The organism is Candidatus Pelagibacter sp. HIMB123 (assembly GCF_052048195.1).
Classification (GTDB): Bacteria; Pseudomonadota; Alphaproteobacteria; order Pelagibacterales; family Pelagibacteraceae; genus Pelagibacter.
This window is the reverse complement of the sequence record NZ_JBNAIL010000017.1, coordinates 1-43,046: the sequence shown is the minus strand read 5'-3', so window position 1 is coordinate 43,046 and position 43,046 is coordinate 1. Positions and strand designations below refer to the sequence as shown.

Below are 43,046 nucleotides of genomic sequence, written 5' to 3'. Positions count from 1 at the left end.
AGTTAAACCAATAGATATTGGTCTTCTTCCAAATGAAATTAAAAACATAGCTAGCACTAAAAAAAGAAAAGATATGTTTATAAAAATTGTTCTCCCTCTAATAGTTAAGGAAAACAATAAAATCAGAGTTGATAGAAAAAGGCTATTTACAATTTTAAATAAAAATAGCAACACTGAAATTGAAAAAAAGTGGTTAGAAAAAAAATATAAACAATATGGTGTAAGAAAAAATGATTTATCTACTCTAAAAGTAAGAATGGATGAAGTACCAGTTTCATTAGCAATTGCTCAAGCTGCTAAAGAAACGGGTTGGGGTACTTCAAGATTTGCTTTGAAGGGAAATGCTTTATTTGGACAATGGACTTGGTCTGGAGAAGGGTTAAAACCTAAAAATGCAGATGAAGGTAAAGATCATAAAGTTATGAAATTTCATAGCTTGCAATTATCTGTAAGAGCATATTTAAGAAATTTAAATACACACTCAACATATAAAAATTTAAGGAAAGCAAGAACAGAACTTAGAAATCAAAATAAACCTTTAGATAGTCTAATTTTGTCTAAACATTTAGATAAATATGCAGAAACAGGAAATCAATATATAGAGGTTTTACAAAAAATTATTGAACAAAATAACTTAAAAGATTTTGATGAAGCGAGATTGTTGCCATCAAGCAAAGATTTAGAGAGTTTAATTTAATTTTCTTTTATAGGAAATTGCACACCAAACCATCTCCATTTTCCATCATCATTTAGAGAACAATTAATTCTTCCTCTTCTTGGTTTGAATGGTTCTCTAAATTCAATCGTTAAAGAGTTGTTAGCAAATGTTGTTTTTGATTTGTCCCAAATATCTCCCTCATTAGAATAGCAATTAATATTGGATAAATTTTTTTGCTCTTTGAAAAATTCAACTTTGAAATTTGGAGGGTTTGTATTTTCGAATAATTGTTTTTCCTCAGGAAGTATTCTTTTATATTCAAGTGGAAAATAATTTATTATTGATTTAAATCTTTTTATTTCTCCATATTTTTCATTAATTGGAAATCTAGGTAACTCAAATTTATCTTTATTTAAATCAATTACACCAGAATGCTGACCAAAAGCATATTTGAAATTTTTAGATATATAGTCTTTCATAAATTTAGAGTATTCCCCAAAGGGATATGAGAATAGGTTAGGGATATAACCAAGTTCCCTTAGAAAAATTTTATTAGCCGTTTCAATATCTAAAATAAACTCTTCATTGCTTACATCTATGAGATATTCATGAGTATGAGAATGATGTCCTATATTTGCAAATTCACTCCCTTCAACCTCTTTAATTTGCTCCCAAGTCATGTAACCTCTTTTTCCCACTGGTTCAGTTGAAACAAATAAAATAAATGGAATTTTATTTTCTTTTAGATAAGGCCATGCTTCAGTATAAAAAGATTCAAAAGCATCATCGATAGTTATAAGAATTTCTTTTTTTTGTTTTGGTTTATTAAACTGTTCATCAAAATTATTTGGATTATGAAAATTAAAATCTGAGTTCTTAATAATATTTATATGATCCTCAAATATATCCATTTTAATATTGGTTGAGGGGTACTTATTCTCATTAAAACGATGATACATAATTGATAGAATTCCTTCATCATTGGAATAGTATTTGATATTATTTTCATCTGATTTAGAACTGATATTAAAAAATAAAATAATTATGAATAAACTGATAATTGATGTAGCCAGCGAAAAAATTTTTTTAATGATCATAACTAGTAATGATATTTATAATATTAGTAAAGAGAATACTAAAATTAATTATGAAAAATTAACTTTAATTATTAATGATTTTTTAAATTCTCATCAATTAAACTTGAAAGATATTAATACAATTTATTTAAATAGAGGGCCTGGAAGTTTTGCAGGAATAAGAAATTCATTTTCTATAGTTAAAGCATTTAATTTAACTAATAATATTGATTACTATTGTTATAGCATTCAAGATTTTGAAGGTGAAAAAGACATAAAATACGAAAATATCCCTCATTTGTGCGATAAATTTAATATTAAAAAAAATTTGATTAACCCTATTTATTTAAGTTAAAATTATTTTATGTCAGAAACAATAGAGCAAAAATGTATAGCAAAAGGAGTTAAATTAACTGATCAAAGAAGAGTAATTGCACAAGTAATGTCCGAGTCTTCTGACCATCCGGATGTAGATGAACTTTATAATAGAGTGTCTAAAATTGATCCAAAAATAAGTATTGCAACTGTTTATAGAACTGTAAAACTGTTTGAAGAGTCTGGAATATTAACTAAGCACGAGTTTAAAGGTGGAAAAGCAAGATATGAAGAGCTTAACGAAGGTCATCACGATCATTTAATTGATGTCAAAACTGGTGAAATTATAGAATTTGTAGACGAAGAAATAGAAAAGCTTCAAAAAAAAGTTGCAGAAAAATATGGATATACATTAGTGGACCATAAATTGGAATTATATGGGGTTAAGAAAAAATCCCAATAATATGAGTCAAAAAATATTTATCAAAACATTTGGATGTCAGATGAATGAGTATGACTCAAATAGAATTTTTGACTCAGTCAAAAAAATTGGCTATGAAAAAACAGAAAAATATGAAGAAGCAAATTGTTATCTATTAAATACATGTCATATTAGAGATAAAGCAAAAGAAAAAGTTTACTCAGAAATAGGTAGAGTAAAAAAAATTTTTAGATCAAAAAAAAAACCACTTGTAATTATTGCAGGCTGTGTTGCTCAAGCAGAAAATCAAGAGATGCTAAAAAGAGAACCCTACATAGATTTAGTTATTGGTCCTCAAGCTTATCACAAAATAAATGACACAATATTAAATTATAACAAAAAAAAGAAAAAGATTGAAGAAACTGAATTTGATGCAGTTTCTAAATTTAAATATTTGAGTAAAATTAAAAATGAAGCTGGAAAAGTTTCATCCTTCTTAACTATTCAGGAAGGATGTGATAAGTTTTGTCATTTTTGCGTAGTTCCATATACAAGAGGACCAGAATATTCTCGACCATTTAAACAAATTTTGGATGAAGCAAAATATTTAGCTGATAATGGTGCAAAAGAAATAATTTTACTTGGTCAAAATGTGAACGCTTATGATAATCAAGGATATAGATTATCAGATTTGATTTTGAATATTGAAAAATTATCTGAAATTAAGAGAGTTAGATATACGACATCTCACCCAAAAGATATGACTGAGGATTTAATTGAAATATATAAAATCTCTGAAAAGTTAATGCCACTTGTGCATTTACCGGTTCAAAGTGGATCTAATAAAATTTTAAAGTTCATGAATAGAAAACATACTATTGAGGAATATTTAAGCACTTTTGATAAATTAAAAGAAATTAACTCAAATATAGAATTTTCAAGTGATTTTATAATAGGTTATCCTGGTGAAGAGGATCAGGATTTTAAGGATACTATTAGATTAATTGAAAGAATTAAATTTATTAACTCTTATTCATTTATTTTTAGTCCAAGACCTGGAACAGTCGCCGAAAATTTAAACCTAATTGAAAAAAAAATTTCTATTGAAAGATTAGAAAAAATTCAAACTATCTTATTCAAAAATCAAATCGAAATGAATAAGTCATTGGAGGGTAAAGTTATTGATGTTTTGGTTGAAAATTTAACCGACGATAAAAGCAAAGCTTTTGGCAGATCTGAGTATATGACATCTGTAATTTTTAATGGTAAAAAGAATGATATTGGAAAAATAGTTCAAGTGAGAATTAAAGATAGTAATAGAAATACTTTATTCGGTGAAGTAATAACTAATTCGGATCAGAAGGTTGCATAGAATTTGAGTGGAATAACTAAAAAAAATATCGATCAGTCTTTAAAATTTGTTTATTCAGATAACAATTCTTTAAGTGTTATATTTCATGACAATAACTTGTTGATGGGTGTTGTTGGGGAATTTAATAAAAATTTACAAGAATTAGAAAAAATTACAAATTGCAGCTTATATTCAAGGGGAAATTCAATTTTAATTAAATCAACACCTGAAAATAATGAAAAAATTAAAAACGCTATTCAATTTTTAGCTAATCAGTTTATTAATAATGGAAGTATAGAGAATAAAGATGTACTTTCATCAGTTGATAACTTTATGATTAATGAAAAAGTAAAAAATAATAATGTCACAGACATTATCAAAACTCCCAAGAAATCTATAATTCCTAGATCTGAAAAACAAAAAAGTTATGTTAGAGCTTTGAGGGAGAGTGATATTGTGATTTCAGCCGGGCCAGCAGGAACTGGAAAAACTTTTCTGGCAGTAGCTGTAGGTCTAACTATGCTTTTAGAAAATAAGATTGAGAGAATTATTCTTTCAAGACCAGCTGTAGAAGCAGGCGAGCGTTTGGGATTTTTACCTGGTGATATGAAGGAAAAAGTAGACCCTTATCTTAGACCTTTATATGATTCTTTATATGACCTCTTCGACTTTGAAAAAATACAAAGAATGATTGAGATTGGAGATATAGAGATTGCACCTTTAGCTTTTATGAGAGGTAGAACTCTTAAAAATTCCTTTGCAATTTTAGATGAAGCACAAAATGCTACGGATACTCAGATTAAAATGTTTTTAACACGTATTGGAGAAAATTCTAAAATTGTTGTAAATGGTGACCCATCTCAAATTGATTTACCAAATAAAAGCATGTCAGGGTTAGTTCGATCAAAAGAGTTACTAGGGCATTTAAAGGAAATATCCATAGTTGATTTTGATCATTCAGATGTAGTCAGACATCCACTTGTTTCTAAAATAGTTAAAGCATACTCAAATAATGATTAGTATTAATGTCTTCTCTGAGGAGAAGGCTTGGTCAAAAAGACTTAAAAATAAGGATATTTTTTTTAAAAAAATATGTAGAGCTTTTCCAAAAAAATATAAATTTTTGAATAAAAAAGTAACCTTAACACTATTACTTTCAAATAATCAGAATATTAAAAAATTAAATAAAGTTTTTAGAAAAAAAAATAAATCTACCGATATATTATCTTTTCCATTGGATAAAAAAATAAAAATTTCAAAAAATACTTATCTTGGAGATATTATCATTAGCTATAACTACCTAGACAAACCAAGATCACAAAATTTAAAATCTTTTAAAGAAAAAGTTACTAAATTATTCATACATGGTTTTCTTCATCTTTTAGGTTTTGATCATAAAAAAAATAAAGATTATTCTAAAATGTTAAAAGAGGAAAATTTATTATTTAAATCTGTACAATCAAAAATAAATTAAATTGAAAAATAAATTTTATATTGAATTAATTTATTTAATTTTATTAGGAGCAATTACTTCCTTAAGTTTGCCTCCATTTAATTATGTTGTAATTAATTTTTTAACTTTTAGTTTATTCTATATATTTCTAATTAAAAAAATTAAGTTTTATAAAAATAAAAGAATATTTTTTCTGTATGGTTGGTTATTTGGGTTTGGTTATTTTGTAAGTAATTTATATTGGATCTCAATATCATTAACGTTTGATCAAAATTTTAAGTTTTTAATACCTTTTACAATAATATTAATACCCGGTTTCTTAGCCTTGTTTTATGCTTTGGTTGCCTATCTGTTTATGGTTTTAAAACCAAATAATAATTTAAGTTCATTTTTTCTTTTTTCTTTAATATTTGGAACAGTAGAATTTGTGAGAGGATCAATACTCTCTGGTTTCCCTTGGAATTTAATTGCTTATAGTTTTTCTAATCAAATCGAAATTTTAAACATTACATCAGTCATAGGCACATACAGCTTTAATCTTTTCTGTATTTCAATATTTACAAGCCCATCAATATTTATTTTAAGAGAAAATAAAAAAGATATAAGTATTTGTGTTGCATTTCTTATTACAACAATGTCATTTTATATATTTGGTTCACAAAATTTAGAAAAATTTAATAATCAAAAGGCAAAAAAACTTGATTATAAAGTAAGAATTTTAAGCTCGAATATAAGTATAGATAGATTTTATAATAATATTGATCCTATAAAAGCTATAGAAGAGTTAATTGAAATCAGCTCACCTAAAAAAAATGAAAAAATAATTTATATTTGGCCAGAGGGTATAATTCCAGGTATTTCACAAGATCAACTAAAAGAATATAAGTGGTTATTTGAAAATAAGTTTAACGAAAATCATTTGTTAGCAATTGGAATTAATAGCAAAGAAGATGAAAATAATACTATAAAATATTTTAATTCGTTGTCTATTTTTGATCACAACTTAAATGTGATAAATTCATATAAAAAAATAAATCTTGTTCCTTTTGGTGAATTTTTACCTTTTGAGTCATTATTAAAAAGTATTGGTTTAAAAACAATTACTAATGACTATCAATCATATTCAAAAGGTGAGGAAAGAAATATAATTGATCTGAAATATAATAATTTATCAGTGAAAATATTGCCTCTCATTTGTTATGAGATAATTTATTCTGGTAAAATTTTTACAAACAGTAACTTTGATTATATTGTAAATATTTCTGAAGATGGCTGGTTTGGTAAATCAATTGGTCCAGAGCAACATTTTATTCATAGTATTTTTAGAGCTATAGAGAGTGGAAAATATGTTTTAAGGTCTGCAAATAATGGGACAACAGCAATTATTAACCCAATGGGAGTTATTGAGCAAAAAGTCGATATTAATAAATCTGGTTATATAGATTTAAGTAAATCAAGAAAAACTCAGATGAGCCTGTTTGCAAAATTTGGAAATAAAATTTTTGGATTTATAATTTTGTTGTATATTTTTTTAATATTTTCATTTAATAGACTTAAAAATGAGTAATTTAAAAAATTATCTTTTCACAAGTGAGTCTGTTTCTGAAGGTCATCCAGATAAAGTATCTGACAGGATTTCAGATATGGTTGTTGATAGTTTTATTTCTGGAGATCCATATTCTAGAGTTGCTTGTGAAACACTTACTACGACAAATAAAGTTGTTCTAGCTGGTGAGGTGAGAGGACCAGAAATTAAAAAAGATGAATTAATTGAAAAAGTAAGAAATTGTATAAAAGATATTGGTTATGACCAAGAAGGCTTTACCTGGAAAGAAGCTACAAAAATTGAAAGTCATTTACATTCCCAATCAGCTGATATTGCTATGGGCGTAGATTCCTCTGGCAACAAAGATGAAGGGGCTGGAGATCAAGGTATCATGTTTGGATACGCTTGTAATGAAACGGATGTTTTAATGCCAGCACCTATACATTATTCTCATAAAATTTTAAGATTAATGGCTGAAGATAGAAAATCTGGAAAATTAAAAAATATAGAACCAGATTCAAAAAGTCAGGTAACATTCGAATATGTTGATGGAAAACCTTCAAAAGTAAAATCAGTAGTTATCTCTTCACAGCATTCACCAGATGTTAATCAATCGCAAGTCAGAGATTTACTTAGACCTTATATGTTAAAATCTATTCCTAAGAATTTTCTTGATGGTTTTAATGAGGATGAGTTTTATGTAAATCCTACAGGAAATTTTGTAATTGGTGGACCAGATGGAGATTGTGGTTTGACAGGTAGAAAAATTATTGTTGACACTTACGGTGGAGCAGCACCTCATGGTGGTGGCGCTTTCTCTGGAAAAGATCCAACCAAAGTTGATAGATCAGCAGCTTATGCGGCAAGGTACATTGCTAAAAATGTTGTTGGTTCAAAAATTGCTGAGAAATGTTTAATTCAGTTAGCTTATGCAATTGGTGTATCAAAACCATTATCTATCTATGTCGATTTATTTGATAGCGACCTAGATAAAAATAAATTTGTTGTAGAAAAGATTAAAGAAAATTTTGATTTAAGCCCTAGAGGTATCAGAGAAATGTTAAATTTAAACAAACCAATATATGAAAAAACATCTGCTTATGGTCATTTTGGTAGAGCACCTGAGGAAAATGGTTCATTTTCATGGGAAAAAATTGATAAAACTAACGTTTTTTCTAAATAGTTTCTGTTGAATTAAAAAAAAACTTTACTATATTGCAACTACATTATTGAACTTTACAAAATGGGCCTTAGCCCATTTTTTTTTGGAGCAAACAAAATTATGTTAAATAAAAGAGCAGATAAACTTGAATTATTAAGAATTGCTGAAGCTGTAGCTTTAGAAAAATCAATTGATAAAGAACTAATTATAAGTTCAATGGAAACTGGTATTGCTAAAGCTGCAAAATCAAAATTTGGACAGGAAAATGAAATTAAAGTTTCTATAAATAGAGACAATGGAGATATTGAGCTTTTTAGAAAATTGATAATCGCTGAAAATCCTGAAAATGCAAATACAGAGATTAAATTGGAAGATGCAATCAATTTAAATGAGTTAAACAAAGATAAGTCTATTGGTGACGAAGTATTACAACCACTTCCTTCATTTGATTTTGGAAGAATAGCTGCACAAACTGCAAAGCAGGTAATTAGTTTTAATGTAAGAGAAGCAGAAAGAGAAAGACAATTTAATGATTTTATTGATAAGAAAGACTCTATTTTAAGTGGAATTGTAAAGAGATTAGAATTTGGAAATGTAATTGTTGATTTAGGAAGAACTGAAGCAATAATTCAAAAAAATGAGTTAATACCTCGTGAAAATATTAAAGCAGGTGATCGAATAAAAGCTTATTGTTATGATGTAAGAAGAGAACCTAGAGGGCAACAAATATTTTTATCGAGAGCTCATCCTAAATTTATGGAAAAGCTTTTTGTTCAAGAAGTTCCTGAAATTTATGATGGACTAATAGAAATTAAATCTTCTTCAAGAGATCCTGGAAGTAGAGCTAAAATATGTGTTAAAGCAGTTGATACATCTTTAGATCCAGTAGGTGCCTGTGTAGGTATGAGAGGCTCAAGAGTTCAAGCTGTTGTAAATGAACTTCAAGGAGAGAAAATTGATATAGTTAATTGGTCAGAAGACCCTGCTATGTTGGTTTCAAATGCGTTATCCCCTGCTGAAGTACAAAGAGTTAACGTTGATAGAGAAAGAAAAAAGCTTGATGTAATTCTGACGGAAGAAAATTTAAGTAAAGCAATTGGAAGAAGAGGTCAAAATGTAAGACTTGCGACAAAACTCTTAAATTATGAAATTAATATAATGACAGATGCAGAAGACTCTGAACGAAGACAATTAGAATTTAAAGAAAAAACAGAGAACTTTGTAAAAAATTTAGAATTAGATGAAACGTTGGGTCAGTTACTTGTTGCTGAAGGTTTTTCAACTATTGATGACATCAAAGATAGTTCAGCTGAAAATTTAATGAAGATTGAAGGTATAGAAGAAGACACTGCTAAAGCATTGATAGAAAGAGCTAAAGAATTTCATGAAAAGGATCAAGAGGATATTTCTCAGAGAATAAAAGAATTAGGTCTGGAAGATACCTTGATTAATTTAAAGGGATTAACACCAGGAATGTTAGTAACACTTGGTGAACAAAAAATTTTAAGCTTAGAAGATTTTGCAGACTTAGCATCTGACGAATTAACTGGTGGCTATGACGTGGTTAAAGGTGAGAGAGTTAAAATCCAAGGTTATCTAGAAGATTTTGCTTTATCTAAAGAAGAAGCTGATGAACTAATTATGTCTGCCAGAAACATTGTTTATAAAGATTGAGTGATGAGGTATGGAGAAAAAAACAAAATTAACAATTTCAGGCTCAGCCAAAAAATCAATCAAGAATATTGAGATTGCTAAATCTCAAGGAAAAAATTCTGTAGTAATTGAAAAACAAACTGGAAAATTCTTGAGTAGAGAAGGATCATTTAGATCTAGTACTAATAAGCCAAGAACAAGCTCAACCTTCAACAGGGGAGCTCCATTAAAACCTTCATTCAATCCTAAATCACCTTCTGTAATAAATGATTTTGAAAAGAGAAAACTAGCAGAGCAAAGAGCTACTAAACGACTTAAAGGAGATAGTGAAAATAAAGATAAAAAGACTTTAAAAGCAGGAACAAAAAAGAGAGAGTTAAAGTTAACTGTATCAAGAGCGCTAAGCGATGAGATTGATGCAAAACAAAGAAGTTTAGCATCAGTAAAAAGAGCAAGACAAAAAGAAATTAAAAATGCTACGAAAGATGATTCTCAAGAAAATTTAAAACCGATTAAAAGAGATATTAATATTCCTGAAGCAATCACAGTAAGAGAACTTGCAAATAGAATGGCTGAACAATCAAGTAATGTAATTAAGCATTTATTTGGTATGGGTGTTACTGTGACTATCAATCAGACCTTAGCTGCAGATACCGCAGAATATTTAGTTAAAGAATTTGGTCACAATCCAATTAGGGAAGAGAAAGCAGAAGAAATAATTCAAAAAATAAAAGCTTCAAGAACAGAAAATTTAAAAAATCGACCACCAATAGTTACCGTCATGGGTCATGTGGATCATGGCAAAACATCAGTACTAGATGTGCTCAGAAGTGCGAACGTGGTTTCAGGAGAATTTGGTGGAATAACCCAGCATATTGGAGCCTATCAAATTGAAAGCCAAAATAATAAGTTAACATTTATTGATACACCGGGCCATGCTGCTTTTACAGAAATGAGAGCAAGAGGTTCAAAATTAACAGATGTGGTTGTATTAGTGGTTGCTGCAGATGATGGAGTTAAACCTCAAACTGTTGAGTCCATTAAACATGCGAAAGCTGCGAATGTTCCAATTGTTGTAGCTATAAATAAATGTGATTTGCCTGAGGCCGATCCTCAGAAGATAAAAAATCAATTACTAGAACATGAATTAATTGCCGAAGATTTATCTGGTGATACTTTAATGGTTGAAATTTCAACTAAAACAAAACAAAACTTGGATAAATTAGTAGAGTCTATAATACTTCAAGCAGAGATTTTAGATCTTAAAACAGATTACGAATCTAAGGCTACAGGTATAGTTTTAGAGTCTAAAATTGATGTTGGAAGGGGTCCAGTTGCAAATATAATTGTAACAACCGGAACACTCAATAGAGGTGACTTTTTTGTAAGTGGTTTAAAATGGGGAAAAGTAAGAGCTATTATTAATGACAAGGGTCAAAATATCAACGAAGCTTTACCCTCAACACCTGTTGAAATTTTAGGCATAAATGGTCCAGCCAAAGCTGGAGACGATTTTATTGTTCTTGATACAGAAAAAGAAGCTAAGACTCTGAGTGAAAATAGAGCTCAAGAGAGTAAGGATGGAAAAAATCCACTTTCTTTTGTAACTCAAGACTCTGCCTTTTCAGATAAATCTACTGAAGAATTAAATTTAATAATTAAATCCGATGTACATGGATCATCTGAAGCAATCAAAAATGCAATTAGTCAAATCAAACATGAGGAGGTTAAACCTAAAATAATTTTAGCAGATATTGGAATGGTAACAGAAACAGATGTTACATTAGCTAAAGCTTCAAATGCAGTATTAATAGCTTTCAACGTTAAACCAAGTAAAGAAGCGAAAAAACTTGCTGAAAATGAGAAGATAAAAATATCTTCTTACAATATTATTTATGAAGTTTTAGACTATATTAAACAAAGAATGTCAGGATTATTGGCGCCCGACGTACAAGAAAAAATTACAGGTACTGCACAAATTTTAGAAATATTTAAAGTTTCTGGTGCAGGTAAAGTTGCTGGCTCAAAAGTAACTGAAGGAGAAATTAATAGTACTTCAGACGTAAGAATTATTAGAGATGGTGCCATTATATATACTGGAAAAGTTTTAACAATATTTAGAGAAAAAAACCAAGTTAAACAGGTAAGTGATGGTCAAGAATGTGGAATTACAGTTAAGGATTATATGGATTTCCAAAAGAATGATACAATAGAAGCATTTAGTGTTACATCTACTGAGAGGTCAATTTAATGGCAGATAGAATAGGAAAACCAGTGTCACAAAGACAATTAAGAGTAGGTGAAATGATTAAGCAGTCTTTAAGCATGATTTTTATAAGAAATGAGGCTAAGGTGCCAAACTTAGAAACAAATACTATAACGGTTACTGAGGTTAGAATGAGTCCTGATTTAAAAATTGCTAAAGCATATGTTCTTCCATTGGGTGGAAAAGATGCGGAGGAAACAATTAGTGTTCTAAAGGAATACTCATTTTTAATTAGAAAAATTTTATCACAAAAAGTGGTTATGAAATTTTTACCAAAATTACTTTTTAGAAAAGACGAATCTTTTGAGTATGCGGAAAAAATAGAAAACTTAATAAAACAAACAAATAAATAGGAAGAAAGAGGCATGAACAAAAAGGCACAAGAATTAGCAATGCACGATAAAGATACTGGATCTTCAGAGATACAGATTGCTTTGCTAACAGAGAAAATTGAAACTCTCTCGAAACATATTAAGCAATTCAAAAAGGATAAACATTCATCTGTTGGATTGTTGAGAGCGGTAAATAGAAGAAAGAAATTGTTAGAATACTTAAAGAAAAATAAAATGGATTCTTACAAAAATGTACTGTCGAAATTGAATTTAAGAAAATAGAAGTCAAGATAGATAGAACGGAATGGAACGAAACGAACGAAACGAAATGGAAATGAAATGTTTAAAGTATACAAGAAGGAAATTGAAGTAGCGGGAAAGAAGATAAGTTTAGAAACAGGTAAAGTAGCAAGACAGGCAGACGGTGCAATAATCGCAACATGTGGAGAAACAGTCGTACTAGCAACAGTAGTGGGGGCAAAAAAAGTAAATCCTGATATGGATTACTTTCCGTTATCTGTAAATTATCAAGAGAAATATTATGCAGCTGGAAAAATTCCAGGTGGATATTTTAAAAGAGAAGCAAGACCAACTGAGAGCGAAACATTAATCTCTAGATTAATTGATAGACCAATCAGACCTTTGTTTCCAGATGAATTTAAAAATGAAGTACAGTTATTACCAACAGTAATTTCATACGATAAAGAAAATGAACCAGATATTTTATCAATTACTGCTTCATCAGCAGCTTTAGCTATATCAGGAATGCCATTTATGGGTCCTGTAGGTGCTTCAAGAGTTGGCTTTGTAGATGGAAAATATGTTTTAAACCCATCTAAAGCTGAGTTAGAAAAATCAAAATTAGATTTAGTGGTAGCAGGTACAAAAGATGCTGTGCTTATGGTTGAGTCTGAAGCAAGTGGTTTAACAGAAGAAGAAATGTTAAATGCAGTTAAATTTGGTCACGAAGGATTTGTTCCAGTAATTGAAATGATAGAGGAACTTGCAAAAGAATGCAGAAAACCTGAATGGACAGTTGAGAAAAAAGACTTATCTGAAGTTAAGAAAAAACTTGAGGAAACTTTTACGGAAGATCTTAAGAAAGCTTTTGCAACAAGAGATAAACAGGATAGATCTAATCAGATTTCAGAGATTACTGATAAAGCTAAAAAGCTTTATGAAGAAGATGAAAACTACACAGATCTTGATGTTAACAGTCAGCTAAAAAATCTTGAAAAATCAATTGTTAGAACTGATATCCTAAAAAATAAAAATAGAATTGATGGTCGAGGATTGTCAGATGTAAGACCTATTGAATGTGAAGTAGGTGTTTTACCAAGAGCACATGGTTCTGCTTTATTTACTAGAGGAGAAACCCAAGCAATTGTTGTTGCTACACTGGGTACTTCAGATGACGAGCAAAGAATTGAAAGTTTAGATGGATTGCAAAGAGAACGATTTATGCTTCACTATAATTTTCCTCCTTTTTCAGTTGGAGAAACTGGAAGAATTGGAACTGGTAGAAGAGAAATCGGACATGGTAAATTAGCTTGGAGAGCAATTAACTCTTCATTACCTACAAAAGAAGCATTTCCATATACTTTTAGAGTAGTTTCAGAGATTACGGAGTCTAATGGTTCTTCTTCAATGGCTACTGTTTGTGGAACATCTTTAGCATTAATGGATGCAGGGGTTCCAATTAAAGAGCCAGTTGCAGGTATTGCAATGGGATTAATTAAAGAAGGTGATGATTTTAGTGTTCTATCAGATATTTTAGGTGATGAAGATCACTTAGGTGATATGGACTTTAAAGTTGCTGGAACTAAAGATGGAATTACCTCTCTTCAAATGGATATCAAAATTACAGGTATTACATTTGAAATTATGGAGCAGGCGTTAAGTCAAGCTAAAGATGGAAGGGTTCATATCTTGGGAGAAATGAATAAAGCATTATCAGCTTCAAGATCTGATGTTGGAAAACATACTCCAAAAATGGAACAAGTTAATGTAGATAAAAAAGACATTGCTGCTGTGATTGGAAAAGGTGGTGCAACTATCAGAGAGATAGTTGAAAAATCAGGTGCTAAAGTAGATGTAAATGATGAAGGTGTAGTAACAGTTGCTGCTCCTGATGAAGAGTCTAGAAACATCGCAATGCAAATGATTAAAGACATCACTGCAAAAGCTGAATTAAACAAAATTTATTCAGGCAAAGTAATGAAGATTATGGAATTTGGTGCATTTGTTAATTTCTTAGGCAAACAAGATGGACTAGTTCATATCTCGGAACTTGCAGATAAAAGAGTTGCTAAAGTTACTGACGTTGTCAAAGAAGGTGACGAAGTTAAAGTTAAAGTGATTGGTTTCGATAGAGGTAAAGTTAAACTTTCTATGAAACAAGCTGCTGAATAATTAATAGCTTAAATTTAAATTTTAAACCCCTGGAATGAGAACTCTGGGGGTTTTTTTTATTGACAATTTGGCAACAGAGCGCCTTAATATTTTTAACTAAATTTAACTATATTTTAAGAAATATTCTTAGGATCTGGCATTCCAACTTTGTTATATCCAGCATCTACGTAGTGAATTTCACCAGTAACTCCGCTTGCAAGGTCACTTAGTAGATATAATGCTGAATTTCCAACATCATGGATGTCTACATTTCTCTTAAGAAAAGAATGGTCTTCATTCCACTTATATAGGAATTTTGCGTCTCCAATTGCAGAGGCAGCCAATGTTTTGATAGGTCCTGCACTTATAGCATTTACTCTCATGCCTTTAGCACCCAAATCTCTAGCTAAATATTTAACACTGGCCTCTAAAGCTGATTTACAAACACCCATTACGTTATAATTTGGAATTGCTTTAGTAGACTCGTAAGTTAAAGTTAATAAACTTCCACCTTGTTTCATTACTTTTGAAGCTTCTTTTGCTACTTCAGTAAATGAAAAACAAGAAATTAACATACTTCTTAAAAAATTTTCTCTTGTCGTATCTAGATACTCACCTGATAATTCTGATTTATCAGAGAAAGCAACTGCATGAACTACAAAATCGATTTCACCCCATTGGGATTTGATATCATCAAATAATTTTACAACTTCTTCTTTTTTTTCAACATCACAACTAAATGTAACATTTGAATTTAATTTTTCTGCTAAAGGAACAACTCTTTTTTTTAGAGCATCACCTAAATAAGTAAATGCTAGTTCAGCTCCAGCCTCCGCAAGTTTTTGAGATATACCCCAGGCAATAGATCTCTCATTAGCAACACCCATGATTAATCCTTTTTTACCTTTCATCAAACTCATAAACTAAACCTTTTCAAAAATTAAAGCTGCATTAGTTCCACCAAACCCAAAACTATTTGACATTACTGTATTTAAAGTTGCTCCTGTTTCAGTTTTCGCAACAATTGGAAATTTTTTAGCATCATCATCCATATCTGTAATATTTGCTGATCCTGTTATGAAATTGTTTTTCATCATTATCAAACAATAGATTGCTTCATGAACTGAAGCAGCACCTAAAGGATGACCTGATAAAGATTTTGTTGAACTTATTTTTGGAATATCCTCTCCAAAAGTTTCTTTAATAGCATTAAGTTCAGTTATATCTCCAACTGGAGTAGATGTTCCGTGAGTATTAATGTAATCAATTTTATTTTTCGCAGTTGCCATTGCTATTTTCATACATCTGACAGCACCTTCTCCTGATGGAGCTACCATATCATATCCATCAGAAGTTGCTCCATAACCAGTTAATTCTGCGTATATTTTAGCTCCTCTTGCTTTAGCATGTTCGTATTCCTCAAGTACTAACACACCCGCACCACCTGCAATTACAAACCCATCTCTAGTTTTATCATAAGCTCTAGAAGCAGATTGTGGAGTGTCATTATATTTTGATGATAAAGCTGTCATAGCATCAAACATTGCTGTCATCGCCCAATGAATTTCTTCACTTCCACCTGCAAAAACAACATCCTGTTTACCCATTTGAATTAATTCCATAGAATTTCCTATGCAGTGACCACTGGTTGCGCATGCAGAACTCATTGTGTAGTTAGTTCCTTTAATTTTAAATGGTACGGCAAGCGTTGCTGAGGCAGTACTGGCCATTGTTCTTGGAACAATAAAGGGCCCCATTAGTTTTGGAGTTTTAGCTCTGGTTTTGTCTGCTGCAAGAATTACGTTTTCAATCGATGGGCCACCAGAACCCATTACAATCCCAGTTTTAAAATTACTCACTTCGCTTTCTTCTAATCCAGAGTCTTCAATTGCCTCTTTCATTGCAATATAATTATAAGCTGAGCCTGAACCCATAAACCTAATTGTTTTTCTATCAATATGATCTTCAAGTTTAATATTTGGTTTACCATGAACATGGCTTTTTAAATTGTGCTCCTTGTATTCCTCAGCATAAGAAATTCCTGATTTTGAATTTAATAAAGATTGATGAACTTCTTCTTGATTATTTCCTAAGCAAGAAACTACTCCTAAACCAGTAATAACTACCCTTCTCATTATTTAAATAATCCTACTTTTAAACTTTCTGCTGAATATATTTTTTTATTATCTGCAAGAACAATTCCATTTGCAAGCCCAACAGTTGTTCCTCCAGGAGACATAATTTTCTTCATATCTATTTCATATCTTACATTTTTTACAGTCTGTAAAACTTCACCTGTAAATTTTACAGTACCCACACCCAAAGCCCTTCCTTTTCCTGGATTTCCAAGCCAACCTAGAAAAAAACCTACCAGTTGCCACATAGCATCTAAACCTAAGCACCCTGGCATAACTGGATCTTTTTTAAAATGACAATCAAAAAACCAAAGATCATCTTTAATATCTAATTCAGCTTTTAAAGAGCCTTTATTAAATGTACCATTATTTTCATTGATTTCAGTGATTCTGTCAAACATAAGCATTGGTGGAAGAGGTAATTTTGCATTACCTGGACCAAAAAGATCCCCATTTCCACAAGTTATCAGGTCATCATAGGAGTATGAGTTTTTTTTCATAATTTTGAGATCCCTTAATACTTGATTTAATGCTAATATAATATAATAAAACATTATATTTTTATTCATACTTTAGAATAATTATAAACAATTATGGCAAAAAACTGCAATTTTATTGAAAAATTAAGAGAACTAGGGCTTAGACCTACAAAACAAAGAGTTAAAATGTGTGAGCTCTTATTCAATAGAGAAAAAACTTTTCATTTCACAATAAATGATCTTGTTAAAATGATATCAGAAGAAATGAATGAGAAGATATCCTTGGCCACAGTTTATAACACAGTTCATGCATTTGAAAAAAAAGGATACCTAAAAGAAATTTCAATTAACAGTGATAAAAGTTATTTTGATACCAATACATCTGTACATCATCATTTTTATGATGAAGACACTAATGAGTTAATAGATTGCGATGAAAATGATATTGATCCTGTTAATATAAAAAAAAATATTACTGGAAAAAAAATAAATTCAGTTGAAGTTTTGGTTAAAGTTGCGAGTGATAATCAAAATCAAAAAAAATTTAATTAAATCAATAATTTAAAATCTACATTATAATAATTCTAAACTGTTGACATATTTCATATAACTATTATATGGTGAGTAACATTTAAAAGGAGAAAATAATGTCTTTAAAAGGAAGTAAAACAGAAGAAAACTTAAAAGCAGCATTCGCTGGAGAAAGTCAAGCAAATAGAAGATATCTTTATTTTGCACAAAAAGCAGACATCGAAGGTTACAATGATGTAGCTACAGTTTTTAGATCAACAGCAGAAGGTGAAACTGGTCACGCTCACGGTCATTTAGAATACTTAGAGCAAGTTGGTGACCCTGCTACAGGAAAACCAATTGGTGAAACTAAAGCTAACTTAGCTTCAGCTATCGAAGGTGAAACTCATGAGTACACAGATATGTACCCTGGTATGGCTAAGACTGCTAGAGAAGAAGGCTTTGAGGAAATAGCAGACTGGTTTGAAACTTTAGCTAAAGCTGAAAAATCGCACGCTGGTAAATTCCAAAAAACTTTAGAGTCTATTAGCTAATCAAATTTCTTAGTGGGCGTTCAACGCCCACTAAAAACAATTCAAATTTAAAATTTTATAAAATGGTAGAGCAAATTGTACAAATACTTAAGGATTGGTTTAATGAACCCGTTGTTCTGGTTTCTTTATCATTAATTATTATTTCTAAATTAGTCATATGAGCAAAGAAGGCAGTTTAGGTGCACCTATAAGACATCCTATAGATTTTGAGCATCCTGATTTTTTAAATCCAGAAAAGTTAGACGCTGAAATGAGAAGAGTTTTTGATATCTGTCACGGATGCCGAAGATGCTTTAATCTCTGCGATTCATTTCCAAAGCTATTTGACATGATTGATGAATCTAAAAATGAAGATGTTGAAAGCCTATCTAGTGATCAATTTGCTCCTGTCGTAGATGCATGTACTTTATGTGATATGTGTTTTATGACTAAATGCCCATATGTTCCACCTCATGATTTTGATTTGGATTTTCCACATTTAATGCTGCGATATAGAACAGCTCAAAAAAAATTAGGTAAATTGCCAAGCATACCAACACAATTAGCTCAAATAGATCGAAACGCTAAAATTGGTGTTATGTTCTCTAAAATAGTTAACTGGGCATCAAATATTAAAAATAAATTAATCAGAAAAATCTTAGAATTAATTACTGGAATAGATAAAAGAGTTCAGTTACCAAAATATAACTCAGAAACTTTTTCAAATTTTTTTAAAAAAAATAAAGATAAAATAAATTATCAAACACCTTCTAAAAATAGAAAAGTTGTTATCTATTCAACTTGTTTTGTAAATTTTAATAAAAAAAATACGGGTGTTGCTGCTTTAAAAGTTTTAAAAAAAAATGGTGTAGAAGTTCAGGAGGCTTACCCTGGTTGTTGTGGAATGCCATTTTTAGAGCAAGCAGATCTGCCAAAAGTTGTTGAACAAGCAAAAAAAGTTTCTAAGGATTTAATCGAATGGATTGATAAAGGATATAAAGTGGTAACCTTAACAGCTAGTTGTGGATTGATGTTAAAATTTGAGTGGCCCTTGTTATTACCAAATGATGAAAAAATAAAAAAATTATCTGCGAATGTTATGGATATTGATGAGTATGTCGTGGATATCGCAAACAATGAGGGATTAGCAGAAGGATTAAATGAGATTGATGGAGGTGTAACTGTGCATCACGCTTGTCATGCTAGAGCACAGAACATGGGTATCAAAGCAAGAGATATGTTAAAATTAATTCCAAACGTTAAAATTGATGTAGTTGAAAGATGTGCAGGTCATGGAGGAACTTTTGGAGTAATGAAAGAAACTCATGATCTAGCAAATAAAGTTGGAAGACCTACAGCTAGACAAATAAAAACTAAAAATAATAAGTATATGGCTTCTGATTGTCCTTTAGCTGGTAAACATTTAAAACAGTTAGAAGTTGATACAAACATATCTAATGATGAGGCACTACATCCTATCGAATTAATGGCAAAAAGTTATAACTTATGATCATGCCGAGAGAAAAAAGAGAAATTCAAAAAGAAGACATCATACCTTTAGATGTTTATATAGAAAAGAGACGTGAATTAAGAAAAAGTATTGTTGATTATAAAAAAAATAGAAGAGTTGCTTTAGGTCCTTATGCGACTTTTTATTTTGAAAGTTATGAAACAATGTTAGCTCAAGTACAAGAAATGCTATACATTGAAAAAGGTGGTGATGAGCAACTTCAAGATGAGTTATCTGCGTACAATCCTTTAATACCTAACGGCAAAGAACTTACAGCAACTTTAATGTTTGAAATAGATAATCCTATTTCAAGGGCTGCGTTTCTTGGAAAAGTTGGTGGAATAGAAGAAACAGTATTTATGAAAATAAATGGTGAGAAAATTAAAGCGGTTCCCGAAGAAGATGTTGATCGAACCTCTGCTGAAGGAAAAGCTTCTTCTGTACAGTTTATTCACTTTAATTTTACTGATGATCAAATAGAAAAATTTCAATCCAATAGCTCAGAAATTGAGCTTGGTATTGATCATAAGGAATATTCTCATAGCACAAAATTATCTAAAGAAAATATAGCCTCTTTATCTGCTGATTTTAATTAATTTAGTCCCCAAATATCATCTGTTTTAATCCAACCTTCAAATTCTTCAGATGTAACTTTGCACCAATTTTGTTCACATTTTTCTATAATTAATAATCTTCCCTCTTTAATTTGAGCAACTGGTTTAGCAAAAGATGTAGGTTTCTTAAATAAAACTTTATCTTTTGTGGCTATTACTGAATTACTTTTTTTTAACTGTGAAATATGAATCCATCCACTGTTATTTTTTAAATCTATAATTCGCCTGAAATTTTCTTTTTTATCAATTTGTTTTAATGGAAGATTTATTTTTTTATAAACGTATTTAATATCAGATTCAAAACTTGGCCCGTAGCGAACATTTACTTTATTTTTTTTAAGAGAGACAAAAATTTCATCAGCAAACGAAATGTGAGTAAAAAATAATAAAAAAAATACTATATAAATTTTTTTTACTATTAATTGCATAGACATTTTTTTCTTTTATTAATTTTTGCTTTTCTGAAATTTAAATTCAATAGATCTAGAATTAGAATGTGTCCATTTAAATTTTGTCCAATATTTAATATTTTTTTTAAAACTTCATTTGCCTGCAATGTACCTATTGTGCCTGCAACAGTTCCTAAAATTCCCTCATATTCACAATTTAAAATTTCATCAGATATTGTGTCTTCTTGATAAAAACATCTCAAGCAAGGATCTTTTTTGTTGGTAAAATTAAAAGTAAAAATGTGTCCATCAAACTTACTAATAGCACCAGTGACTAGAAATTTTTTATATTTTAAACTTAAATCATTTATTAAAAATTTACTTTCAAAGTTATCAGTCCCATCAACGATATAGTCATAATTTTTAATAATTTTTTCAAATGTATTTTTATTTAATTTTAAATTAAAAATATTTATTTTTGTTTTTGGATTAATTTTATTTAATTTTTTTTTTGCAATCTTTACTTTTGATTGATTTATATCTTTTTCATTATATAGACCTTGTCTGTGAATATTAGAGAGACTTACAGTATCATGATCTGCAATCCCAAGTGTACCAATACCCGATCTAGTTAAAAATTCTGCTACTGGGCAACCTAGACCACCTATACCAACTATCAAGACTTTTGAAGATAAAATTTTTTTTTGACCTAACGCCCCAATATTTTTAAGAATTATTTGTCTTGAGAATTTCTCTATTTCTTTTTTGTTTAAATTTTTGCTCATTTTCCTGTTGAGCCAAACCCACCCTCTCCTCTAATTGTTTCTGGTAGATCATCAGTTTCCTCGAGATCCATCTTAATTACAGGAGTTAAAATCATTTGTGCTATTCTATCCTTATTATTTATCAAGAAATCATTTTTCCCGTGATTAAATAGAATTACTTTTATTTCTCCCCTGTAATCACTATCAATAGTTCCAGGTGTATTTAAAACACTTATACTGTTTTTTGCAGCTAAACCAGATCTTGGCCTTATTTGGATTTCAAAATCACTTGAAAATGCAACAGCAAGGCCTGTTGGAACTAAACATGATGAGTTTGGTTTAAGATTGATGGGTTCTTTCACTAATGCCATCAAATCCATGCCAGATGCACCTTCTGTTTTGTAAGCAGGTAATTCAACTGCAGGGTCTAACTTTTTGATAAGAACTTTCGCCATTAATTTAATTGATCAAGTATTCTATCAACTATTTCATCAGAAATTCCAGATTTTTTTTTGTATGAAAGTTTTTCTTTTTTAACGTCTCTGTTTTTATAATGAATTGTTACCTCATTATAATCAGAATTAAATCCTATATCTTTATTTGATACATCATTAGAAATTATCCAGTCGCAATTTTTCTTGTTTAATTTTTCCTCTGCATTTTTATCAATCTCATTAGTTTCTGCTGCAAATCCAATGACAAGATCAGGTCTCATGGAGTTATGGTTAGACACATAATGAAGTATGTCTACATTCTTTTCTAAATTTAAGTATAAATTCTCTTGTTTTTTAATTTTATTTTCATATTTTTTATTAATTTTAAAATCAGCTACAGCAGCAGAAAAAATTGCTACATCAACAGGTAAATATTCTTGAGTGGCAACTAACATTTCATCTGCTGTTTCAACTTTTATAAGATTAATATCTTTAGTTATTTCAAGATTAGTTGGACCTGATATTAATGTTGTATCAAAACCTTTTTTGGATAATGATTTTGCTAATTCGTATCCTTGTTTGCCACTTGATTTATTCGTAATAAAACGAACTGGATCTATGTACTCATTAGTTGGACCTGCTGTAACTAATGCTTTAAATTTTTTGTTATTTTTTTGAGTTAAGAAATATTTATCAACTTCTTCAGCAATTACTGATGGGTCTGACATTTTACCCTCTCCATATTCACCACATGCCATATCACCAACCTCTGGACCAATTAGTTTATATCCAAACTCCTTTAATTTTTTTATATTTGTTTTAGTAGTTGGATGCTCCCACATTCTTACATTCATTGCTGGTGCTAAAATAGTGTCTTTATCTGAAGCCAAAACAACAGTGGATGCTAAATCATCAGTTGTTCCTTGAGCCAGTTTTGAAATTGAATTTGCCGTTGCAGGTGCAATTACGATTATATCTGCCCATCTTGAAAGCGAGATATGGTCCATTTCAGCCTCATTTTCTACACTAAATAAATCGCTGTAAACTTTACCTTGAGAAAGTGATGTTACTGAAAGTGGTGTTACAAACTCTTTTGCACTTGCTGTAAGAATTGTCTTTATTTCTGCACCATTCTTTTTAAAGAGCCTAATTGTTTCAAGACTTTTATAAGCAGATATTCCTCCACAGATAATAAATAGTATTTTTTTATTTAACAAATTTTTCATTTGCAGAATTAAAATACTATAAGGCCAAAAATTACAAGAAGTAATAAACCAATAATAGATTGATTTCTAAATGCTATCATTTCTGATTTCTTATCATTCAGAGCAGTATAAGAATTTGAATTTTGTGGAATTTGACCACTAGCTAAAAACGTTAATGCTTGATTTGCTTTATCCATAATCTCAGGAAATTCTGGCAAACGTTTAATAACTTCAGATGTATTTTTTAAAGTTTCATTTAAATTATTAATTGGGTCTTTTGTTTCTTTAAGCCAATTTTCTAGTACAGGCTTTGAAGTTGTCCAAATATTTGTGTTTGGATTTAATTTTCTTGCCACACCTTCAACAACAACCATGGTTTTTTGCAACATTAATAATTGAGGTTGAGTTTGCATATTAAATTTTTCTGTTACATCAAACAGTTGTTTGAGTAATTTACCTCCTGAAATATCTTTCACTTCTTGACCAAATATAGGCTCACCAATTGATCTCAAAGCTTGAGCCAGATCATCAATTGGTACTTCTTTAGGAACTAATCCAGCCACTAAATGAACCTCAGCTACTTTTCGATAATCTCTTTGAATAAATCCAAATAAAATTTCTGCTAAAAACCTTTTACTAAGTTTATCTAATCTCCCCATAATCCCAAAATCTATAGGTACAATCTGGCCACTATTATCAACAAAAATATTTCCTTGATGCATGTCTGCATGAAAAAAACCATCTCTTACAGCATGTCTCAAAAAATGCTGGATAATATCTTCTGCTATTTTATTGGTATCTAAATTTCTTTTCTTTAACTCCTCAGCTTCCCTTATTGAAATTCCATCTATCCAATCTAAAGTCATTACATTTTCACTAGTAAAATTCCAATAAATCTCAGGAACTTTAAACCCAGCATCATTTTTAGTATTTTCTGCATATTCATTTGCTGCAGCAGCTTCAAATCTTAAATCCATCTCAAGATTAGTTATTTCTTTAAGTAAAAAAACAACTTCAACTAGTTTTAATCTTTTTGTTTTTTTTACAAATGACTCAATAATAAATGCAAATAACATCATCGCATCTATTTCTTCATTGAATATTTTTTTTATATTTGGTCTTAAAATTTTTATTGCCACATCTTTAATAGTTCCATTGTCATTTATTTTTGCTTTATGAACTTGTGCAATTGATGCAGCAGCAACTGGTTCACTTAAATCAATTATTGAATTAAAAGCATCAACTCCAAGATCTTCTTTAATAATTTCTTTTGCTTCATGAATTGAAAAAGGGGGTAATCGATCTTGAAGTTTTTCTAGCTTTAAAGATAATTCTTCTCCAATTATATCAGGTCTTGTAGCAAGAAATTGCCCAAGTTTGATGAAAGTTGTACCCATAGATTCTAATGACCTAGATAGTCTTTCACCATCATCTTCAATTAAATTATTTTGTTCTCTTTTTTCAAATGAAATAGATAATATTTGGAATAATATTGTTATAGCTAAAGGAGGTTTTTTAAACTTTGATGCAATTTTTAAAATATCTGATTTTGCAATTTTTCTTCCTAATTTAAATAAAGTAATAAGTTTTTTAATCATTAAATTTTCCAACCACTATGAATTGAAACAATACCACCAGAAAGATTTCTATAAGAACATTTATGAAAATTATTTTTTTCCATTAACTCTATTAATTCGTCTTGATTAATAAATTGTTTAATACTTTTGATTAAATATTCGTAAGGTTCTTTTTCTCCAACTACAAACTGGCCAATGATAGGAATGAGTCTTGAATAATTTTTATATATAAAATCAAGATTTGAGTTTTGAATCTTCGAAAATTCTAGACATAGATAGCGTCCACCAGGCTTTAAAACTCTATAGGCTTCTGAAAGTGCTTTATTTAAATTTTTAGTATTTCTTAACCCAAAGCTAATAGTGTAATAATCAAATGAATTGTCTGTTATTGGTAATTTTTCTGCTGGAGAAATAACCCATTTTACATTTTTGTAATTAGATAATTTTTGCTTTCCTTGACTAACCATTCCTTTATTAGGATCTACACAAGTAATTTCAGCCTCTTTATTTGTACTATCTAAAAATAACTTTCCAACATCCCCCGTCCCACACGCAACATCTATTAATTTTCTACTAACTCTCGGATTCATCATATTGATTAAACTTTTTTTCCAATATCTATGTACACCCATAGACATAAAGTCATTCATCAAGTCATATTTGTTGTAGACCTGATTAAATACATTTTCTACAAGTCCTTTTTTATTTTGAAGATTTTGTTGCATAAAAAAATATATATTGAATATAGTATCAAATGCCAGAATTACCAGAAGTAGAAATTGTTAGACAATCCCTTCATAAAAAGATCAAAAAAAAAAGCATAAAAAAAGTAATAATTAGAAACAGGAATTTAAGGTTTAAAATACCAAGTGATTTTGAAAGTTTTCTTAAAAATAAAAAAATAATTGAAGTTAGTAGATTTTCTAAATATTTGATTATCCATTTTCAAAATGAAGATTATTGTTTAATCCATTTAGGAATGTCAGGAACAATTCACATTCTTGATAATAAAAAACCTCTTAAATTTACGAATACTAGTTTTTATCATTCACCCTTTTTACCTAAAAAACACAATCATGCAGAGTTTATATTTGATAGTTTGAAAGTAATTTATAATGATCCAAGACGATTTGGATTTTTTGAAATAATTAATAATTATCAAGATCTACAGAAAAGATTTAAATCAATGGGACCTGAACCATTTAGTGATAAATTTAACTTAAATTATGTAGTTAATTATTTTAAGAAAAAAAATAAGGATATAAAAAGTTTCTTACTTGATCAAAGATTTGTTTCTGGAATAGGTAATATTTATGCAAGTGAAATTCTTTTCGCCAGTAAAATAAATCCATTTAAAAAGGCAAAAAGACTTAATAAAAATGAATGTTTAAATATTATATTTAATTCTAAGAAAATACTTCAACAGGCAATTAATAAGGGAGGTTCAAGTATAAGAGATTTTAAAGATATCTCAGGTAACAAAGGTACCTTCCAAAAAGAGTTTAAAGTCTATCAGCAAGACGGAGCCGATTGTAAGCGTAAGAATTGCAAAGGCAAAATAAAAAAAAAAATAACATCAAATAGGTCGACTTTTTTTTGTGTTTCTTGTCAAAAATAGTTAAATATTTAGTTGACCACTATAAATTCTCAAGCTATACCCCTGCGCAGATGGCAAACACAAAATCAGCAATTAAGAGAATTAGAAGAATTTCTAAACAAACTGCGGTCAATAAAGCTAGAAAGAGCAGGTTTAAAAACGCCCTTAAGAAAATGAACCTTCTGATTGATGGTAAAAAGAAAGATGAAGCACTAAAATTTTTACCAAAGTTCAACTCTGAGTTGATGAAAATTGCAAAAACAGGAATAATAAAAAAACAAAACGCTTCTAGAAATGTTTCCAGAATAACAAAAAAAATTGCTGCAATCTAAAAACCAGCATTAAGTTTTCTAACAACTCTTGGTATCTACATCATATATTTAAACTTTTTTTACACTTACTATATTTTGATTTAGTAAATATTTGAATGCTAACCATTCAATCTATATTTGATTCAATCTATATTTGATTCAATTTAAAATTTTAATTTCACATCAAAATTTAAATTTATCTGTAACATTATCAATCACAATCATAGATTTTATTTTTTTTTAATTTTTTTTATTAACTTGTTGCAAATTTTTTTAAATCGTTCTAATTGAGATTTCCCCTTAAGTTATGAATAAATTAACAAATACAAAAGATATTAATAATTTTTCTTCTGAAGGCTTTGAATGGAAGCAAGTACAGAATGAAATGAAAAATAAACTTGGCTTAGAAGTTTATGAGAGCTGGTTAAAAAAGATTTCTTTTGTAGAGGAATTCAATAATTACTTATTATTATCAGTTCCAACAAGATTTATTAGAGACTGGATTACATCAAGGTATTTAGACCAAATATTAAAAATAATTAAAGTTTATAAAAAAGACATTATTAGAATTGAGTTCAAAATAGTTGAAAAAGCTCAAGATATCACTTTAAAAGAAAATAGTATTAAAGAAAAAAATACTAATGAAAATGTTTCATTTATAAAAGACTCTTATCTTCAGTATAATCGAATTGATCCAAATAAAAGATTTGATAATTTTATTACAGGTTCAAGTAATAAATTAGCTTACGAAGCTTCTTTAAAAGTTTCAGAAAATATATCTCACTATAATCCACTTTATATTTATGGTGGTGTTGGAATGGGAAAAACTCACTTATTAAATTCAATAGGTTTAGAGCTTAAAAAAAATAATAAAGTAATGTTTATTTCTGCAGAACGTTTCATGTATCAGTTTGTAAAATCAATTAAATCAAACGACATGGTTAAGTTTAAAGAGTATTTTAGAAATACAGATATTTTATTAATCGATGATATCCAGTTTATAAGTGGAAAAGAGGCCATGCAGGAGGAGTTCTTTCATACATTTAATGCATTACTTGATAAGGGATCTCAAATAATTGTATCGGCTGATCGATCACCAAACAAACTATCAAGGATTCAAGAAAGAATAAAATCAAGATTTTCTGGCGGATTAGTTGTTGATATTCAAAAGCCAGACCTTGACCTAAGAAAAAAAATAGTTGAAAAAAAAACTGAAGAATTGAATGCCTTGTATTCTGAACAATTGCAAGTTTCTAGAGAAATTCAAGATTTTATAAGTAATGAAATAACTGGAAGTGTAAGGGAATTAGTTGGTGCAATAAACAGAGTTGTTTCATTTTCAAGAATTTACAACAAAGTTCCAAATCTTGCAGAGACTAAAGTAGTTTTAAAGGATTTATTAAATTTAGCAGAAAATAAGGTTACAATAGATCTAATTCAGACAATTGTTTGTAAGTTTTTTAAAATCAGCAAAAATGAGATGTTATCATCTAGAAGATCAAGATATTTAGTAAGACCTAGGCAAACAGCAATTTATTTAACTAAAATTTTGACTTCTAAATCATTACCTGAAATTGGAAGAGAATTTTCTAACCGAGACCATACAACGATAATTCATTCAGTAAAAACTATTGAAAAGATAAAAGAAAAAGATCCTGAGATGGTAGATAATATAAATAAATTAAAAAACCAGATTTTATATAATAATAAAGAAAATGAAATTTAACGTTAATCAACAAGACCTCCAGCAAGCATTAAATTATTGCCAAGGGGTTATTGAGAAAAGAAGTACATTACCAATACTTTCTAATATTTTGTTAGATGCAAGTAATTCAAAACTTACTATCACAGCGACTGATCTAGATTTAATATTTATACATCAATTAAATAATGTAGAGATTCTAGAGGAGGGCAAAACAACCACAACCTCCTCAATCATGTATGATATTATAAGAAAGTTTAATTCAGGAAAAAAAATAAATCTTTCTTTAACAGATATAAGCAAATTACAAGTAGAGTCTGAAAAATCTATTTTTAATTTGAATTGCATAAGTGCAACAGAGTTTCCATTGACAGATGAAAATTTTAATCAAAATGAATTTATAATTAAATCAAAACAATTATTAAAATTATTAAATAAGTGTAAATTTTCAGTTTCTAATGACGAAACAAGGCATTACCTAAGTGGAATTTATTTTCATCAAACAGAAGTTGAAGATAAAAATTATTTAACAGCAGTTGCAACTGATAGTCATAGAATGTCTATTTCAAAAGTTAGATTAGAAGAAAAAATTGATTTTGATCCAATAATTTTACCTAAAAAAACAATTTTTCAACTTTGTTCTTTATTAGATAGCTATGACGGAGATGTAAAAGTTTCAAATGTAAAATCAAAAATAAAATTTGAATTAAATAATAGTATTTTAATCTCAAAACTTATTGATGGAAAATTTCCTAATTACATTCAAGTTATACCTAAAAATAATCAAAAAAAATTAGAAATAGACTTAAAATTATTTTTGAATTCTGTTGATAGAGTAGCATCTGTTTCATTAGATAAAAAAGATGGTGTGAAATTCAATTTATCTAAAGATACTTTAAATCTTTCAGTAAATAATACTAACAGTGGTGATGGTAAAGAAACTCTAAGTGTTAAGTTTGATCATGACTTAGAGATAAGTTTTAACTCTAGATATTTAATAGATGTTGCTTCACAACTAGATGGAGATAGAGTTGAAATTTTCTTTAATGATAGTGGTTCACCAGCACTAATAAAAGATCCGGGTGATTTTGATAGTATTTTTGTTGTTATGCCTATGAAGGGCTAATTAATTAAATCTAACTCTGAGTAAATATTTTTTTCAAGAATTTGAATAAAATTTTCTTTTGTTAAACCAGAAGGAATTGGTTTTAGAATAGAGATTGTAATAGTTCTATTGGATTTTTTTTCACCTTTTTTAGGCCATACATATCCTGAGTTAATTGCAACTGGCTGACAAGCAACATTTAGTTCTTCATAAATTCTCGAAGCACCTTTTTTAAAAGGTGGTCTTTCATCTGGAAGAACTCTAGTTCCCTGAGGAAAAATAATTAAAGGTCTATTAGAAGTAGCCATCATTTTTGAAATATCATCAAAAAAACCCAAGTTATCTTTTGTAACCTTGTTTCTTTTTATTGAAATTGATCCTATTTTTTTTAAGTACCAACCAAATATTGGAATTAACAATAATTCTTTTTTTAGAATAAACACAGGTGAGTTAAAGATTGTTTGTAAATAAAAAGTTTCAAACATTGATTGATGAGATGCTGCTATAAAAAATTTTTCATTATTAATAATATTTTCTCTTCCTTTGATTGAAATTTTTACTGAAAGAATAAACCTTAAACAAAAACTGGCCCAATGGCCCATTAATTTACCTCCTAACAGAACAACCTGTTTAGGCAAAAAAAATGATGGTAAAAAAATTATCGAAATGAAGATGATTCCAGTGAAAAACAATATTGAAAATAAAAAGTTTCTTATCATTTTTGTCAAAAGCTAAATTATATCTTTATGCTTTTGTCTTTTTCTTATTACTTTAATTTTTGATCCTTTTATTAATAATTCTACTGGTTTAGGTCTTAAATTATAGTTCGAGCTTAGTGACATTCCATAAGCACCCACATCACATATCGCTATTAAATCTTTTTCATTCAACACTTGAAATTTTTTTAATGTAACAAATTTATCTGTACTTTCACAAATAGGACCTACAAATTCATATGGTTTTTTAGATGTTTTGTTAGATTTTGTAACGGGTAAGGTTTTATGAAACGCACCATACAAAGCAGGTCTCATTAAATCGTTCATTGCTGCATCTAAAATTATAAATTTTTTACTTCCGCTATCTTTTATATAGATTATTTTTGACACTAATGTCCCGGTATCGCCAATAATTGATCTCCCTGGCTCAAATATAATTTTAACTTTATGTTTTCTTAAAAATTTAAGAATAGCTGTGTTGTATTTTTTATAATTAAGTTTTTTATTTTTATCAGTGTAAGTAATGCCCATACCCCCACCTAAATCTATAAATTCAAATTTATGATTTGTTTTATTGAGAATTTGACTGACCGCTTTAAGCATTTTTTCATAAGGTCTATGGTCTAAAATTTGACTACCTATATGAACGCTTAGACATTTTAAATCAATATTTTTTGAATTCTTGCAATAATTTATAATTTCATAGAATGTATTTTTATTTACGCCAAATTTATTTTCTTTTTTCCCAGTGGATATTTGGCTTAATGTTTTTGCATCTGTATTAGGGTTTAGTCTTACACCAATTTTTATTCTTTTATTTTTTGATTTTGCTATTCGATTTATTTCTTTTATTTCACTTAAAGACTCTGCGTTAATAAGCAATATTTTTTTATCAATAGCAAAGCTGATTTCACTTGTTGTTTTACCAACACCAGAAAATACTATCTTGCTTGGATTAATTCCTGCTTTTAGTGCCATCATCAGTTCTCCTACTGAAACAACATCAGCACCTAATCCAAATTTTTTAATTTCTCGAATTATATTAACATTTGTGTTGGATTTGACTGCAAAGCAGATAAGTGGCGCAAAAGATCTAAAGCTTCTTTTAAAATTATTAATATTTTCTTTTAATTTAGAATAAGAATAAGAATAAAATGGAGTTCCAAATTTACTTGCAATTTTTTGGAGACTAATTTTTTCTATTGTTAATCTTCTATTTATGTATTTCATTAAGTTAAGTTAATTGAAACTTCATTTATTTCTGCTTTTTTATCTGGATCTACGTATTTAGGATCACCTTTCTTCCCACAAGAAATAACTACACAAAATAACAATATAATTATGGTAAATTTTTTTATCATTTTTCTTTTTTATATTTCATTATCATTTTTTTAATATTATCAAAAGAAGTTCCACCATAAGATTTTTTCGAATTAATTGAATTTTTTAAGTTAAATACTTTCAATACATCTTCTTTAAGTTTAGGTTCAATTTTTTTTAACTCATCTAAAGTTAATTCGTTTAACTTCTTTTTTCTTTTTTCAGCAAAATTAACTACAGCAGCAGTTTTTTGATATGCTTTTCTAAAAGACATCGAGTGATTTTTTACAAGATAGTCAGCCAAATCAGTTGCTGTAATGTATCCAGAATTAGCAAGCTCTAACATTTTATTCTTATTTGGATTGCAATTTTTTAGTACTTCATCAAAAATTTTTAAACAATTATTAAGATTATCGTTTGATTTAAAAACTATTTCCTTGTCGTCTTGTAAATCTTTAAAATAAGATAATGGTAAACCTTTTAAAATTGTAAGCATCGAAAATAAATTTCCATAAGCGCTTCCTGATTTTCCACGCAAATATTCTAAAAGATCAGGATTCTTCTTTTGTGGCATTATCGATGATCCAGTAACAACTTTATCAGATAAATTGATTAAGTTAAAACCATCAGAATTCCAAATAATTAACTCTTCAGCAATTCTAGAAATATGCATAGCACATACTGATGAAGCATATAAAAAATCTAAAACAAAATCCCTATCTGAAACTGTATCAATAGAATTATTTGTAGGTATTTTAAAACCAAGTTTTTTGGTTGTATAATTTCTATCTATATTAAATGATGTTCCTGCTAAAGCTGCAACACCTAAGGGATTTTCATTTAAACTGTTTAAATTATTAGAAAATCTCTTTTTGTCTCGATTAAACATTTCTACATAAGACATTAAATAATGTGCAAAAGAGATAGCTTGAGCATTTTTAAGATGTGTAAATCCAGGCATGATAGTCTCAACATTTTTTTCAGCTAACTTGATTGTGCTCTTAATAACTTTATTAATATTACTATTTATTTCGTTGGTCGAATTTTTCATCCAAATTTTAAAATCAGTAATTACTTGATCATTTCTTGATCTTGCAGTGTGAACATAGCCAGCTTCTTCACCTATAATTTGAAAAAGTCTTTTTTCGATATTCATATGAATATCTTCATATTTTTTATTAAACTCAAATTTATTTTTTGTGATTTCTTTATCAATTTTTGTTAGTCCATAAATAATTTTATTTTTTATTTTAAATGAAATTATTTTTTGTTTAAAAAGCATTTCAACATGAGCAATTGATCCCTGGATGTCTTCTTTGTAGAGTCTTTTATCAATATCTATTGAATTACCGACTTTTTGAAACAAACTTGATGCATTTTTTTTTATCCGTGAGTTCCAGATTGCTTGGTTGTTTTTATTTTTTGCCATGATATTTAATTATACCTATTTAACATGAGATTTTTAATAATATTTATTTTTTTGATAACAAATGCTGTAGCCGAACAACTACCTGGTATTAAAAATATTGTAATCCATAAAATACCAAAAACATATGATAATGTTATTTTTTTAGACAAAAATGATCAAAAAATTAATATCAATGAATATACTGGCAACTTATTGATATTAAATTTTTGGGCGACCTGGTGTGAACCTTGTAAAGATGAAATGCCATCTTTAGATAAACTCCAAGCTAACCCAGAATTCGATAAAATAAAAATTTTTCCAATTAATATTGGGAAAGAAACCTTAGAAAAAGTTAATAAATTTTTTATAGATCTTAACATTAAAAATTTTGAACCTTATTTTGATCCACCTACTACATTAGCAAAAATGTTTACTTTAAGAGGCGTCCCTACAACAATTCTAATTAATAAAGAGGGTCAAGAATTTGCTAGAATAATAGGTTCAATTGATTTTGAAGATACAAATTTCGTTAATTGGATAAAAAAATATAACTAATTTTTAAAAAAGTAAGCAAAGCCAACCAAAGCAAGAATAGCAATAAATTGTAGAAGAACTCTTAATTGCATTAATTTGTTTGAATATTTTTTACTAGTTTCTCCACCTTTAAAAAGAGTGCCTATACCTAAAATTAAAACTATTCCCACAGCAATCAAAAGAGCTATTGATAAAATTTTTACAAATATTCCTGATATCATATTTTTATTTTAGATTGTTTTTTGAAATAAAAAACATAATTTATCAACTATGACATTTTGCCTAGATTCAATAATTATTAAGCCAGAGGACGGTGTTGAAATTAAAAATGCTATTATTTTGCTTCATGGTTATGGAGGTGATGGAAAAGATATAAGCATGCTATCTTTAAACTGGAAAAGACATATGCCTAATACAGTCTTTATTTGTCCGAATGGTCATGAGGCATGTGTTATAAATTCATCTGGTTATCAGTGGTTTGATTTAACAAAAGAGGATTCTGATTACATATTAGAGCAATCAATTAAGGCTGAAGAAGTTTTAAAAAAATTTATTAATGAAATAAAACAAGAGTTTAAATTATCAAATAATCAAATCTGTCTATCAGGATTCAGCCAGGGATGCATGATGTCTTTAAATGTTGGTCTTACAGTTGAAGAAAAATTTTCATGTCTAGTTGGTTTTTCTGGAAAGATAATAAATCAAAAAGATTTAAAAAACAGAATCAAAAATAATACTGAAACATTACTTATACATGGAGAAGCTGATCAAATTGTCCCATCAACACATTTACTAGAAGCAAAAGATTTTTTAATTAGAAACAACGTTAAAGTTGATACATTATTAATAAAAAATTGTGATCATCATATTCCTATTGAAGCATCAAGTACAGCTTTAAATTTTATTTTAAAAAAACTTTAACATCTCTTATTATTGATAAAATTGTTTAACTAAGTTAAAATTAGTTAATGAACAATTTTATTGAACAAGATGTTTCATTAGAAAAGTGTCCTGCGCTAGTGCTCAATGCAGACTATAGACCTTTGAGTTACTACCCTTTGTCTTTATGGTCATGGCAGGATACTGTTAAATCAGTTTTCCTTGATCGAGTTATCATCGTTAGTAATTACGATAGAACTATAAGAAGTCCATCATTTAATATGAAATTACCAAGTGTCATCGCATTAAAGGATTACATTGTTCCTCAAAGCAAGCCGAGTTTTACTAGATTTAATGTGTTTTTAAGAGATAAATTTTCCTGTCAATATTGTGGAAGCAATGAAGAGTTAACTTTTGATCATTTATTGCCTAGATCAAAAGGAGGCGAAACTAATTGGGATAATGTTGTAACAGCTTGTTCTGCATGCAATGTGAAAAAGGGTGGAAAACTGTTAAAACATTCAGGTATGAAGTTGCATCAGTACCCTTATCGACCATCAACTGAAGATTTACATAAGAATGGCAAAAATTTTCCACCAAATTTTTTACATAAAAGCTGGATGGATTACTTATATTGGGACGTAGAGTTAGAGTCTTAAATTTTCTCAGAAATATTTATTGCAATTTTTGACCCAGTTTTAATAATTTTATCTAATATATAGTATGGACCTTCTTTTGTAGCACCCTTTTCATAGGCAATATCTTTATGACTTAATTCATCTTCTCTAAATTTAATTATTTTTTTTTTAAGTTTTGGTTCGCTATTATCAAGCTGTTTTATTTGGTTTAAATAATGCTCATCTATCACTTCTTCGACGGAAGCAGTGCAAAGCATAGCTGCTTTCTTACCAAGTAAAGTTGAACCAAAACCTAATCCTACACCTAATAAATCCCATAAGGGTAAAAATTTTGTCGGTTTTATATTTCTTTTTTTAATTTCTTCTTCAAAAAAATTAGAATGTTCTTTTTCATGTACCTTCATTTCTTCAATTGTTTTTTTTAAAGCTTCATCTTTAACTAATGTGTTTAGAGCAAGCAACTGTCCTTCATAAATTTTAACAGCACCACGCTCCCCAGCATGATCAACTCTAATAAATTGTTCTATTTTCTTTTTATTTATTGTTGTCATAACTTAAATAAGTTTTTGTTGTAAAATATACTATTAATATTGATATTATAATATTGTAACTTGTAAGCGATAATCCTAAAATTTTAAATGTAACATCTTTGCAGCTCACATTCTTTTCTTGCAACTGTCTTAATATGTCTTCTTTTGATAGTAAATTGGAGCCATTTTTTAAATCACAAACCAATGATTCTTCAATAAAACCTTGCTCAATACCTAAATGATATAAAGATAAAATAGTAGCAGCTAAAAAAATTAAAATAAGAAAAAGAATGAAATATTTTTCAAGATTAATAAATTTATAATTTAATACAATAATTATTAATGCTAAGAGGTATGGAATTCTTTCCAATATACATAAGTTACAGGGTTGATGACCTAAAACATATTCAATAAAAAATGCTGAAGATAAAGCAATAATACTAATAAAAAAAATTAATTTTAATGTAATTGTTTTGTTAATCTCAACCATTAAATTTAAAAAATAAATAAATAATAATAAATATTATAACTATAATAATTCCAATTATGGTGAACCATTTTGATCCATGTTTTTCCATGTACTCTGTAAATAATCCACCAAATCTATAAGATAAATAGGCAACTATGAAAAATCTCAGGCTTCTTGAAATTAAACTAACAATTATAAAAATAGGAAGATTAAAAGCAATTAAACCACTTGAAATCGTAAAGACTTTATAGGGTAATGGAGTAAAGCCAGCTAAAAAAAGAATACTCAGCCATGCGAGGAATCCACTACCTTCAGACATGCTTAATTTTAAATTTTCAACTTTATCTTGATAACCATAAAATTCGATTACATATATTGCTAAATCAAAAAACAAATATCCAATTAAATATCCAAAGATTCCTCCAAGAACTGAAAATATTGATGCTATTAAAAATATTTTCAAATATTCCTTTTTTTTAGCAATAACCATTGGGATTATCATTGCATCTGGAGGTATAGGAAAAAAAGAACTTTCTATAAAAGATACAAGCCCTAAATAAAAATTTGAACTTTTATGTGCGGCTAATTCTAAACATTTTTTGTAAAGTGTTTGAAACATTTTTTGGTTTTAATATAAATTTAGTTCTTATACTATTTAAATATAATTTAATTAAATACCCAGGGCGAATGGCGGAACTGGTAGACGCGCACGACTCAAAATCGTGTTTCGCAAGAAGTGAGAGTTCGATTCTCTCTTCGCCCACCAAGTAACTATGAATTTAAATAATTTAAATAATTTGATCGAATTATTTGTTAATCAAGCAAATAAACAAAATAAAAAAGATATTTTTTTAGAATGGCTAAACCCAAGCAATAAAAAAACATACACATGGGAACAAACTGAAAAAAATATTTTAAAATTATCAAAAGTTATTAAAGAAAATATAAAAGAAGGTGATAGATGTCTTTTGGTTTCAGAGAATAGACCAGAATGGTTTGTTTCTGATTTAGCAATTATGGTAGCTGGTGGAATTACAGTTCCAGCATATACAACCTACACAGAAGATGATTATAAGTATTTGATAGAAGATTGTGAACCTAGCCTGGTTGTTATTTCAAATAATGAAATGTTAAAAAAATTAAATAATTCAATTAATGAAAAAGACTTTATCAAAAAAGTTATTACTTTGGATGAAAAAACCAAGGTAACAAATAATTTAAATATAATTAACAAAGAAAAATATTTAGATTTTAATTTAATTATAAATAATAATTTATTAGCAGAAGATAAAATTGAAAATAATAAATTAAAAAGAAATTCTCCAGCATGCATCATTTATACTTCCGGAACTGGAGGTAATCCAAAAGGAGTAATTTTAAGTCATGGTGGAATTTTAAATAATCTCGTAGGAGCATGTGAAATTATGAAACCGTTATTTAACTCAAGACCAGTATTTTTAACTTGGCTTCCTCTTTCACACTCTTATGAGCATTGTGTTCAATTTGCACAGATAGCTGTAGGAGCAAAAGTATTCTATGCAGAAAAAATAGAAAAACTTTTAGAAAATATATCTGAGGCAAAACCCACTATTATGACAGCAGTTCCAAGGTTCTACCAAAATCTTTATAACAAAATAAACATGAATTTAAAAAAGCAGACAGGTTTTAAAGCAAAATTGATTGAAGCAACTCTTCGTTTGGGAAGAAAAAAACTATTAAATCTAAAAATGACATTTTCTGAAAAATTAATCAATTTTATAGTTGATAAATTAGTTAGAAAAAAAATAAAAAAACAGTTTGGTGGAAATTTGAAAGCTTTCGTTTCAGGGGGTGGGGCTCTAGACAAAGAAATAGGAGAATTTTTGAATTCTGTGGGACTGCCTACTCTTCAGGGTTATGGTTTAACAGAAACATCACCAGTAGTAAGTTGTAATCCAATACATAAAATTAAAGTGGAAACTGTAGGACCTCCATTTAAAGGAAATGAAGTTAAAATTGCTGAAGATGGAGAGATTTTAGTTAAAGGCGAAAATGTAATGCTAGGATATTGGAACAAAAAAGAAGAAACTGAAAAAGTAATTATAAATGGATGGTTACATACAGGTGATATTGGAGAGATAGATCCAAATGATGGTTATTTAAAAATTACTGATAGAAAAAAAGATATCATAGTAAGTGCTGGTGGAGATAACATTTCACCTGCTAAAATTGAAAATATGATTACGAATGAGCCAGAGATAGATCAATGTATGGTTTATGGTGATAAAAAAAATTACTTAGTTGCTTTAATTGTTCCTAATAAAGATTTTTTAAATGAAAAAGAAAAAATAAATAAAGTAATTGAAAAAATAAATAAAAAATTAACTTTATTAGAAAAGATAAAAAAAATTCAATTAATAGATGAAAATTTTTCTATTGAAAATGGTTTAATGACACCAACAATGAAAGTAAAAAGAAAAAAAGTTACAGAAAAATATAAAAATCAGCTAGAAAACCTTTATTAAAATATTTAATTTAAGTTGTTTATTAACCGCATAAACATTAACTAAATTAATAAAAAAAAGTTTTATAAAAATAAAAAGTTAAAAAAAATTTTTATAAAATTTAACTTTTAATTAAAGAATTGACATAACTTATAGAAAAAAATAAAAATATGTTAACAGCGAATCAATTTGATTCGTTTAACTAAAAAAGGGAGCTAAAGATGCCTAAGAAAAGAAAAAAAGCGGCAAAGAAAACTAAGAAAAAAGCTAAGAAAAAAGCTAAGAAAAAAGCAAAAAAAAGAAGAAGAAAATAGTAACTTAGTATTCTTTACAAAAAACGCTTCTCATTACAGTAGTGTGTGAGAGGCGTTTTTTTTTACTCGTCAATTGGTTCGTCGTTATCCGAAATTGGCTCGTCTACAGGTAGTTCGCTAGTTGGCGTTTTTGCAGGTGTCGCTGGTTGAGGTTGCCCACCTAAGTTTCTTTTGAGTGCTTTATCCAATTTTTTTTGAGTATCTTCTAATGATACATTCAAAACAATCTGAAATTCAGACAAAATTCTTTCATAAGCTTTTTCAAATAATTGTCTTTCACTATAAGACTGGTCAACCATAAGGTCATCACCTTTGTTTAAATCTCTGACAACCTCAGCTAATTCATATATTTTTCCAGAAGATATTTTTGCTTCATATTCTTGCGCTCTTCGACTCCACATTGATCTTTTAATTTTTGGTTTACTTTTTAAAATTGAAATACACTTGTTAACTTGATTAATAGTTGCTAACGGCCTCAAGTGAGACTGCTTGTTTACGGGGACCATTCCGTTAGCTTTGTCTTTTTCAAATTTAATAACATATGTTTCAACATCAATTCCACCAATATTGATCTTTTTAAATTCAGTAATTTGCCCTACCCCATGCTTTGGATAAACAACATGATCTTTAATTTTGTATTCTCTTTTTTCGGTTTCTTGCTTTTTAACTTTTTTTATTTCAGGTTTAACTTCATTTGTTTTTGAAATCCTTAAATTATCTACTTTTGGTTCAGCTGTAGTTTCTGTAATTTTAACAGCTTTTTTGGTTTTAGTTAATTTAGGTGTAACTTTTTTAACAACTTTTTTGATTTTTTTTGAAATTATTTTTTTAGCTTTTTTAGCTTTTTTAGTTTTTACAACTTTCTTTTTAGAAACTTTTTTTTTCACTTTTTTGTCTGTTTTGCCTTTAAAGATTTTCTTTAAAATATTTTTCGTACTTATTTTGCTCATTTTTAAATTTCTCGTGATCCGCTGGTGGATCTTTTTTTTCACTTATGTTAGGCCAGATTTCAGAATATTTTTTATTGATCTCTAACCATTTTTCACTTCCAGGTTCGGTGTCTGCTTTTATGGCATCGACAGGACATTCTGGCTCGCAAACGCCACAATCTATACACTCATCGGGTTTAATTACAAGCATATTTTTACCTTCGTAAAAGCAATCAACTGGGCAGACATCAACACAGTCTGTTAGCTTGCACTTAATACAATTGTCATTAACGATATATGTCATTCTAAATTTTGTTTAATTTTTTCTTTAATATCGCCCATTGTTTTATTGTCAATGTAAAGTAAACCCGCAAGTCGTCTCATTAAATTAGTTTCATATATATCAGCATCTTTGTTTGAATAGATTATGGACCACAAAGCCTCAATAATTTTAATTTTATCTTTCTCGGGCAACCCCTTTACTTCTCGAGTAAAGTCTAAAATTTGATTTGAGCTTTCTTCAATTTTTTTTGCTTCTTCAATTGTTTTAGAAACATTTTCATTTTTTATACCTAGCTCATTAAGTGTTCTTTTAATAATTTCTTCCTCTTTATCTGTATAGTTCTCATCTATTTTTGCAGCGTGAATTAATAAAGCACAAACTTTTATGAGAAAATTATTATTTTTTGTTTCTTCTTTTTTAAAAAACATTTTAATTTAAATTTAAATTCTTTAATATTTTAAATGGATTTTCGTTTGAGATCTTCTTTGTTGTAATTTTTTTAAATTTCTTATTAGGACTATATTTAAAAAATGTTTCATTTTCTTTTTCAAATATTTTATAATTCATTTTTTTGAAGTAATTTTTTGAAATTATCTTTACTACATCCTAAAAGATTTAACATTTCTGGAACTAATTTTATTTCAGAATTTTCCTTTGAACTAGAATTTATTATTAATACAAATAATCGTTCCAAAATATCAATTCTTACAAAAAAATTATCAAATCTTTCAAATCCACACAAAAGCATGAAGTTTTTATTTTTTATTTCTTTATCGTCTAAAAAATTCAAACCAAAGGTAGGTGGTTTTAAATTATGAAATTTTTGATAAAAATTTTTCCACAACAATGTTCGCAAAGATACTGCTTCTGGTTTAATTAATTGATAAAGAAAAACATGATATCTCCCAAACTTTACTCCTAAGTCTCTAAGAATTTTTCTTTCATTTTGTTCTAAGTTTTTTAGGTATTCAGAAACTTGATCTCGCTTTAATACTCCATTATTTTCATAGAGTTGGTATGCTAGTGCTTTAATTGACGAATTATTTTCTTTTATATTTTTTAAATCAATTAAACTTTTAAGAACGTTATTTATTTTTGAATGTATCCATTTATTAACATAGTCATTTAATTTCTGTTTAGTGTTTTGTTCAATGATATCATCAACAATTAAATCAAAATTAGGATTTAAATAATCATTACCCGTTGTTAATTTGGCAATTGGGAAATCATTCCAGTAAATTTTAAAATCTTCATTTAAATTAATTAATCCCGTATCAATTATTGATTGAACACGTTTTTCTAATTCCGGACCAATAGTTTGTCTTGCAGCTTTTTTTAAAGATTTAATATCAGTTTCCAAAGCACCTTTTTTTAAATCTAGTTCTAATTTTAGCCCTTTTATCTTTCCGATGAATTGATCGTCAATTTTAACATCATTGTTTTGTAAAATTTCAGTTTTAAATTCCATATCTTGTTTTAAACCTCTAGCGAGCACGCTTGCTCTTTTGTCAATAAAAGTTTTAGTAAGTTCTTCATGTAATCTGTCTGAAAGTCTATCTTCTAAGTGTTTAGTTTTTTCAATCCAATAACTTTGATTTTCTACCCAATTATTTTTATTCGAAACATATGACCAAGTTCTGACATTTGCAATTCTATTTGATAAAGAATCTACATTTCCATCTAATTTATCTAGTTTCATGAGCTGTAATCTCATATAATCTTCAGAAATTAGTCCTTTTTTACTAGTTAAAAATTTAAATACATTTCCTATAACTACAAAATGATTTCCATAAGTTTTTTTTACAAAATCAGGTATTTGGCAACATTCCCATAAGAGCATTAAAGTTTTCTTATTAAATTCTTTATTTAAAATTGTTTCATCTTTTAAAAAATATTTAAGTGCTTTTTCATCCTCACATTCATGAATTTTTCTTAGCCATTCCACTTGAGGTTTTTCCTCTAAACTTTTAATTAAACTTATTGGGTTATTGAAATTAAGATTTGAATTTCTCCAAAACAAAGTTCTTATTTCTTCAAATTTATGATTTTCTAATAATTCTACCTCCTCTGGAGATATTTCTTTACAATCACCAGTAATACCAAAACTTCCATCGTTAAGGTACCTGCCAGCTCTACCGGCTATTTGACCTATTTCAGATAAATTTAATCTTCTTAATTTTTTTCCATCAAATTTCTTAACATTTGAAAAATAAACGAAATCTAAATCCATGTTTATTCCCATCCCAATTGCATCTGTTGCAACTAGAAAATCAACATCCCCAGATTGATATAATTCAACTTGAGCATTTCTTGTTTTTGGACTCAGTGATCCCATTACAATAGCGGCACCACCCTTTTGTCTTCTTATTAATTCAGCAATGGCGTAAACCTCCTCTGCTGAAAACGCAATGATTGCTGTTTTTCTATCAATTCTTGATACTTTTTTATGACCAGCGTATGTAAGTTTAGATAATCTTTCTCTATTTATAAATTCAATATCTCCATCTAATTTTGAAATAATATTTTTAATGGTACTTGAGCCCATTAGCATTGTAAGTTTTTCCCCCCTCATATTTAAAAGTCTATCAGTAAAAATATGACCTCTTTCATGATCAGAGCACATTTGAATCTCGTCTACGCCAACAAACTCAAGATGCTTGTCAATCGGCATAGACTCCACTGTGCATAAAAAATATTTTGCATTAGATGGGATTATTTTTTCTTCTCCGGTTATAAGTGCAACTTTATCTAAACTTATTTTCTTGATTACTTTGTCATATACTTCTCTTGCAAGTAATCTAAGTGGAAATCCAATCATGCCACTCTCAAAAGAAAGCATGGTTTCGATAGCAAGATAGGTTTTGCCTGTATTTGTAGGACCGAGAACAGCTGTAATTTTATTTTTAGTCATTTCTATCTTTTGTGCTTCTTTTTTTTTACCTACCAGATATTGTTACTGCTAAAGAACAAAAATAGACTAAAACATGACCGAATCGGAGGGTAAAAAGTTCTCATTTTCTTTTAAATGTTAGTGAGATTATCATAAATAAGATT

46 protein-coding genes, 1 tRNA gene and 1 pseudogene are annotated in these 43,046 nt (G+C 28.6%); 26 read left to right on the top strand and 22 right to left on the bottom strand.

Annotation, left to right across the window (positions count from 1 at the left end):
• The coding region (locus ACTTBL_RS04670) for a glucosaminidase domain-containing protein (RefSeq protein WP_440643828.1) at positions 1-697 on the top strand (697 nt) is incomplete at its 5' end.
• Here ACTTBL_RS04670 and ACTTBL_RS04665 read toward each other — a convergent pair.
• Positions 694-1,755, bottom strand: a complete 1,062-nt coding sequence (locus ACTTBL_RS04665; RefSeq protein WP_440643827.1) for a polysaccharide deacetylase family protein — start codon at positions 1,753-1,755, stop codon at positions 694-696. The two genes, ACTTBL_RS04670 and ACTTBL_RS04665, sit on opposite strands and share 4 nt — an antisense overlap.
• Between ACTTBL_RS04665 and ACTTBL_RS04660 the strand changes: the two genes are divergently transcribed.
• The 12 genes from ACTTBL_RS04660 (at position 1,748) to pnp (ending at position 14,645) form a co-directional block, all read left to right on the top strand.
• The gene (locus ACTTBL_RS04660) at positions 1,748-2,089 is read left to right on the top strand and encodes a peptidase M22 (protein ID WP_440643826.1); all 342 of its coding nucleotides are present in this window, start codon (positions 1,748-1,750) and stop codon (positions 2,087-2,089) included. The two genes, ACTTBL_RS04665 and ACTTBL_RS04660, sit on opposite strands and share 8 nt — an antisense overlap.
• A 9-nt stretch (positions 2,090-2,098) precedes the next feature.
• The gene (locus ACTTBL_RS04655; protein WP_440643825.1) at positions 2,099-2,512 is read left to right on the top strand and encodes a Fur family transcriptional regulator; all 414 of its coding nucleotides are present in this window, start codon (positions 2,099-2,101) and stop codon (positions 2,510-2,512) included.
• Position 2,513: 1 nt separating this feature from the next.
• Complete coding sequence (miaB, locus tag ACTTBL_RS04650) at positions 2,514-3,842, top strand: tRNA (N6-isopentenyl adenosine(37)-C2)-methylthiotransferase MiaB (RefSeq protein ID WP_440643824.1); 1,329 nt, start codon at positions 2,514-2,516, stop codon at positions 3,840-3,842.
• Between the two features lie 3 nt (positions 3,843-3,845).
• Positions 3,846-4,841, top strand: a complete 996-nt coding sequence (locus ACTTBL_RS04645) for a PhoH family protein (RefSeq protein ID WP_440643823.1) — start codon at positions 3,846-3,848, stop codon at positions 4,839-4,841.
• The gene (ybeY, locus tag ACTTBL_RS04640; RefSeq protein WP_440643822.1) at positions 4,834-5,295 is read left to right on the top strand and encodes an rRNA maturation RNase YbeY; all 462 of its coding nucleotides are present in this window, start codon (positions 4,834-4,836) and stop codon (positions 5,293-5,295) included. Before ACTTBL_RS04645 ends, ybeY begins: the two co-directional genes overlap by 8 nt.
• A gap of 1 nt (position 5,296) precedes the next feature.
• On the top strand, positions 5,297-6,841 hold the full coding sequence (gene lnt, locus ACTTBL_RS04635) for an apolipoprotein N-acyltransferase (protein ID WP_440643821.1): 1,545 nt from the start codon (positions 5,297-5,299) through the stop codon (positions 6,839-6,841).
• The gene (metK, locus tag ACTTBL_RS04630) at positions 6,834-8,003 is read left to right on the top strand and encodes a methionine adenosyltransferase (protein ID WP_440643820.1); all 1,170 of its coding nucleotides are present in this window, start codon (positions 6,834-6,836) and stop codon (positions 8,001-8,003) included. Before lnt ends, metK begins: the two co-directional genes overlap by 8 nt.
• A 99-nt stretch (positions 8,004-8,102) precedes the next feature.
• Positions 8,103-9,656 (top strand): transcription termination factor NusA, encoded by a 1,554-nt coding sequence (gene nusA, locus ACTTBL_RS04625; RefSeq protein ID WP_440643819.1) that lies wholly within the window; start codon positions 8,103-8,105, stop codon positions 9,654-9,656.
• A 10-nt stretch (positions 9,657-9,666) separates the two neighbouring features.
• Complete coding sequence (infB, locus tag ACTTBL_RS04620; RefSeq protein WP_440643818.1) at positions 9,667-11,886, top strand: translation initiation factor IF-2; 2,220 nt, start codon at positions 9,667-9,669, stop codon at positions 11,884-11,886.
• Entirely contained in the window at positions 11,886-12,254 is a 369-nt protein-coding gene (gene rbfA, locus ACTTBL_RS04615) for a 30S ribosome-binding factor RbfA (protein ID WP_023854486.1), read from the top strand. Before infB ends, rbfA begins: the two co-directional genes overlap by 1 nt.
• A 12-nt stretch (positions 12,255-12,266) precedes the next feature.
• Positions 12,267-12,515, top strand: a complete 249-nt coding sequence (gene rpsO / locus ACTTBL_RS04610) for a 30S ribosomal protein S15 (protein ID WP_075485648.1) — start codon at positions 12,267-12,269, stop codon at positions 12,513-12,515.
• Between the two features lie 57 nt (positions 12,516-12,572).
• Positions 12,573-14,645: a polyribonucleotide nucleotidyltransferase gene (gene pnp / locus ACTTBL_RS04605; protein ID WP_440643817.1), complete on the top strand. Its 2,073-nt coding sequence runs from the start codon at positions 12,573-12,575 to the stop codon at positions 14,643-14,645.
• A gap of 113 nt (positions 14,646-14,758) precedes the next feature.
• Here pnp and ACTTBL_RS04600 read toward each other — a convergent pair whose 3' ends face one another.
• Genes ACTTBL_RS04600 through fabA form a run of 3 tightly spaced genes read right to left on the bottom strand, consistent with a single transcriptional unit; the run spans position 14,759 to position 17,259 of the window.
• Positions 14,759-15,544, bottom strand: coding sequence for an enoyl-ACP reductase FabI (locus ACTTBL_RS04600; protein WP_440643816.1), 786 nt, complete (start codon positions 15,542-15,544; stop codon positions 14,759-14,761).
• Positions 15,545-15,547: 3 nt separating this feature from the next.
• Positions 15,548-16,759, bottom strand: coding sequence for a beta-ketoacyl-ACP synthase I (gene fabB, locus ACTTBL_RS04595; protein WP_440643815.1), 1,212 nt, complete (start codon positions 16,757-16,759; stop codon positions 15,548-15,550).
• Positions 16,759-17,259, bottom strand: a complete 501-nt coding sequence (fabA, locus tag ACTTBL_RS04590) for a bifunctional 3-hydroxydecanoyl-ACP dehydratase/trans-2-decenoyl-ACP isomerase (RefSeq protein ID WP_440643814.1) — start codon at positions 17,257-17,259, stop codon at positions 16,759-16,761. The genes fabB and fabA overlap by 1 nt, the downstream gene beginning before the upstream one ends.
• A gap of 93 nt (positions 17,260-17,352) precedes the next feature.
• Between fabA and ACTTBL_RS04585 the strand changes: the two genes are divergently transcribed.
• From ACTTBL_RS04585 to ACTTBL_RS04570, 4 genes are all read left to right on the top strand, one after another.
• Positions 17,353-17,790: a Fur family transcriptional regulator gene (locus ACTTBL_RS04585; protein ID WP_440643813.1), complete on the top strand. Its 438-nt coding sequence runs from the start codon at positions 17,353-17,355 to the stop codon at positions 17,788-17,790.
• Positions 17,791-17,885: 95 nt separating this feature from the next.
• The gene (locus ACTTBL_RS04580) at positions 17,886-18,302 is read left to right on the top strand and encodes a rubrerythrin family protein (RefSeq protein ID WP_014953887.1); all 417 of its coding nucleotides are present in this window, start codon (positions 17,886-17,888) and stop codon (positions 18,300-18,302) included.
• Between the two features lie 157 nt (positions 18,303-18,459).
• A complete protein-coding gene (locus ACTTBL_RS04575; protein WP_440643812.1) occupies positions 18,460-19,791 on the top strand; it encodes a (Fe-S)-binding protein in 1,332 nt (443 codons plus the stop codon).
• Between the two features lie 2 nt (positions 19,792-19,793).
• Positions 19,794-20,387, top strand: coding sequence for a DUF3501 family protein (locus ACTTBL_RS04570; protein WP_440643811.1), 594 nt, complete (start codon positions 19,794-19,796; stop codon positions 20,385-20,387).
• Here the strand turns inward: ACTTBL_RS04570 and ACTTBL_RS04565 are convergent.
• Genes ACTTBL_RS04565 through ubiE form a run of 6 tightly spaced genes read right to left on the bottom strand, consistent with a single transcriptional unit; the run spans position 20,384 to position 25,499 of the window.
• Complete coding sequence (locus ACTTBL_RS04565; protein ID WP_440643810.1) at positions 20,384-20,833, bottom strand: SH3 domain-containing protein; 450 nt, start codon at positions 20,831-20,833, stop codon at positions 20,384-20,386. The genes ACTTBL_RS04570 and ACTTBL_RS04565 overlap by 4 nt on opposite strands.
• Entirely contained in the window at positions 20,824-21,579 is a 756-nt protein-coding gene (locus ACTTBL_RS04560) for a HesA/MoeB/ThiF family protein (RefSeq protein ID WP_440643809.1), read from the bottom strand. The genes ACTTBL_RS04565 and ACTTBL_RS04560 overlap by 10 nt, the downstream gene beginning before the upstream one ends.
• Positions 21,576-22,013 carry a dUTP diphosphatase gene (gene dut / locus ACTTBL_RS04555; protein WP_440643808.1) on the bottom strand — a complete coding sequence of 146 codons (438 nt, stop codon included), beginning with the start codon at positions 22,011-22,013 and terminating at the stop codon, positions 21,576-21,578. Before dut ends, ACTTBL_RS04560 begins: the two co-directional genes overlap by 4 nt.
• Positions 22,013-23,218: a bifunctional phosphopantothenoylcysteine decarboxylase/phosphopantothenate--cysteine ligase CoaBC gene (coaBC, locus tag ACTTBL_RS04550; protein WP_440643807.1), complete on the bottom strand. Its 1,206-nt coding sequence runs from the start codon at positions 23,216-23,218 to the stop codon at positions 22,013-22,015. Before coaBC ends, dut begins: the two co-directional genes overlap by 1 nt.
• A gap of 8 nt (positions 23,219-23,226) precedes the next feature.
• Complete coding sequence (gene ubiB / locus ACTTBL_RS04545) at positions 23,227-24,795, bottom strand: 2-polyprenylphenol 6-hydroxylase (protein ID WP_440643806.1); 1,569 nt, start codon at positions 24,793-24,795, stop codon at positions 23,227-23,229.
• The gene (gene ubiE / locus ACTTBL_RS04540; RefSeq protein WP_440643805.1) at positions 24,795-25,499 is read right to left on the bottom strand and encodes a bifunctional demethylmenaquinone methyltransferase/2-methoxy-6-polyprenyl-1,4-benzoquinol methylase UbiE; all 705 of its coding nucleotides are present in this window, start codon (positions 25,497-25,499) and stop codon (positions 24,795-24,797) included. Before ubiE ends, ubiB begins: the two co-directional genes overlap by 1 nt.
• A 29-nt stretch (positions 25,500-25,528) precedes the next feature.
• Here ubiE and mutM point away from each other — a divergent pair, with 29 nt between their 5' ends.
• The 4 genes from mutM to dnaN all read left to right on the top strand — a co-directional run bounded on the left by mutM (position 25,529) and on the right by dnaN (position 29,510).
• Complete coding sequence (gene mutM, locus ACTTBL_RS04535; RefSeq protein WP_440643804.1) at positions 25,529-26,392, top strand: bifunctional DNA-formamidopyrimidine glycosylase/DNA-(apurinic or apyrimidinic site) lyase; 864 nt, start codon at positions 25,529-25,531, stop codon at positions 26,390-26,392.
• A gap of 50 nt (positions 26,393-26,442) precedes the next feature.
• On the top strand, positions 26,443-26,703 hold the full coding sequence (gene rpsT / locus ACTTBL_RS04530; RefSeq protein ID WP_440643803.1) for a 30S ribosomal protein S20: 261 nt from the start codon (positions 26,443-26,445) through the stop codon (positions 26,701-26,703).
• A gap of 286 nt (positions 26,704-26,989) precedes the next feature.
• Positions 26,990-28,408 carry a chromosomal replication initiator protein DnaA gene (gene dnaA, locus ACTTBL_RS04525; protein WP_440643802.1) on the top strand — a complete coding sequence of 473 codons (1,419 nt, stop codon included), beginning with the start codon at positions 26,990-26,992 and terminating at the stop codon, positions 28,406-28,408.
• Complete coding sequence (gene dnaN, locus ACTTBL_RS04520) at positions 28,398-29,510, top strand: DNA polymerase III subunit beta (RefSeq protein ID WP_440643801.1); 1,113 nt, start codon at positions 28,398-28,400, stop codon at positions 29,508-29,510. Before dnaA ends, dnaN begins: the two co-directional genes overlap by 11 nt.
• On the opposite strand, the gene ACTTBL_RS04515 is transcribed toward dnaN, so the two are convergent.
• The 4 genes from ACTTBL_RS04515 to argH are packed head-to-tail and all read right to left on the bottom strand — an operon-like array spanning position 29,507 to position 32,954.
• Positions 29,507-30,208 carry a lysophospholipid acyltransferase family protein gene (locus ACTTBL_RS04515; RefSeq protein ID WP_440643800.1) on the bottom strand — a complete coding sequence of 234 codons (702 nt, stop codon included), beginning with the start codon at positions 30,206-30,208 and terminating at the stop codon, positions 29,507-29,509. The two genes, dnaN and ACTTBL_RS04515, sit on opposite strands and share 4 nt — an antisense overlap.
• Before the next feature lie 12 nt (positions 30,209-30,220).
• The gene (gene lysA, locus ACTTBL_RS04510) at positions 30,221-31,435 is read right to left on the bottom strand and encodes a diaminopimelate decarboxylase (RefSeq protein ID WP_440643799.1); all 1,215 of its coding nucleotides are present in this window, start codon (positions 31,433-31,435) and stop codon (positions 30,221-30,223) included.
• On the bottom strand, positions 31,435-31,566 hold the full coding sequence (locus tag ACTTBL_RS04505; protein ID WP_023854463.1) for a hypothetical protein: 132 nt from the start codon (positions 31,564-31,566) through the stop codon (positions 31,435-31,437). Before ACTTBL_RS04505 ends, lysA begins: the two co-directional genes overlap by 1 nt.
• Entirely contained in the window at positions 31,563-32,954 is a 1,392-nt protein-coding gene (argH, locus tag ACTTBL_RS04500; protein WP_440643798.1) for an argininosuccinate lyase, read from the bottom strand. Before argH ends, ACTTBL_RS04505 begins: the two co-directional genes overlap by 4 nt.
• A 24-nt stretch (positions 32,955-32,978) precedes the next feature.
• On the opposite strand from argH, the gene ACTTBL_RS04495 reads away from it, so the two are divergent.
• Entirely contained in the window at positions 32,979-33,488 is a 510-nt protein-coding gene (locus ACTTBL_RS04495) for a TlpA family protein disulfide reductase (RefSeq protein ID WP_440643797.1), read from the top strand.
• On the opposite strand, the gene ACTTBL_RS04490 is transcribed toward ACTTBL_RS04495, so the two are convergent.
• On the bottom strand, positions 33,485-33,688 hold the full coding sequence (locus tag ACTTBL_RS04490) for a twin transmembrane helix small protein (protein ID WP_440643796.1): 204 nt from the start codon (positions 33,686-33,688) through the stop codon (positions 33,485-33,487). The two genes, ACTTBL_RS04495 and ACTTBL_RS04490, sit on opposite strands and share 4 nt — an antisense overlap.
• Positions 33,689-33,737: 49 nt before the next feature.
• Here ACTTBL_RS04490 and ACTTBL_RS04485 point away from each other — a divergent pair, with 49 nt between their 5' ends.
• Together ACTTBL_RS04485 and ACTTBL_RS04480 are read left to right on the top strand one after the other, a co-directional pair.
• Complete coding sequence (locus ACTTBL_RS04485; protein ID WP_440643795.1) at positions 33,738-34,388, top strand: alpha/beta hydrolase; 651 nt, start codon at positions 33,738-33,740, stop codon at positions 34,386-34,388.
• Positions 34,389-34,435: 47 nt separating this feature from the next.
• Positions 34,436-35,005 (top strand): HNH endonuclease, encoded by a 570-nt coding sequence (locus ACTTBL_RS04480; protein ID WP_023854458.1) that lies wholly within the window; start codon positions 34,436-34,438, stop codon positions 35,003-35,005.
• Here the strand turns inward: ACTTBL_RS04480 and ACTTBL_RS04475 are convergent.
• The 3 genes from ACTTBL_RS04475 to ACTTBL_RS04465 are packed head-to-tail and all read right to left on the bottom strand — an operon-like array spanning position 35,002 to position 36,602.
• A complete protein-coding gene (locus ACTTBL_RS04475; protein ID WP_440643794.1) occupies positions 35,002-35,535 on the bottom strand; it encodes a demethoxyubiquinone hydroxylase family protein in 534 nt (177 codons plus the stop codon). The genes ACTTBL_RS04480 and ACTTBL_RS04475 overlap by 4 nt on opposite strands.
• Positions 35,519-36,004 (bottom strand): disulfide bond formation protein B, encoded by a 486-nt coding sequence (locus ACTTBL_RS04470; RefSeq protein ID WP_440643793.1) that lies wholly within the window; start codon positions 36,002-36,004, stop codon positions 35,519-35,521. The genes ACTTBL_RS04475 and ACTTBL_RS04470 overlap by 17 nt, the downstream gene beginning before the upstream one ends.
• Complete coding sequence (locus ACTTBL_RS04465) at positions 35,997-36,602, bottom strand: YqaA family protein (protein ID WP_440643792.1); 606 nt, start codon at positions 36,600-36,602, stop codon at positions 35,997-35,999. Before ACTTBL_RS04465 ends, ACTTBL_RS04470 begins: the two co-directional genes overlap by 8 nt.
• Before the next feature lie 62 nt (positions 36,603-36,664).
• On the opposite strand from ACTTBL_RS04465, the gene ACTTBL_RS04460 reads away from it, so the two are divergent.
• A tRNA-Leu gene (locus tag ACTTBL_RS04460) sits at positions 36,665-36,749 on the top strand.
• A 7-nt stretch (positions 36,750-36,756) separates the two neighbouring features.
• Entirely contained in the window at positions 36,757-38,487 is a 1,731-nt protein-coding gene (locus tag ACTTBL_RS04455) for an AMP-dependent synthetase/ligase (RefSeq protein ID WP_440643791.1), read from the top strand.
• A gap of 355 nt (positions 38,488-38,842) precedes the next feature.
• On the opposite strand, the gene ACTTBL_RS04450 is transcribed toward ACTTBL_RS04455, so the two are convergent.
• The 4 genes and pseudogenes from ACTTBL_RS04450 to ACTTBL_RS04435 all read right to left on the bottom strand — a co-directional run bounded on the left by ACTTBL_RS04450 (position 38,843) and on the right by ACTTBL_RS04435 (position 42,903).
• The gene (locus ACTTBL_RS04450) at positions 38,843-39,730 is read right to left on the bottom strand and encodes a CarD family transcriptional regulator (protein ID WP_440643790.1); all 888 of its coding nucleotides are present in this window, start codon (positions 39,728-39,730) and stop codon (positions 38,843-38,845) included.
• Positions 39,687-40,013, bottom strand: a complete 327-nt coding sequence (fdxA, locus tag ACTTBL_RS04445) for a ferredoxin FdxA (RefSeq protein WP_075484280.1) — start codon at positions 40,011-40,013, stop codon at positions 39,687-39,689. The genes ACTTBL_RS04450 and fdxA overlap by 44 nt, the downstream gene beginning before the upstream one ends.
• Positions 40,010-40,420, bottom strand: coding sequence for a TerB family tellurite resistance protein (locus ACTTBL_RS04440; protein WP_440643789.1), 411 nt, complete (start codon positions 40,418-40,420; stop codon positions 40,010-40,012). Before ACTTBL_RS04440 ends, fdxA begins: the two co-directional genes overlap by 4 nt.
• Before the next feature lies 1 nt (position 40,421).
• Positions 40,422-42,903: pseudogene (locus tag ACTTBL_RS04435) on the bottom strand (helicase-related protein).
• Positions 42,904-43,046: the final 143 nt, after the last annotated feature.

Bases quoted from the DNA above. Each gene is read 5' to 3' on its own strand.
- ACTTBL_RS04660 (WP_440643826.1), top strand. From the start codon at position 1,748: ATGATCATAACTAGTAATGATATTTATAATATTAGTAAAGAGAATACT.
- ACTTBL_RS04665 (WP_440643827.1), bottom strand. From the start codon at position 1,755: ATGATCATTAAAAAAATTTTTTCGCTGGCTACATCAATTATCAGTTTA.
- ACTTBL_RS04655 (WP_440643825.1), top strand. From the start codon at position 2,099: ATGTCAGAAACAATAGAGCAAAAATGTATAGCAAAAGGAGTTAAATTA.
- miaB (WP_440643824.1), top strand. From the start codon at position 2,514: ATGAGTCAAAAAATATTTATCAAAACATTTGGATGTCAGATGAATGAG.
- ybeY (WP_440643822.1), top strand. From the start codon at position 4,834: ATGATTAGTATTAATGTCTTCTCTGAGGAGAAGGCTTGGTCAAAAAGA.
- metK (WP_440643820.1), top strand. From the start codon at position 6,834: ATGAGTAATTTAAAAAATTATCTTTTCACAAGTGAGTCTGTTTCTGAA.
- nusA (WP_440643819.1), top strand. From the start codon at position 8,103: ATGTTAAATAAAAGAGCAGATAAACTTGAATTATTAAGAATTGCTGAA.
- infB (WP_440643818.1), top strand. From the start codon at position 9,667: ATGGAGAAAAAAACAAAATTAACAATTTCAGGCTCAGCCAAAAAATCA.
- rbfA (WP_023854486.1), top strand. From the start codon at position 11,886: ATGGCAGATAGAATAGGAAAACCAGTGTCACAAAGACAATTAAGAGTA.
- rpsO (WP_075485648.1), top strand. From the start codon at position 12,267: ATGAACAAAAAGGCACAAGAATTAGCAATGCACGATAAAGATACTGGA.
- pnp (WP_440643817.1), top strand. From the start codon at position 12,573: ATGTTTAAAGTATACAAGAAGGAAATTGAAGTAGCGGGAAAGAAGATA.
- ACTTBL_RS04600 (WP_440643816.1), bottom strand. From the start codon at position 15,544: ATGAGTTTGATGAAAGGTAAAAAAGGATTAATCATGGGTGTTGCTAAT.
- fabB (WP_440643815.1), bottom strand. From the start codon at position 16,759: ATGAGAAGGGTAGTTATTACTGGTTTAGGAGTAGTTTCTTGCTTAGGA.
- fabA (WP_440643814.1), bottom strand. From the start codon at position 17,259: ATGAAAAAAAACTCATACTCCTATGATGACCTGATAACTTGTGGAAAT.
- ACTTBL_RS04585 (WP_440643813.1), top strand. From the start codon at position 17,353: ATGGCAAAAAACTGCAATTTTATTGAAAAATTAAGAGAACTAGGGCTT.
- ACTTBL_RS04580 (WP_014953887.1), top strand. From the start codon at position 17,886: ATGTCTTTAAAAGGAAGTAAAACAGAAGAAAACTTAAAAGCAGCATTC.
- ACTTBL_RS04575 (WP_440643812.1), top strand. From the start codon at position 18,460: ATGAGCAAAGAAGGCAGTTTAGGTGCACCTATAAGACATCCTATAGAT.
- ACTTBL_RS04570 (WP_440643811.1), top strand. From the start codon at position 19,794: ATGCCGAGAGAAAAAAGAGAAATTCAAAAAGAAGACATCATACCTTTA.
- ACTTBL_RS04565 (WP_440643810.1), bottom strand. From the start codon at position 20,833: ATGCAATTAATAGTAAAAAAAATTTATATAGTATTTTTTTTATTATTT.
- ACTTBL_RS04560 (WP_440643809.1), bottom strand. From the start codon at position 21,579: ATGAGCAAAAATTTAAACAAAAAAGAAATAGAGAAATTCTCAAGACAA.
- dut (WP_440643808.1), bottom strand. From the start codon at position 22,013: ATGGCGAAAGTTCTTATCAAAAAGTTAGACCCTGCAGTTGAATTACCT.
- coaBC (WP_440643807.1), bottom strand. From the start codon at position 23,218: ATGAAAAATTTGTTAAATAAAAAAATACTATTTATTATCTGTGGAGGA.
- ubiB (WP_440643806.1), bottom strand. From the start codon at position 24,795: ATGATTAAAAAACTTATTACTTTATTTAAATTAGGAAGAAAAATTGCA.
- ubiE (WP_440643805.1), bottom strand. From the start codon at position 25,499: ATGCAACAAAATCTTCAAAATAAAAAAGGACTTGTAGAAAATGTATTT.
- mutM (WP_440643804.1), top strand. From the start codon at position 25,529: ATGCCAGAATTACCAGAAGTAGAAATTGTTAGACAATCCCTTCATAAA.
- rpsT (WP_440643803.1), top strand. From the start codon at position 26,443: ATGGCAAACACAAAATCAGCAATTAAGAGAATTAGAAGAATTTCTAAA.
- dnaA (WP_440643802.1), top strand. From the start codon at position 26,990: ATGAATAAATTAACAAATACAAAAGATATTAATAATTTTTCTTCTGAA.
- dnaN (WP_440643801.1), top strand. From the start codon at position 28,398: ATGAAATTTAACGTTAATCAACAAGACCTCCAGCAAGCATTAAATTAT.
- ACTTBL_RS04515 (WP_440643800.1), bottom strand. From the start codon at position 30,208: ATGATAAGAAACTTTTTATTTTCAATATTGTTTTTCACTGGAATCATC.
- lysA (WP_440643799.1), bottom strand. From the start codon at position 31,435: ATGAAATACATAAATAGAAGATTAACAATAGAAAAAATTAGTCTCCAA.
- ACTTBL_RS04505 (WP_023854463.1), bottom strand. From the start codon at position 31,566: ATGATAAAAAAATTTACCATAATTATATTGTTATTTTGTGTAGTTATT.
- argH (WP_440643798.1), bottom strand. From the start codon at position 32,954: ATGGCAAAAAATAAAAACAACCAAGCAATCTGGAACTCACGGATAAAA.
- ACTTBL_RS04495 (WP_440643797.1), top strand. From the start codon at position 32,979: ATGAGATTTTTAATAATATTTATTTTTTTGATAACAAATGCTGTAGCC.
- ACTTBL_RS04490 (WP_440643796.1), bottom strand. From the start codon at position 33,688: ATGATATCAGGAATATTTGTAAAAATTTTATCAATAGCTCTTTTGATT.
- ACTTBL_RS04485 (WP_440643795.1), top strand. From the start codon at position 33,738: ATGACATTTTGCCTAGATTCAATAATTATTAAGCCAGAGGACGGTGTT.
- ACTTBL_RS04480 (WP_023854458.1), top strand. From the start codon at position 34,436: ATGAACAATTTTATTGAACAAGATGTTTCATTAGAAAAGTGTCCTGCG.
- ACTTBL_RS04475 (WP_440643794.1), bottom strand. From the start codon at position 35,535: ATGACAACAATAAATAAAAAGAAAATAGAACAATTTATTAGAGTTGAT.
- ACTTBL_RS04470 (WP_440643793.1), bottom strand. From the start codon at position 36,004: ATGGTTGAGATTAACAAAACAATTACATTAAAATTAATTTTTTTTATT.
- ACTTBL_RS04465 (WP_440643792.1), bottom strand. From the start codon at position 36,602: ATGTTTCAAACACTTTACAAAAAATGTTTAGAATTAGCCGCACATAAA.
- ACTTBL_RS04455 (WP_440643791.1), top strand. From the start codon at position 36,757: ATGAATTTAAATAATTTAAATAATTTGATCGAATTATTTGTTAATCAA.
- ACTTBL_RS04450 (WP_440643790.1), bottom strand. From the start codon at position 39,730: ATGAGCAAAATAAGTACGAAAAATATTTTAAAGAAAATCTTTAAAGGC.
- fdxA (WP_075484280.1), bottom strand. From the start codon at position 40,013: ATGACATATATCGTTAATGACAATTGTATTAAGTGCAAGCTAACAGAC.
- ACTTBL_RS04440 (WP_440643789.1), bottom strand. From the start codon at position 40,420: ATGTTTTTTAAAAAAGAAGAAACAAAAAATAATAATTTTCTCATAAAA.